Annotated in this window: 52 protein-coding genes (2 of these 52 cut by a window edge); 39 read left to right on the plus strand and 13 right to left on the minus strand. The window is 44.6% G+C overall.

All coding sequences use genetic code 11. The features are described 5' to 3' along the window. From ACWYU8_RS12610 to ACWYU8_RS12675, 14 genes are all read left to right on the plus strand, one after another. Positions 1 to 375 carry the final stretch of an amidase gene (locus ACWYU8_RS12610; RefSeq protein ID WP_457519902.1) on the plus strand. It extends 807 nt beyond the left edge of the window, so 375 of the gene's 1,182 nt are visible here — the last part of the coding sequence; its start codon lies beyond the left edge, outside the window; the stop codon is at positions 373 to 375. 2 nt (positions 376 to 377) lie between these two features. Continuing rightward, positions 378 to 1,943, plus strand: a complete 1,566-nt coding sequence (locus tag ACWYU8_RS12615) for a gamma-glutamyltransferase family protein (protein WP_457520190.1) — start codon at positions 378 to 380, stop codon at positions 1,941 to 1,943. Further along, on the plus strand, positions 1,943 to 3,172 hold the full coding sequence (locus ACWYU8_RS12620) for a pyridoxal-phosphate-dependent aminotransferase family protein (RefSeq protein WP_457519903.1): 1,230 nt from the start codon (positions 1,943 to 1,945) through the stop codon (positions 3,170 to 3,172). Before ACWYU8_RS12615 ends, ACWYU8_RS12620 begins: the two co-directional genes overlap by 1 nt. A 29-nt stretch (positions 3,173 to 3,201) precedes the next feature. Further along, complete coding sequence (locus ACWYU8_RS12625) at positions 3,202 to 4,455, plus strand: allantoate amidohydrolase (RefSeq protein ID WP_457519904.1); 1,254 nt, start codon at positions 3,202 to 3,204, stop codon at positions 4,453 to 4,455. Beyond that, on the plus strand, positions 4,445 to 5,314 hold the full coding sequence (locus ACWYU8_RS12630; protein WP_457519905.1) for a DUF5718 family protein: 870 nt from the start codon (positions 4,445 to 4,447) through the stop codon (positions 5,312 to 5,314). The genes ACWYU8_RS12625 and ACWYU8_RS12630 overlap by 11 nt, the downstream gene beginning before the upstream one ends. 51 nt (positions 5,315 to 5,365) lie before the next feature. Further along, positions 5,366 to 5,950 (plus strand): chromate transporter, encoded by a 585-nt coding sequence (locus ACWYU8_RS12635; RefSeq protein ID WP_457519906.1) that lies wholly within the window; start codon positions 5,366 to 5,368, stop codon positions 5,948 to 5,950. Between the two features lie 2 nt (positions 5,951 to 5,952). Continuing rightward, positions 5,953 to 6,480 carry a chromate transporter gene (locus ACWYU8_RS12640; RefSeq protein WP_444492514.1) on the plus strand — a complete coding sequence of 176 codons (528 nt, stop codon included), beginning with the start codon at positions 5,953 to 5,955 and terminating at the stop codon, positions 6,478 to 6,480. A gap of 607 nt (positions 6,481 to 7,087) precedes the next feature. Beyond that, positions 7,088 to 8,773, plus strand: a complete 1,686-nt coding sequence (locus ACWYU8_RS12645; RefSeq protein ID WP_457519909.1) for a bifunctional 3-(3-hydroxy-phenyl)propionate/3-hydroxycinnamic acid hydroxylase — start codon at positions 7,088 to 7,090, stop codon at positions 8,771 to 8,773. Position 8,774: 1 nt separating this feature from the next. Beyond that, complete coding sequence (locus ACWYU8_RS12650) at positions 8,775 to 9,734, plus strand: 3-carboxyethylcatechol 2,3-dioxygenase (RefSeq protein WP_457519911.1); 960 nt, start codon at positions 8,775 to 8,777, stop codon at positions 9,732 to 9,734. A gap of 23 nt (positions 9,735 to 9,757) precedes the next feature. Next, entirely contained in the window at positions 9,758 to 10,621 is an 864-nt protein-coding gene (locus ACWYU8_RS12655; RefSeq protein ID WP_457519913.1) for an alpha/beta fold hydrolase, read from the plus strand. 10 nt (positions 10,622 to 10,631) lie between these two features. After that, a complete protein-coding gene (mhpD, locus tag ACWYU8_RS12660; RefSeq protein WP_457519914.1) occupies positions 10,632 to 11,432 on the plus strand; it encodes a 2-keto-4-pentenoate hydratase in 801 nt (266 codons plus the stop codon). Then, a complete protein-coding gene (locus ACWYU8_RS12665) occupies positions 11,429 to 12,364 on the plus strand; it encodes an acetaldehyde dehydrogenase (acetylating) (RefSeq protein WP_457519916.1) in 936 nt (311 codons plus the stop codon). Before mhpD ends, ACWYU8_RS12665 begins: the two co-directional genes overlap by 4 nt. Positions 12,365 to 12,375: 11 nt before the next feature. Next, the gene (gene dmpG / locus ACWYU8_RS12670) at positions 12,376 to 13,389 is read left to right on the plus strand and encodes a 4-hydroxy-2-oxovalerate aldolase (protein ID WP_457519918.1); all 1,014 of its coding nucleotides are present in this window, start codon (positions 12,376 to 12,378) and stop codon (positions 13,387 to 13,389) included. 93 nt (positions 13,390 to 13,482) lie between these two features. Further along, positions 13,483 to 14,841 (plus strand): MFS transporter, encoded by a 1,359-nt coding sequence (locus ACWYU8_RS12675; RefSeq protein ID WP_457519920.1) that lies wholly within the window; start codon positions 13,483 to 13,485, stop codon positions 14,839 to 14,841. 175 nt (positions 14,842 to 15,016) lie between these two features. On the opposite strand, the gene ACWYU8_RS12680 is transcribed toward ACWYU8_RS12675, so the two are convergent. The 7 genes from ACWYU8_RS12680 to ACWYU8_RS12710 form a co-directional block, all read right to left on the minus strand. Then, positions 15,017 to 15,964: a patatin-like phospholipase family protein gene (locus tag ACWYU8_RS12680; protein ID WP_457519922.1), complete on the minus strand. Its 948-nt coding sequence runs from the start codon at positions 15,962 to 15,964 to the stop codon at positions 15,017 to 15,019. Then, the gene (locus tag ACWYU8_RS12685) at positions 15,957 to 17,216 is read right to left on the minus strand and encodes a DUF4056 domain-containing protein (RefSeq protein ID WP_457519924.1); all 1,260 of its coding nucleotides are present in this window, start codon (positions 17,214 to 17,216) and stop codon (positions 15,957 to 15,959) included. The genes ACWYU8_RS12680 and ACWYU8_RS12685 overlap by 8 nt, the downstream gene beginning before the upstream one ends. A gap of 5 nt (positions 17,217 to 17,221) precedes the next feature. Next, complete coding sequence (locus tag ACWYU8_RS12690) at positions 17,222 to 18,403, minus strand: BamA/TamA family outer membrane protein (protein WP_457519926.1); 1,182 nt, start codon at positions 18,401 to 18,403, stop codon at positions 17,222 to 17,224. Between the two features lie 12 nt (positions 18,404 to 18,415). Then, the gene (locus ACWYU8_RS12695) at positions 18,416 to 19,315 is read right to left on the minus strand and encodes a hypothetical protein (RefSeq protein ID WP_457519928.1); all 900 of its coding nucleotides are present in this window, start codon (positions 19,313 to 19,315) and stop codon (positions 18,416 to 18,418) included. Between the two features lie 228 nt (positions 19,316 to 19,543). After that, positions 19,544 to 20,938 carry an FUSC family protein gene (locus ACWYU8_RS12700; RefSeq protein WP_457520191.1) on the minus strand — a complete coding sequence of 465 codons (1,395 nt, stop codon included), beginning with the start codon at positions 20,936 to 20,938 and terminating at the stop codon, positions 19,544 to 19,546. A gap of 13 nt (positions 20,939 to 20,951) precedes the next feature. Next, positions 20,952 to 21,815: an HlyD family secretion protein gene (locus ACWYU8_RS12705; protein WP_457519929.1), complete on the minus strand. Its 864-nt coding sequence runs from the start codon at positions 21,813 to 21,815 to the stop codon at positions 20,952 to 20,954. Between the two features lie 12 nt (positions 21,816 to 21,827). Continuing rightward, a complete protein-coding gene (locus tag ACWYU8_RS12710) occupies positions 21,828 to 22,040 on the minus strand; it encodes a DUF1656 domain-containing protein (RefSeq protein ID WP_444492528.1) in 213 nt (70 codons plus the stop codon). Between the two features lie 435 nt (positions 22,041 to 22,475). Here ACWYU8_RS12710 and ACWYU8_RS12715 point away from each other — a divergent pair, with 435 nt between their 5' ends. From ACWYU8_RS12715 to ACWYU8_RS12730, 4 genes are all read left to right on the plus strand, one after another. Further along, positions 22,476 to 25,049 (plus strand): mechanosensitive ion channel domain-containing protein, encoded by a 2,574-nt coding sequence (locus ACWYU8_RS12715; RefSeq protein ID WP_457519931.1) that lies wholly within the window; start codon positions 22,476 to 22,478, stop codon positions 25,047 to 25,049. Between the two features lie 550 nt (positions 25,050 to 25,599). Continuing rightward, positions 25,600 to 26,442, plus strand: a complete 843-nt coding sequence (gene pdxY / locus ACWYU8_RS12720) for a pyridoxal kinase (RefSeq protein WP_457519933.1) — start codon at positions 25,600 to 25,602, stop codon at positions 26,440 to 26,442. A 131-nt stretch (positions 26,443 to 26,573) separates the two neighbouring features. After that, complete coding sequence (locus tag ACWYU8_RS12725) at positions 26,574 to 27,473, plus strand: LysR family transcriptional regulator (protein ID WP_457519934.1); 900 nt, start codon at positions 26,574 to 26,576, stop codon at positions 27,471 to 27,473. 786 nt (positions 27,474 to 28,259) lie between these two features. After that, complete coding sequence (locus ACWYU8_RS12730) at positions 28,260 to 28,709, plus strand: copper resistance protein NlpE N-terminal domain-containing protein (RefSeq protein ID WP_457519936.1); 450 nt, start codon at positions 28,260 to 28,262, stop codon at positions 28,707 to 28,709. A 132-nt stretch (positions 28,710 to 28,841) separates the two neighbouring features. Here the strand turns inward: ACWYU8_RS12730 and ACWYU8_RS12735 are convergent, their stop codons facing one another. Together ACWYU8_RS12735 and ACWYU8_RS12740 are read right to left on the minus strand one after the other, a co-directional pair. Beyond that, positions 28,842 to 29,663, minus strand: a complete 822-nt coding sequence (locus tag ACWYU8_RS12735) for a DNA-binding transcriptional regulator (protein ID WP_457519938.1) — start codon at positions 29,661 to 29,663, stop codon at positions 28,842 to 28,844. A gap of 119 nt (positions 29,664 to 29,782) precedes the next feature. Next, on the minus strand, positions 29,783 to 30,499 hold the full coding sequence (locus tag ACWYU8_RS12740) for a DUF554 domain-containing protein (RefSeq protein WP_457519940.1): 717 nt from the start codon (positions 30,497 to 30,499) through the stop codon (positions 29,783 to 29,785). A gap of 135 nt (positions 30,500 to 30,634) precedes the next feature. On the opposite strand from ACWYU8_RS12740, the gene ACWYU8_RS12745 reads away from it, so the two are divergent. From ACWYU8_RS12745 to nlpI, 3 genes are all read left to right on the plus strand, one after another. Next, positions 30,635 to 31,534, plus strand: a complete 900-nt coding sequence (locus ACWYU8_RS12745) for a LysR family transcriptional regulator (RefSeq protein ID WP_457519942.1) — start codon at positions 30,635 to 30,637, stop codon at positions 31,532 to 31,534. A gap of 328 nt (positions 31,535 to 31,862) precedes the next feature. Next, a complete protein-coding gene (locus ACWYU8_RS12750; protein WP_457519944.1) occupies positions 31,863 to 32,471 on the plus strand; it encodes an alpha/beta hydrolase in 609 nt (202 codons plus the stop codon). 291 nt (positions 32,472 to 32,762) lie between these two features. Continuing rightward, positions 32,763 to 33,704 carry a lipoprotein NlpI gene (gene nlpI, locus ACWYU8_RS12755; protein WP_457519946.1) on the plus strand — a complete coding sequence of 314 codons (942 nt, stop codon included), beginning with the start codon at positions 32,763 to 32,765 and terminating at the stop codon, positions 33,702 to 33,704. A gap of 72 nt (positions 33,705 to 33,776) precedes the next feature. Here nlpI and ACWYU8_RS12760 read toward each other — a convergent pair whose 3' ends face one another. The 3 genes from ACWYU8_RS12760 to ACWYU8_RS12770 form a co-directional block, all read right to left on the minus strand. Beyond that, positions 33,777 to 34,118 carry a DUF3316 domain-containing protein gene (locus ACWYU8_RS12760; RefSeq protein WP_457519948.1) on the minus strand — a complete coding sequence of 114 codons (342 nt, stop codon included), beginning with the start codon at positions 34,116 to 34,118 and terminating at the stop codon, positions 33,777 to 33,779. Positions 34,119 to 34,449: 331 nt separating this feature from the next. Continuing rightward, positions 34,450 to 35,352: a response regulator gene (locus tag ACWYU8_RS12765; RefSeq protein WP_457519950.1), complete on the minus strand. Its 903-nt coding sequence runs from the start codon at positions 35,350 to 35,352 to the stop codon at positions 34,450 to 34,452. Further along, positions 35,330 to 38,656, minus strand: a complete 3,327-nt coding sequence (locus ACWYU8_RS12770) for a hybrid sensor histidine kinase/response regulator (protein ID WP_457519952.1) — start codon at positions 38,654 to 38,656, stop codon at positions 35,330 to 35,332. Before ACWYU8_RS12770 ends, ACWYU8_RS12765 begins: the two co-directional genes overlap by 23 nt. Positions 38,657 to 39,037: 381 nt before the next feature. Here ACWYU8_RS12770 and urtA point away from each other — a divergent pair, with 381 nt between their 5' ends. From urtA to ACWYU8_RS12850, 16 genes are all read left to right on the plus strand, one after another. Continuing rightward, positions 39,038 to 40,312, plus strand: coding sequence for an urea ABC transporter substrate-binding protein (gene urtA, locus ACWYU8_RS12775; protein WP_457519954.1), 1,275 nt, complete (start codon positions 39,038 to 39,040; stop codon positions 40,310 to 40,312). Positions 40,313 to 40,476: 164 nt separating this feature from the next. Next, positions 40,477 to 42,141, plus strand: a complete 1,665-nt coding sequence (gene urtB / locus ACWYU8_RS12780) for an urea ABC transporter permease subunit UrtB (RefSeq protein ID WP_457519956.1) — start codon at positions 40,477 to 40,479, stop codon at positions 42,139 to 42,141. 2 nt (positions 42,142 to 42,143) lie between these two features. Beyond that, positions 42,144 to 43,229: an urea ABC transporter permease subunit UrtC gene (gene urtC, locus ACWYU8_RS12785; protein WP_457519958.1), complete on the plus strand. Its 1,086-nt coding sequence runs from the start codon at positions 42,144 to 42,146 to the stop codon at positions 43,227 to 43,229. A 53-nt stretch (positions 43,230 to 43,282) separates the two neighbouring features. Further along, positions 43,283 to 44,062 carry an urea ABC transporter ATP-binding protein UrtD gene (urtD, locus tag ACWYU8_RS12790; protein ID WP_457520192.1) on the plus strand — a complete coding sequence of 260 codons (780 nt, stop codon included), beginning with the start codon at positions 43,283 to 43,285 and terminating at the stop codon, positions 44,060 to 44,062. After that, positions 44,059 to 44,754 carry an urea ABC transporter ATP-binding subunit UrtE gene (gene urtE / locus ACWYU8_RS12795; protein ID WP_457519959.1) on the plus strand — a complete coding sequence of 232 codons (696 nt, stop codon included), beginning with the start codon at positions 44,059 to 44,061 and terminating at the stop codon, positions 44,752 to 44,754. Before urtD ends, urtE begins: the two co-directional genes overlap by 4 nt. A gap of 4 nt (positions 44,755 to 44,758) precedes the next feature. Further along, entirely contained in the window at positions 44,759 to 45,616 is an 858-nt protein-coding gene (locus ACWYU8_RS12800) for an urease accessory protein UreD (RefSeq protein WP_457519961.1), read from the plus strand. A gap of 61 nt (positions 45,617 to 45,677) precedes the next feature. After that, positions 45,678 to 45,980, plus strand: coding sequence for an urease subunit gamma (ureA, locus tag ACWYU8_RS12805; RefSeq protein WP_457519963.1), 303 nt, complete (start codon positions 45,678 to 45,680; stop codon positions 45,978 to 45,980). 8 nt (positions 45,981 to 45,988) lie between these two features. Beyond that, the gene (locus tag ACWYU8_RS12810) at positions 45,989 to 46,294 is read left to right on the plus strand and encodes an urease subunit beta (protein WP_457519965.1); all 306 of its coding nucleotides are present in this window, start codon (positions 45,989 to 45,991) and stop codon (positions 46,292 to 46,294) included. A gap of 13 nt (positions 46,295 to 46,307) precedes the next feature. Next, positions 46,308 to 48,014 carry an urease subunit alpha gene (gene ureC / locus ACWYU8_RS12815; protein WP_457519967.1) on the plus strand — a complete coding sequence of 569 codons (1,707 nt, stop codon included), beginning with the start codon at positions 46,308 to 46,310 and terminating at the stop codon, positions 48,012 to 48,014. Between the two features lie 28 nt (positions 48,015 to 48,042). Continuing rightward, positions 48,043 to 48,531, plus strand: a complete 489-nt coding sequence (ureE, locus tag ACWYU8_RS12820) for an urease accessory protein UreE (protein WP_457519969.1) — start codon at positions 48,043 to 48,045, stop codon at positions 48,529 to 48,531. Next, on the plus strand, positions 48,531 to 49,193 hold the full coding sequence (locus ACWYU8_RS12825; RefSeq protein WP_457519971.1) for an urease accessory protein UreF: 663 nt from the start codon (positions 48,531 to 48,533) through the stop codon (positions 49,191 to 49,193). The genes ureE and ACWYU8_RS12825 overlap by 1 nt, the downstream gene beginning before the upstream one ends. Positions 49,194 to 49,195: 2 nt before the next feature. Next, the gene (gene ureG, locus ACWYU8_RS12830; RefSeq protein ID WP_444492552.1) at positions 49,196 to 49,837 is read left to right on the plus strand and encodes an urease accessory protein UreG; all 642 of its coding nucleotides are present in this window, start codon (positions 49,196 to 49,198) and stop codon (positions 49,835 to 49,837) included. An 11-nt stretch (positions 49,838 to 49,848) separates the two neighbouring features. After that, positions 49,849 to 50,379: a HupE/UreJ family protein gene (locus ACWYU8_RS12835; RefSeq protein WP_457519973.1), complete on the plus strand. Its 531-nt coding sequence runs from the start codon at positions 49,849 to 49,851 to the stop codon at positions 50,377 to 50,379. Between the two features lie 385 nt (positions 50,380 to 50,764). Beyond that, the gene (locus ACWYU8_RS12840; protein WP_457520193.1) at positions 50,765 to 52,183 is read left to right on the plus strand and encodes an SLC13 family permease; all 1,419 of its coding nucleotides are present in this window, start codon (positions 50,765 to 50,767) and stop codon (positions 52,181 to 52,183) included. 3 nt (positions 52,184 to 52,186) lie between these two features. Then, positions 52,187 to 53,524 (plus strand): ATP-binding protein, encoded by a 1,338-nt coding sequence (locus ACWYU8_RS12845; RefSeq protein WP_457519975.1) that lies wholly within the window; start codon positions 52,187 to 52,189, stop codon positions 53,522 to 53,524. Then, positions 53,511 to 53,984 carry a response regulator gene (locus ACWYU8_RS12850; RefSeq protein WP_457519977.1) on the plus strand — a complete coding sequence of 158 codons (474 nt, stop codon included), beginning with the start codon at positions 53,511 to 53,513 and terminating at the stop codon, positions 53,982 to 53,984. Before ACWYU8_RS12845 ends, ACWYU8_RS12850 begins: the two co-directional genes overlap by 14 nt. 717 nt (positions 53,985 to 54,701) lie before the next feature. On the opposite strand, the gene ACWYU8_RS12855 is transcribed toward ACWYU8_RS12850, so the two are convergent. Further along, positions 54,702 to 55,664, minus strand: a complete 963-nt coding sequence (locus ACWYU8_RS12855) for a LysR family transcriptional regulator (RefSeq protein ID WP_457519979.1) — start codon at positions 55,662 to 55,664, stop codon at positions 54,702 to 54,704. A gap of 276 nt (positions 55,665 to 55,940) precedes the next feature. Here ACWYU8_RS12855 and ACWYU8_RS12860 point away from each other — a divergent pair, with 276 nt between their 5' ends. Both ACWYU8_RS12860 and ACWYU8_RS12865 read left to right on the plus strand, forming a co-directional pair. Further along, positions 55,941 to 56,543 carry a 2OG-Fe(II) oxygenase gene (locus tag ACWYU8_RS12860; protein WP_457519981.1) on the plus strand — a complete coding sequence of 201 codons (603 nt, stop codon included), beginning with the start codon at positions 55,941 to 55,943 and terminating at the stop codon, positions 56,541 to 56,543. A 341-nt stretch (positions 56,544 to 56,884) separates the two neighbouring features. Then, on the plus strand, positions 56,885 to 57,671 hold the 5' portion of the coding sequence (locus ACWYU8_RS12865) for an aromatic amino acid transport family protein (RefSeq protein ID WP_457519983.1). It continues 419 nt past the right edge of the window; the window shows 787 of its 1,206 coding nt (coding positions 1–787); it begins with the start codon at positions 56,885 to 56,887; the stop codon falls past the right edge of the window.

The raw sequence follows: 57,671 nt of genomic DNA on the forward strand, positions 1-57,671 counted from the left end.
TTAGCACCGGCAATCCAGGAGCGAGTAGATTGGGCACGTACAATTTCGGCAGCTGCTTATCGTGAAGGTAAAGAACAACAAGCGAAGTTTACCTCCTGGTTGGCAGAGCAACTTGCGGACAAGGATACGTTGTGGGTATTACCAACCACCCCAGGAAAATCACCTAAGCTCACGACTCCAGACGCAGATTTAGCGCAATATCGCTCAGATCTTATGGGGCTAACCAGTCTCGCGGGTTTAAGTGGATTCCCTCAACTGCATATACCGATGAAAAACATTGCAAATGGACCTAGTGGTGTGTCGTTACTTGGATCTTCTAACAGCGAATATGATCTGATTGCGACTGCGTCATCTTTAATCAAAGGAGAGTCTTAATGGTGTTTCAAACCGCATTTACCGCCCCGCATCACAAAGCAACGGAAGTGGGAAAACAAATCTTAGAAAAAGGCGGAACGGCTGCTGAAGCGATGGTCGCGGCTGCGTCAATGATTGCGGTGCAATACCCTCATATGAACAGCATTGGCGGTGACGGATTTTGGCTAATCAGTAAGCCGGGAGAAGCACCAGTTGCCATAGATGCATGCGGAGCAGCGGCATTATCCATCGATCCTGAACACTACCGTGCATTGGGCACCGAACTGCCTGAAAAAGGTGGCGAAGCGTCTATTACTATGGCTGGCACAGTAGCCGGTTGGCAAAAAGCGCTGGAAATCGACGGTGGCAAACTGCCTTTAAGTACTCTGTTACAACCTTCTATTGACGCTGCACGAAACGGCATTGAAGTTACACAAAGCCTTGTCGATGCGAGTGTAAAAACCTTTGAGCGCTTAAAAGACCAAGCTGAATTCAGTCGTTTGTTCCTCGATAACGGTGAAACGTTAAAACTTGGTGCAACAGTGGTAAACCCAGCGCTGGCAAAAACACTGGAAAGATTAGCCGAGGTAGGGTTGGATGACTTTTACCGAGGTGAGATTGCAGAATTGGCAGCAAAAGAGCTTCAAGAGGCGGGAAGCCCGTTAACTATCGAAGACTTTCACCAACATGATGCGCTGGTTACCACTCCTTTGACTGTCGAGACATCAAAAGGTCAGCTTTATAATTTGGGTGCGCCAACTCAGGGTCTCGCATCGTTATTAATTTTAGCGATATACGATCGCTTAGCATCACAAGCAAACTCAGAGCTAGACCATATTCATTTGCTCGTCGAAGCGACGAAACAAGCATTTATCATCCGCGATAAAGTCGTCACCGACGAGCGCTATTTAACTAAGCCACTGCAGGAATACTTAGATGAAAGTGTGGTGGCAGAGTGCGCAGAGCGTATCTCATTAAACAAAGCTCAGCCATGGCCATATCAGGCAAAACCGGGCGACACCATCTGGATGGGCGCAACGGATCAATATGGCACTATGGTGAGTTTCATTCAGAGTGTTTACTGGGAGTTTGGCTCAGGTGTTGTACTTCCATCGACCGGAATTATGTGGAACGTCAGAGGAAAAAGCTTCTCGCTGGATAGCGAGCATCACAATGCTTTAGTACCTGGCAAAAAGCCATTCCACACCTTGAACCCAGCTTATGCTGAGCTTAAAGATGGCCGACGCATCGTGTACGGAACGATGGGCGGAGAAGGGCAACCACAAACTCAGGCGTGTTTATTCAGCCGCCACATTTATCAAAACATGTCGCTGCAACAAGCCGTGTCTATGCCACGATGGTTGTTAGGCAGAACATGGGGTGATGCAACGAACAATTTAAGACTTGAAGAAGACTTGTACAGCGAATATGGGCAAACATTAACGCAGATGGGCCACCAAGTGACTCAGGTTGAAAACTTGAGCGAGCTGATGGGACACGCGGGAGCAATAACCCTAGATCAGCAAGGACAGGCAGACGCAACGAGTGACCCTCGCAGCGATGGCGATATATTTTTAGGAGAGAGATAATGACAACTCAAACGCTATTTGAAACTTTGAACCCACCACAACGTTTGCTGATGGGTCCTGGCCCGATCAATGCCTATCCACGTGTGCATCAAGCCATTTCACAGGCTTTAATTGGCCAGTACGATCCAGTGATGACGGGTTACATGACGCAAGTTCAGTCGCTGTATCGCGGTGTATTCGAAACGCAAAACCAACAAACTATGTTGGTCGATGGTACGGCTCGTTCTGGCATTGAGGCAGTCTTGGTGTCAGTACTTAAACCGGGAGACAAAGTACTAATCCCAATTATTGGTCGCTTTGGTCACCTTCTTTGTGAAATCGCTAACCGCGTTGGAGCAAAAGTACAGACGATTGATATCGAGTGGGGCGAAGTGTGCCCACCAGAGTTGGTTGAAAAAGCGATCAAAGAATTTCAGCCAAAGTTACTGGCAACGGTACAAGGTGACACCTCTACAACCATGAATCAGCCTTTGGCCGAGTTTGGTGAAATCTGTAAACGTCATGGTGTGTTGTTCTACTGTGATGCAACAGCATCGATTGCTGGTAATGAACTTAAAGTTGATGAGTGGAATCTTGATGCGGTTTCTGCTGGTCTACAAAAATGTCTTGGCGGGCCTTCTGGTAGCTCACCGATCACGTTGAGTGACCAATGCGCTGATCTCATCAATCGCCGTAAGCACGTAGAAGCAGGCATCCGAGCTGACCATCACAAAGCGGGTGAAGAAGAAATCATTCGTTCTAACTACTTCGATTTGTCGATGATCATGGATTACTGGGGGCCTGAGCGCCTTAACCACCACACAGAAGCAACAAGCATGCTTTACGCCGCTCGTGAATGTGCACGTATCTACCTTGAAGAAGGCGCAGATAACGTGATTGCACGTCACAAACAAGCGGGTGATGCATTGGCATGTGGTCTGCAAGCGATGGGATTAGAGTTGTTTGGCAACCAAAAGTACAAAATGAACAACGTTGTGGGCGTCTACATTCCTAAAGAAGTGGACGGTAACAAAGTGCGTCAAGAGCTACTTAACAGCTTCGGCATTGAGATAGGTACGTCATTTGGTCCGCTGGACGGTAAAATCTGGCGCATCGGCACGATGGGTTACAACGCGCGTCAAGAAGCGGTGTTAACGACGCTTGCAGCACTGGAAGCGATCCTTATTCGTAACAAAGCGAAAGTTATTCCGGGACAAGCAGTGATTGCAGCCATGGAACACTATGTGTAACACCGTTGAGATAAGAAGGTGAATCAAGGATGAGTAAATTGGATGCCCAACACATTATGGAACGTGCTGATCAACTGGCTACGTTTACTTCAATGCAAGGTGGATTGAAACGCACCTACTTATCGCCGGAGCATAAGCAGGCGCACCATCAACTTAGCGTTTGGATGGAGCAAGCTGGGCTTGAAACATGGCAGGACAGTGTTGGGAACCAGTGGGGAAGGAAGGTCTCTTCCAACCCTACCATGCCAACGCTTATTATTGGCTCTCACAGTGATACCGTTGCGGATGCTGGGAAATACGATGGCAATTTAGGTATTTTGGTCGGTATTTCCGCTCTAGAGCAGCTTAAGCATATTGAATTGCCATTCCATGTCGATGTGGTCGCTTTTGCCGATGAAGAAGGCACGCGCTTTAACAGCACATTGATAGGCTCAAGTGCTGTGGCTGGAGTATTTGACTCAAATTGGCTGTCTCTTAAAGATAAAGATGGCGTGACAATGTCACAGGCAATGGTTGAGTTTGGTTTATCTCCGGAAGAAGTAGGGAAAGATAGCCGATCGCCAGATGACGTAATGTCTTACCTTGAAGTACATATTGAGCAAGGCCCGGTACTCGAAGCTCAGAATCAGCCAGTAGGCGTTGTTACTGGTATTGCTGGCGCGAAACGTTTCCAGTTTCAGGTAAAAGGCTTAGCAGGTCACGCTGGTACTGTGCCGATGGGCATGCGCATGGATGCTTTGTGTGCTGTAGCTGAGATGATTTCGACGATAGAAAACTATGCGACCAAACAGAGTGAAACTGAAAACAAAGTTGTAGCGACAGTCGGTAAGTGTGAAGTTTCGCCAGGTTCAGTCAACGTTATTCCCGGTGAGGTTAACTTTACTGTGGATATCCGTAGCTTGAATCAGGATCAACTGGAACGCTCGTGTGACGATTTGCTTACTGCACTTAACGCGATTGCGGAGCGTCGAGAGGTAAGCTTTACCAATCGACTACTGTACCAAGCCAGTGCGGTGCCGTGTAATGAAGCCCTGCAAAGTCAGTGGGGTGATATTGTATCTCGAGTCACTGAATCTGAACCGGTATTTCTGCCAAGTGGTGCAGGGCATGATGCACTCGCTATGGTGCATTTAACAGACGTTGCAATGTTGTTTGTTCGATGCGAAAAGGGTATCAGCCACAATCCACTGGAAAGTGTTCAAGAGGATGACGTTGCGGTTGCTTTAGAGTGTTTAACGCAAATGATTCTTGCCCAGAAGGAGAGCAAAACGGATGGAAACTAAACAAGAGTTGACTCACTCTGTAGTGCTCGGTATTGCTGGAAACTCACCGGGCTACCTGGCACAGACAGGAGAGATATCCGCGTTCAGCGAGCAACAAAAAGCACAACAGCAGGAAGCACAGCGCCCACGAGCGCTGTTTCCTATGTTTGTTCGCCAACCAGGTGAATCTTATCTTGGGCAAATGCCATTTAGCTCATCTAAGCTGGAGTTACCTGAAGAGCCGGATGCCAAGGTTCAGATGGAGCCAGAAATCGCTATTAAGTGTGGCGTTACCTATACAGAGCAAGGTCAGGTTGCCGAACTTACCCCTTTTGCGCTGACGTTGATCAATGATGCAACTTATCGAAACAAAGCGGTATCCAAGCTAGCAGAGAAGAAAAATTGGGGTGCCTTTAGTAAAGGAATCGCTGAACAGGAGCTGGCTATTGATTCATTTTCAGCACAGACAGCACTTGATCATCTGAGATTGTGCGGTTTTCATGGTCGAAATGGGCAATGGAGCTTGTGCAGTCAGGATGTCTCTGTGACAGAGTATAACGTTTTCTACCAATCGTTGACCGAATGGCTGGTTGAGACGATTAACAAGCAAACTGATGATGGCGCGTTGCATAATACTCAAACTTTGTTCACTCAGGCTAATCACCCGAGTGAAATCACCATTGCAATTGGTGCGCCGTGTTATACATCATATGGAGAAGACCATCAGTTGTTGGATGGCGACCAAGTGTTCGTTTGTGTTTATGATGACAGACATTTCCAATTAAATGACATTGAAGCCATGCTAACTCGTCCAAGAAACCAGTGGTTAATAGACCCTAGTATGATTTGGTTAGAGCAAACGGTTTATAAAAAACAATAAATTGACCGACTGATACGTAGTCAGTCTGTACATTAAAAGGTGAAAAGAACGATGAAGACACAACGAGATCTAGCCAGTGCATTTTTTCGCATTGGCTTGTTTGGGTTCGGCGGCGGCCCCACGATGATCCCTTTGGTTCATAAAGAAGTGGTCGATAATTATAAGTGGATGACCGACGACGAATTTGCCAACGTACTTGCAATCGGCAACACGTTACCTGGTCCTATCGCGACCAAAATGGCGGGATACATTGGCTATAAAGTTGGAGGCAAGATTGGATGCCTCAATGCGGTTATCATGACGATTATCCCACTCATCGTCGTCATGATCGCAGGATTGGGTCTGTTAAACGAGTATCGTGATAAGCCTTGGGTAGCGGGTATGGCTCAGGGTGTGTTGCCAGTGGTTTCCTGGATGATGGCCAAGCTCACTTATGACTTTTTAATTAAAGGTTATAAAGCACTTGGTGCGCTCGCTACGGGCATTGGTATTGCTCTGTCTATTTTGTTCATTGTGGTCTTGGATATTCATCCAGGATTGGTTGTCGGAGCGGTACTATTGGCTGTACTGGTAAAGCCTGACCCAAAGCCAAGCGCGGTCGAACAAAGTCTAAAACCAGAAAGTAAAAAGGGATAAACATGCAACTTTATATCGATATCTTCTTAGCATTTTTTATTCCGAACATCGTTGGTTACGGTGGTGGACCTGCGATCATTCCATTGGTCGAAGCACAAGTTGTTGGTCAATATGGATGGATGAATGCCAGTCAGTTTGCCGAAGTTCTGGCATTAGGTAACGCTTTACCAAGTCCTATCGCGACAAAAATGGCCGGTTACATAGGATACGAAGTAGGCGGAACGTTAGGGGCATTTATCGCTATCTTTGCTACGGTTGCCCCGACAATCATTATTATGATTGCTGCAATGAGTGTGCTGTACAAATACCGTAATTCGCCAAAAGTGAAAGCATTGGGAGCATGGGTACTGCCAATCATTTTCACTTTGATGCTTCTACTGAGTTACAAGTTGGTTGTTTCTGGCAGTGAAGCGGGCTGGGGGCATTTTGTGTTCTTGTTTGCTGTCGCGGGTTTGTGTCTGGAAAAACTAAAAGTCCATCCAACCTATGTCATTTGTGCAAGTCTCGCATACGGCGCATTCTTGCTGTAGTTTCACTTCACTAAACCGATCATTTGGAACTCTTTCACTGAGCAGATGCACGGTTGCATCTGCTCAGTCTTCAAATTTAAGCCTTAGAGTTTTACTCACTTTTCTTATTTAACGCCTTCTTAATCTCAAGTTTCTATCTCACTTACAGACACATTCCAACGTCAATCAAACCATCTCATATTCGATACTACTTACTCTTACCAAGCTTGTTTATTTAGTACTTCAAATGAACTGACTTCGTAGCTTTGAGTTACAACTACTCATCATTATTTGTCTCCTGACTGTTACATAGATGTAACTTTGTCGCTAAAAATTCGAGATTTCCATCACTAAATATTAGTGAGATTTTGCCTGTTCTGGTGAGCGAAAAGCCCGTTTCTCCGTGGTGTAAATATAAAAAATAAATATAAAACAAAGAAGTGCACTTTGTGCACCTAAAGTTGAGTTGCTGTTGTGGATATAGTGGCTCTGGATGTACGTTTTAGTAACAAAATAAAAACATTTGCACTGCCTAACTCCTTCAGAACGCGAATGAGTAGGCCTTTCCCTAGCGATCTACTTGGTCAAATAGGGTTCCCATAACTTGAACGTACCTGGAGAATTCAAAGTGACAGTATCCACTTCCCAAAAAACGGTCTCGACTGCCTATTATGATTCAGAAGTCATGATTATTGGGGCTGGTCCAGTCGGTTTAATGATTGCAAACTATCTTGGCGGCCAAGGCATTAACGTAACTGTGATTGAACAACTGCCTACGCTGATCGATTACCCTCGCGCGATTGGTATAGATGATGAAAGTTTAAGAACGTTTCAGGCAGTAGGGTTAGCTTCAGAAGTTGTACCTTACACAACTCCATATCATGCCATGCGCTTCCTTACCCCTAAAGGCCGTTGTTTCGCCGACATTCAACCAAATACTAACGAGTTTGGTTGGTCGAGAAGAAATGCGTTTATTCAGCCAAAGGCCGATCGCGCTCTTTATGATGGATTAGACAGATACTCGAATGTAAATGTGCTGTTCTCACGTGAACTTGTCAACTTTGGCCAAGATAATGACCAAACCTGGGCTAACTTCAAAAACGAAAACGGTGAAGAAGAGCGAATTTCAGCAAAATATATGATTGCGTGCGACGGTGGTAATAGCTTTGTTCGTCGCAGCTTAAACATCTCGTTTGATGGTGAAACTGCACCTAATCAATGGATCGTAATGGATCTGGAAAACGATCCAATTGGTACGCCTAACATTTACTTATGTTGTGACGCTGAACGTCCATATGTATCAGCGGCTCTACCACAAGGTATTCGTCGATTTGAGTTTATGGTCATGCCGGGTGAAACCGAAGAGGAACTCAGCAAGCCAGAAAACATGGATCGTCTGTTGAGCAAAGTGCTGCCATCAACGGAAAATATCAAATTTATCCGCCAGCGTGTTTATACCCACAATGCCCGCCTTGCAGGCAAGTTCCGTGAAGGTCGAATCCTGCTAGCAGGCGATGCGGCACATATTATGCCTGTTTGGCAAGGTCAGGGTTACAACTCAGGTATGCGCGATGCAAATAACCTGGCGTGGAAACTCTCTTTAGTGGTTAAAGGACTGGCGGATTCAAGTCTGCTAGACACCTATCAGCAAGAACGTCGTGACCATGCGAAAGCGATGATCGATCTGTCAGTTTTAGCCGGTAAGGTACTGGCTCCACCTAAGAAATGGCAGGCAACGTTACGTGATGGCGTATCTTGGCTGCTGAACTATGTGCCGCCTGTTAAGCGTTACTTTGTCGAAATGCGTTTTAAACCAATGCCTAAATATCATCAGGGTGTTGTTGTTGAACCTAAGCCAGCACTTAAAGACTCTCCAGTGGGCAAACTGTTTATCCAGCCTGTGGTTCGAGTGGGTAATGAGATCACCAAGATCGATGATGTTATTGGCCAAAACTTCGCAATCATCGCATGGGGCACTGATCCAAAGCTGGGGCTGAGTGAACAAGAGATCCAACATTGGCAACAGTTGGGAACCAAGTTCATTCAAGTGGTTCCTTCTGTTCAACTCAAGTCACAGATAGAGACGCATCCTGACGTGGTATGTATCGGAGATGAAACCAATGCGCTTAAAGACTGGTTTGGTCGCTATCCAGCTTCTGTCGCCATCATCAGACCTGACCGATTCGTTGCGAGTATTGCAATTCCGCAGTCGATTAACTCAGTGTGCCAGCAAGTACGTAAAGCTCTCAGCACCACAACTGTCCAGCGCGAAACTGCATCGAAAGTAGGTGCACACGACAAGAAGGTAGCGTGATATGAGTGAAGTCTATTTGCACTGTTTGTCGCACACACCGCTAGTCGGTCATTTTGACCCCGCTCAGGAGGTTATCAATGAAGTTAATAGCGTTATCGCTGACGCCAAACAACGCATCGATGAATTTGACCCGGAGTTAGTCATCCTGTTCTCGCCTGATCATTACAACGGCTTTTTTTATGATGTTATGCCGTCGTTTTGTATCGGAATGGCCGCTCATGCGATTGGTGATTTTGGGACTTTAGCGGGACCGTTAAACGTACCTCAATCACTCGCTGAAGGGTGCGCACAATACGTGCTGGCTAAAGGAGTGGATGCGGCGGTCTCTTACAACATGCAAGTAGACCACGGTTTCGCTCAACCTCTTGAGTTTTTATTAGGCAGTCTGGATCGAGTTCCGGTTATCCCGGTGTTTATCAATGGTGTTGCACCACCAATGCCAGGTTTCCAGCGAGCCCGCTTACTGGGCGAAGCCATCGGTGAATACGCCAAGAGCTTAAACAAGCGCGTGTTATTTCTGGCTTCCGGCGGTTTATCACACCAGCCGCCAGTACCTGAGCTAGCCATTGCCGACGAGCATATCGCAGACCGGCTTAAAGGCAGCGGTCGATGTCTTCCTGAGGATGAGCGTATTGCCCGTACCCAAAGAGTGATCAACGCAGCGGTTGAATTTACTGATGACCAAAACACGTTACATCCATTAAATCCGGAATGGGATCGCGCTTTTATGCAAGATTTAGCCACCGGGCAAATGAGCAAACTGGATGCGATGAACAATCAGGATCTGTCAGATATTGCCGGTAAGTCTACTCATGAAGTGAAGACCTGGGTGGCGGCATTCGCAGCACTATCTGCTTATGGACCTTACAAAACCGAAGGTTGCTATTACCGCGAGATACCTGAGTGGATCGCCGGATTTGGCTCTATGAGTGCAACCACATCAAAAAACTTAAAAAGCTAAAGCTGTAAACGAGGAGTATAGGAATGTCTAATCTAGTTTTTACTGAGCAAGAGACAAGCAAATTTGTTCATATTGAGGAAGGAGACCTCAACCTCAAACTGCATTACAACGATTGTGGGGTAGGAAGCGAAGTAGTAGTGATGCTACACGGTTCAGGGCCAGGCGCTACGGGCTGGGCTAACTTTAACCGTAATATTGAGCCTCTGGTCGATGCTGGTTATCGTGTCATCCTTCTTGACTGTCCGGGTTGGGGAAAGAGTGACTCAATAGTTTCTACTCAATCTCGTTCCGACCTAAACGCAACCGCATTAAAAGGCGTGATGGACGCTTTGGATATTGAGCGCGCGCATTTAATCGGTAACTCCATGGGTGGACACTCAGCTGTCGCTTTTACGCTCTCATACCCAGAACGTGTAGGCAAATTGATTTTGATGGGCGGCGGCACTGGCGGTGCAAGCTTGTTCACACCAATGCCGGCAGAAGGTATTAAGCGCTTAAATCAACTTTACCGCGATCCTACTATCGAAAACCTAAAAGCGATGATGGATATCTTCGTCTTTGATACCAGCGATCTCACCGAAGAGTTGTTCCAAACACGTTTGAATAACATTCTTGCTCGTCAGGATCACCTCGAAAATTTTGTTAAAAGTCTGGAAGCCAATCCAAAACAATTCCCGGATTTCTCTGCGCGATTAGGCGAGATCAAAGCCGATACATTAGTCATTTGGGGCCGCCAGGACCGCTTTGTTCCGTTTGATACCAGCTTACGTTTGATGGCAGGCATTCCACAGGCTCAACTGCACGTTTTCAACCAGTGTGGTCACTGGGTGCAGTGGGAACATGCTGACACATTCAACCGTTTGGTTGTCGACTTCATTCAGCATTAAGGAGAGAGTCATGTCTGACAAGATAGAACAACTGGCGCAGAGACTGCGTGAAGCCGAGCAACAGAACCTGCCAATCTCACCACTGTGTGACGAGATCGAAGGCGCTGATGTAGAGCAAGCTTACGCTATCCAACGTTTGAATGTATCCGTGGCGGTCGAGCAAGGTCGTCGCATCGTAGGGCGTAAAATCGGTCTGACTAACCCTAAAGTTCAGGCACAGCTGGGCGTCGATCAACCTGACTTTGGCACTCTGTTTGCCGACATGTGTGTCGGTGACAATGAAGTGGTGCCATATGAAGCGGTCATGCAGCCAAAAATTGAAGCGGAAATCGCGCTTATTTTGGCGAAAGACTTACCGCAAAGTGACCCTACTATTGGCGAAGTAATGGATGCGATTGGTTGGGTTGTACCTGCTTTAGAAATCGTTGGTAGCCGCATTCGTGACTGGGATATTAAGTTTGTTGATACCGTGGCGGACAACGCTTCGAGTGGTTTGTATGTACTGGGCGGGCCAGCTCGAACAGTAGACGGCCTAGATTTTCGTGGTGCAACGATGACGATGTCACGCAACAACGAGGTTGTATCCCAAGGCGACGGTTCCGAGTGTCTTGGTAACCCATTAAATGCGGCAGTTTGGTTAGCTCGTACCATGAGCGCTTTTGGCGAGCCATTGCGTGCTGGTGACGTTGTGTTGACGGGTGCATTGGGCCCGATGGCAGCGGTGCAGCCGGGTGACAAATTTGATGCCGAAATAACAGGAGTTGGTCGTGTGTCAGTCTCCTTTACCGAACAAAAGGAGAGTGAAAAATGAAAACCATGAAGGTAGCGATTATTGGTTCAGGCAATATCGGCACTGACTTAATGATAAAAGTGCTGCGCAATAGCCAACATTTGACCATGAGTGTGATGGTTGGGATTGACCCTGAATCGGATGGCCTGGCCAGAGCACGTCGAATGGGTGTGACAACCACGCATGAGGGTGTGGAAGGACTGATTAATTTACCAGAGTTTAATGATATCGATATCGTTTTTGATGCAACGTCGGCCAACGCGCACATTAGTAACGATGCCATTCTGCGCAAGGCAAAACCTGGCATCAGGCTCATTGATTTGACCCCGGCAGCGATTGGCCCTTATTGTGTTCCAGTCGTGAATCTGGAGCAAAACCTGTCGAAGAATAACGTTAATATGGTCACTTGTGGCGGTCAGGCAACGATTCCTGTTGTCGCGGCTGTAGCGCAAGTAGCAACCGTGCACTACGCAGAAATTATTGCTTCGATCAGCAGTAAATCGGCAGGACCGGGGACTCGCGCTAATATTGACGAGTTTACCGAAACCACTTCTAAAGCCATTGAAACGGTAGGTGGCGCGAAGAAAGGTAAAGCGATCATCATTCTTAACCCAGCAGAACCACCTCTGATGATGCGTGACACTATCCATGTACTATGTGACAGCAAAGATGAAAACAAAGTCCGTGCTTCAATAGAAGAAATGGTCAGTGCGGTTCAGAGTTACGTGCAGGGTTATCGTCTAAAACAAGCGGTTCAGTTTGAAGTGATTCCGGAAGATCAGCCCGTTACGCTTCCGGGTTACGGTAAGTTCAGTGGACTTAAGGTATCGGTTTTTATTGAGGTTGAAGGGGCAGCTCATTATCTCCCTGCTTATGCTGGCAACCTCGACATTATGACTTGTGCGGCTATGGCGACCGCAGAACGTATCGCTCAATCTTGTCTAAACCAATAAGGAAGACCCTCATGAATGAACAAAAACTGTATATCTCAGATGTGACATTGCGTGATGGTTGCCATGCGGTTCGTCACCAGTACTCCATTGTTCAAGTGAAGTCGATAGCACGTGCGCTTGATAAAGCCAAAGTTGACTCAATCGAAGTTGCTCACGGTGACGGTTTACAAGGTTCTAGTTTCAACTATGGCTTTGGTGCTCACACCGATCTCGAGTGGATTGAAGCGGTTGCAGAAGAGCTTAGTTACGCAAAAGTCGCGACATTATTACTGCCGGGAATTGGTAGTGTTCACGATCTTGATAACGCTTATAACGCAGGTGCGCGAATCGTACGTGTTGCAACTCACTGTACCGAAGCCGATGTTTCCCGTCAGCACATTGAGCATGCACGTAAGCTAGGTATGGATACCGTTGGCTTTTTAATGATGAGCCACATGACAACGCCACAGAACTTAGCTCTGGAAGCGAAAAAAATGGAAAGCTACGGCGCTACCTGTATTTACGTGGTGGACTCGGGCGGTGCGATGACCATGCAGGACATTCGTGATCGCTTCCGAGCCCTGAAAGAGGTGCTGGACCCGAAAACAGAAACCGGTATTCATGCTCATCACAATTTGAGCTTGGGCGTAGCCAACAGTTTGGTGGCGGTTGAAGAGGGTTGTAATCGTATCGATGCGAGTTTGTCCGGCATGGGCGCGGGGGCAGGTAATGCACCACTGGAGGCCTTTATCGCAGCAGCAGACAAACTTGGCTGGAACCATGGCACTGATTTGTACGCATTGATGGACGCTGCGGATGACATCGTACGACCACTGCAAGAGCGTCCGGTTCGTGTTGACCGTGAAACGCTTGCGCTTGGCTATGCCGGTGTTTACTCAAGTTTCTTACGTCATGCTGAGAGAGCAGCAGAGCGTTACGGTTTAAATACCGTGGATATTCTGGTTGAGCTTGGTAAGCGACGCATGGTCGGTGGACAAGAGGACATGATCGTCGACGTTGCGCTTGATTTGCTGAAAAGCCGGTAGTCGTTCTCGCTGCAAAAAACACTCATTAAATAATAAATATTAAGAGCCGGTGCTCCATACCGATACCGGCCATCCCTACATGGAGTGAGGAATATGTCTAATCCAATACGTGAAGCAGAGTTGAAACAGAAAAAACGTGAAAGCCGCCGTGCGGTGATTTCAAGTTATCTTGGTTCAACGGTCGAATACTATGACTTTCTGTTATACGGAAGCGCAGCAAGTCTGGTGTTTCCAGCATTATTCTTTAGCGACTTAGACCCAAGTCTGGGTATCATTCTGTCGTTTCTTACCTTAGCGACAGGTTATATCGCAAGGCCAATAGGTGGTCTTCTTTTTGGTCACTTCGGCGACAAATACGGCCGTAAACAGATCTTATTTATCACTCTTATGGTGATGGGGATCGTATCTATATTGATTGGCTTGCTGCCGACTTACCAAACTATCGGTATCGCAGCACCCGTTGCACTACTTCTATTGAGAATTTTGCAGGGTCTGGCCGTTGGTGGGGAATGGGCTGGTGCAACCCTGATGGCGATGGAACACTCAGGTAAAAAGTCCAAAGGCTTGGGAGCAAGTATCGCGGTTTCAGGCGGGCCTTCTGGCGCTGTACTCGCGACTCTGGTTTTGGGTGGATTCTCGTTAATGCCAGAAGAGCAGTTTATGAGCTGGGGCTGGCGTATACCGTTTCTGTTGTCTGCGTTACTGGTTGTGATTGGCTTGTATTTACGTCACAGGGTCACAGAATCGCCTGACTTTGAACAGGCAAAAGCCAAAGAAGCACAAAAATCTGAGTCGACCAGCGTGCCAATTGTTGAGCTATTTCGTAGTTCATCAAAAGAGATTGGCTTAGGCACCTTATCTGGTATCGCGCCACTTTTTATTCAATCTCTGTTAGCGACTTTTGCGCTCACTTACGCAGTGTCAATTGGTCACACTCGCAGTGATGCCTTATTAATGCTGACTATTGCTAATACGCTGCATATATTCACCATTCCTCTTATGGCAGCAATTTCCGACCGCTATGGTCGTCGTCCAGTTATGCTTACTGGTGTTGTACTTGGTATGATTTTGATTTGGCCAATGTTCGAATTAATCAGTCATGAAAACCCGTGGATGATGTTGCTGGGCTTTATTATCGGAAATCATATCATCCAGGCGGTCATGTATGGACCTATGGGGGCATTCATCAGCGAGAAATTTACTACTCGTACGCGTTACACTGGGTTGTCATTAACATATCAATTAACTTCACTCATTGGTGCCGGCTTTACGCCAATTATCGCTCAGGCCTTACTTGATCAGGCCGGTGGCGGGACGAACACTCACTACATTGCGATACTGTTCTGTGTGTTATGTGCAGTAACGGGTATTGGCGTGTACTTGTCCAAAGAAACGGCTGCAGTTAAACAAGACACGGTATCGCTACATGCAAAGGCGAAAGAAGCGATATAAATCGTTTGAGCAATGTAGAGCGCTTTTGCTTAGTTAAGCACTAAATAGGTGTCAGCTACGAACTAAGGCAGAGAAATTTGCCTTAGTTCGTAATACCAAAAATGATTTTGATTTCTTAGGCAGGAAATAATAAACGAGATGGACGAAAACAGTTTTATTCAATTCGGCGCTTCTTCTAAATTGATAAATGTTGCTTGAGCAATGGCAACGCCTTTTTCATCGCTTCGTATCCGGCCATTGTGGCTGCCGTACGCTCTGACATTCCTCCAAAATTAACCAAACTTGGATCGGGTGCAACTGGCCATATAACGATATCTGCACTGTCGATTTCATCTTTAGTTGCTACGCAACTCTGGAGCCAGAAAGTATTCGCCATGGCATCAATCGCATTGTATTTCAGCGGTGGCGGCAAACTACAGAATACATCCACGGCGATAACGATATCCGCGCCTAACTGACGAGCGGCGTACACTGGAACCAGTGATAGAATGCCGCCATCAACCAAAATCTCATTATTGTAATGTACGGGTACAAATACTCCGGGAACACTGGATGAGGTTTGTACTGCCCTTCCAATATTGCCCTTTGTAAACATGACCGCTTTCTTCTGGGTTAAATTTGTGGCCACAATGCCTGTGGTAATCGGGAGATCCCGGAGATCGTCGTATCCGGTTTGCTCATTCACCCATTTTGCTAGTGCCTTGCCTTTGATTAGTCCTGCGCGAGAAAGGCTAATATCGACGATTTCGTGTTCGGTAAATTCGAACATTTTACGTTCTATTTCTGGGTATGTGTTACAGCTGTATAGTGTTGCTGCAATTGACCCTACCGACGTACCAGTAACGATATCGGCTTTGATACCAGCTTCGTTAAGTGCCTTTATTACCCCAAGGTGCATCATGCCGCGAGCAGCTCCACCACCAAAGGCGATGGCCAGTTTAGGTTTGCTGCCTTGTTCGCCTTGTTTATCAGCGGGAGAGGTTAAAACAGTCGGCGTTTTCTCTATTTCCTCAAACATCAGTTCATTATATTGATTGCCGCTGGTACAACCGTACAACACAGTAAACAGAAGTGGGACAATCAATAGACGAATCACTTTTTTGAAAGAATGGACGCTAGTCATTAGCAATACCTAATTGTTTTAAATCCTGGTTATCCTGTAGCTCTGCGTACTGCGCAATGACAGGAAATTTAGTGTGGTCGATACGCTCAGCCCAAATGTGTTTTGGTATGTGATTAAACGTCTGTGCGTATTTAGGTGATATTTCGAGTACCAGTTTGGCAATGCTGTCGAGATCTAATGATTCAGCAGACGATGGTAAAGACAGTACTGTAGCGGCAGATTGAGCAAGATTCTGCAGGCTAGGACTCTGTTCCCCTAATAGATCTGGTGTTAGCAGGTAAGGGGTTTGTTGGTCACCAAGGTCATAGTGACGCTGGAGAACCATATACTTGTTTGGAATAGACTCTTGTGAATTCCACCATTTACCGTCCACGGCGGCCAGTACCAGTTTTGCTTCTGACTTACCAACGATGCCAAGCTTCAGCAAACTTGCGTTTAATAGCAGGCTGACGTTTTGGTTGTAGTCTTTTTGACTTAGCACCTTATGTTGTTGAATAAGGTTAAGGATGATTTTTGCGCCCAGCATGTTGGAATACAGATCTTCAAGAGAATAGGCCGAAATGGTTTCAGGCCATCCGGAAAAGCTCGCATAGCCGTGCCACTGGGCAATTTCGTGTGATTCAGCTTTGAAGTAGGCTAAGCGTGCTGCAATATGCGCGGCTAAAGACCACCTTTGCTCATCCGTTAGCGTGGATGTGTTAAATGGTGACATCTCGATGTATCTCGGCCCCAACTCGTCAGGCAGTTCAATTCGATGGGCTTGCCCTAGGTTATCGAGTATCTCAAAAAATAATCCCATGGTGTCATCGGCGGTATCTCGCACATGGGCGAGGTCGATGAAACCACCTTTTTGCGTGTACAGGATGCCGTTATTTTCTCCGCCGCCATGCCCTAATGCAGAAGAAGACGACGGTGTGTAATGATATATTCCGCTGGCAAACTTGTGCGGCCCAATGTCCTCTAACTCAACGACATTGTTCAATCGGAAAAAAGGTACCGGAACAGGTCCGAATTTCACTTTTTGCATATCGCCAAAGGCACAGCATGGACGAACGTTCTGCGGTACCTTCAAGTCCGGTAGGCTAGATTCATTCAGAAACCAGGTTTCATTTGAAGTTTCCACGCCGGCTAACATGTCTGCGGCCTGATTTAAGCTTGGGGCAGGGTGGATTTCCCAATTGCTTGATGAGCATCCAGCCAGAAAGTAACACAGGGCGATAGTATAAAAGGGTTTAAAAAGTAAACGGTTCATTTCAGTTAAAACGCTTCATTAATTGCAAAGTAAAAACCGCTTTGATCGTTACCAAAGCCCATATCTAAACGCAGGTTAACTCGCTGCTTGATTTCAAATCGGTAGCCAACGCCGATAGAGTAAAGCCACTTATCTTGACCCAGTTGATCAAATTCCTCGGCTAAGGTGCCAGCTCCTAACCAGTACACCATGCCGTGGCGGCCGGATAGAGGCTGCCGGTACTCCATTTGCGAGATAAGCATGTTCCTGTCACGGTACTGGCCTTGCTCGTAGCCTCGAAGCACTTCCGCACCACCGAGCATTACCATTTGATCCCAGCTGACATCGCCCGAATTCGATTCAGCGCGAACCTGCCACGCCAGCACACCGGGAATGGTCGATAGATTGTGGTAGTCGCTGTAGTTGAGCTTTATTCGTTCAAAATCATTGTCTGAGCCTAATTCAGTACTGAAGTGATGGTACTCAAGTTCAATTAGCCTTCCTTTGGATGCATTAAGTGCAAAATCCCGAGAGTCGTAAGTCAGACTGAGCAAGGCTCCAACGTTGCGTTGCGTTTCTGGAAACAGGGCCAAATCATCACCAATCCAAGGAGTGTTAGTTTCCTCTTGTTTGGCGTTGGACGCTTCATTGTGGGAAAAGGAGAGACCCAGTCCTAAATAGGTATAGGGCAGTACACGTGCCATGCCAGTGATCGACGCTGAATAGCTTTGTCGGTCATAGTTAACTCTTTCGTTATGCATTCCGGCATCAACACCAAAGCCATGAAAGACATCGGGAGAATTGGTCAGTTCTGCACCTACAAATAAACGGTACCTATCGTTTATCAGGTAGTTGGCATTATTAATCGCAACGCCATATGCGCCGTTTATCGACCCAAAACCATTAATGGTTATTGAGCTTGGTTGTGAGTCAGTATCATTTATATCTGGCTTATAGAGCCCTACTGCCGACACACCAATACCAAACTTTTTCTCGGGTGTATAAAAGGGCCCGGGCATCACGCTCCAGTCGACCCCTTTAGTAGGATCAAACTGGCCATCTGCACCCAGCTCCAGCAGCAAATCTTCAAGCCAAACCTGATATTGCTCATGCATGGTTAGCTCTTGCTTGGCGGCTTCAGGTTCTGCTATCGCGGCGAAAGTTGTACCCGCCATGCATAAGTAAACCACAGGAAGTATTTTTTTCATTATTTTCAATGCCTAGAATCGACGTCCTAGTGAAAAGAACAGAGTCTCACGTTCCCCAAATCCCGCTTCCATCAAGATTTCCCAGTCTTTGTTAAAGGCGTATTGGAATCCAACCACACCGTTCCAGTTCTCATCTGCACTTTGACTAACGTGGAAGCCTGCATCTGGACTCAGGTGATCGACGAGTTCATGGATTTCTCGTGGTAGATTTAAGCTTTTTAGATCACCAGACAGTTCTTGCTGAACATTCTGGTACATGGCACCTGCAAATACTCGAAGCTCACGACTGCCATCATATTGCCAGCGATACCCGACGCGAGGAGCGGCTACGAAGGTTTTGATGTTGCCATCAATGGCTGCAATGCTGGTGTAGGTGTAGTTCATGTCGAGTAGTGCGAACCAATTTCCCAAGCCTCCTGCCAATGTGGTACCAGCGCCATAGGTTCCGCCGTCCATATCCAGCTCGAAAACCGCATTGTCCGGTAGGCTGTCACCGGCAGCGTCGAGTAAGGAGCATAGGGCTTTATTACCAATCCCTAGTACGGAAGACTTATCGCAACCTAGTGAGTTGATTTTTGCCGTGCTAGTGCCTTGGGTGTACCCAATGATGCCGTAAATATTCATGAATGGAAAAATCCACACATCACCACGTAGCGTAATATTCGAGCCTTTGAAATCAGCATGGTGAGCATCTATATCAAGGGCTTCAAGGACTGGGTGCCCAGTCAGATCAATACTGTTGACTGTAATAGGGTTGCTCATGTCCATGTATGAAAGTGACAGGCCATAAGGCTTGGGTAGTGTATAACCTCGCTTCGCTGCTTCATCTCCCCATATGGGAAAAAAGGATTCTTGCGAAAAACTCAATGGTGTAAATAAAACGGTGAAAGACAGTAAGATTTTTACTTTCAAAATAATATCTCTTCAAGTTGGTTAAATACCTTTCTATGAGAAGTTCGCATGTATTAATAAATTCATATTATTTGTTAATAAGATGTTTTAATGAGGTATTTAAAATAAATATAAAATCGGAATGGCATTAAACCTATGCGATTGTAATTACATATGGGTTAATTTCCATATAGTCATGTGGTGATAAAGTACTGTATGGAAAATTTTATTTAATATTTTTATTTAAAATTAACTTTTATTAATTATCTTTGTTTTTACGAGTGCTAATTTTTTATTCTGACGTTTGGAAAATAGATCGGAAAATATTTTCCCAATCAGAAGGAGAATTAAAATATTTGTCAGCATCAGAATTGGTGTTTCAATTCTATATGTTGGGGTCAGGTTTAGAGCTCCAGATGTAAGTACGACCAATAGGTTAATCCCTAGAATTCGATGAATCATCATTGTCGGTGCTGAAAAAACCGTCCATATAACTATTGTGTTAATGAAGTAGAATAGTGCCAACTGCCATAGTTCGGTCATGAGTGGCATCAAAAAAACATACTCAAACAAAATTACTGTACCTGTACCGATGACACCAAAGAAAGCATCTTTGATTACACTTGGTGGCATTGTCGGTAATATGCAAGAAAAAATACCTACAATCATTGGGAAAATGATGCCGCCTGGTACTGGCAGATAAATCCAAACGAGTAATGATGTTATGAACATCGAAACGCCCTGAATCACTTTACGTCTATCTTCTTTGATGTGCTGCATAAACGTGCGTTGCTTTTGATTCAATGACGATTTAACGCTTTCTTTTACATTGCCATTGTTATAACTAATGAGAGACGTTTGAGGTTTGTCTACATAAAAGTTTTCTAATTTTTCGGCCAACGTTTTCCAATCCGTGTTGTTTACACTTGAGTTATATACTCTATCCAGCAACCTTTCTTGGATTTGCGTCATTTCATCGACTCTATCAAGCCATGCACCTCGGTACTGCCTAAGTTGATAACTGCCTTTTAATGGCAGGTTTAATAGTTGGTACAACTTGCTGATATTTCCTGCATTAGCTTCTAGAGCTGCAATATTGAAATCGTGTTGGTTTTTAAGTGCGTCCAGTAACATAGTTCGACTGTTTTCGAAACGTTGTATAAAGTTCTGCTCAGTGTTAACAGGCCAAACAAGTCGATAAATCACGGAAAAGGTTATTACCCCTAATACGGTTTCTTGAAGTCTCAATACAGCGAAGTGGAATGTAGTCTGGTTATCAAATCCACCCATACAAGCGATGAGGGAGCACACTGTAAAAGCCATCGAAAATGTGTAGCCATATTTTTCGTTGCTCGACATCAAGATACATACCCCAAGAAACAGGGTGAGAAAACTAAGGAACCAGAATTGATCCTGAGGGAACAAAGCAACTAGAAAAAATGCGTAAGCGATCCCGACTAGCGTCCCCAGCACACGGTTGTACCCTTTATGGATAGAATGGGCGAAGCTTTCATTGAGTGCCATTACTGCAACCGCAATAGCTGCCCAATAAGGCTTTTCCCATTGAAACCATAAGGCAAGACAAATAGCCGTAACGATAGATAGAGCAACTTTTATTGCTTCTTTGCTCGACGAACTCAAAATGGTCTTTACCCAATCAGTGATTGATGATTTTGATGGATGCAGTCATACCTACGCGTAGCTGCAGATCTTCAGGGATTCTGTTCAGCTTGACCTTAATCGGAATACGCTGAGCTAAACGGATCCACTGAAAATTAGGGTTAACATTAGGTAGTAGGTCGTTCCCTGTGCTGCCGTCTTGTTTTGCAATGCCGAAGCTGATGCTCTTAATTTTGCCTTCTAAAACCACATTGTCGTGCATCAATAGAGTCACGTAGGCTTTATCGTCTGGGTTGATATCGGCTAGATCTGTTTCTTTAAAATAACCTTCAATCCAAAAGCTATTTTCATCAATGAGGGCAACGACTGGCGAGTTAGCCACGACTTGTGAGCCGACACGAACGTTTAGGTTAGTAATGTAGCCATCAGTAGGTGCGTAAACTTTGGTAAAGTCTAAGTTCAGTAGAGCCTCTTCGACATTGGCTTTCGCCAACTCGACATTAGCCACTGCACTTTCTACTGCGTTACTTAAGTTATTAAGTGTCAGCGTAGGTACGGCGCCAGGAGTGCGCTTTTCCAGTTTTTGAGCTCGTTGCTCTTCATTTTTTGCCTTAGCCAACTGTGCGGTAGCCTGTTTCTGACTAGCGAGCGCTTTGTGGTAGATCGCTTGATAAATACTTGCGTCAATCTCAAACAGCAAATCACCTTTTTTAACTTTTGAGTTATCCGTGACGTAAACATTCGTTACTTGTCCAGTCACGCGAGGCGTTACCGAGATAACATAGGCACTGACTTGGCCGTCTCGCGTCCAGGGGTTACTTGAATACGTCTGGTAGTGAGAATAGGCCACAGTACCCGCTGTACACAGCAAAATAAGAGTGATGAGATAACGTTTAATCACGGAAAGTTGCCCTCAGAAAATGGTGATGTAATGACCAATAATGCCAGTAAAAATAACGATTAGGCTCAGCTCTGCTAGAGCTGGGAATGCAACGTATTTATACAGACCCAATCGGGTAGCACATGAGGCAACCAATGTAGTCAGAACGTAAGCTAGCCCAATAACCAACAACAACGGTGGGAAATAAATCTCACCCCATACCAGCTCATGCGGCATTGTGTTCATGATTCTTGTCTCTGTTGTGTTTGATGAAGCTAAGATAAAGGAAGTGATGAAAGGCAGATAATCGCTTTTGTAGGATGCCATCCTACAAATCAGGATTGGCGAAATATAGAGCAAGTTCAATGCTATGACTCTGATTCAGAACTTTTGGTATGGGTCTTTCACTGGTGAAAGTATTAGCGTGTTAGGTGGGCCAATGACACGGTTCGAAATCTCATGAAATATTCCCAACAATTAACCAATTAGGCTCCTATCAGGCAATGAGGAGTTGATTCTTTGACTAAGATTAAACGAGGTAAGCATTCTTAATTGGGCATTGAGCTGACCGAAATCTTTGTAGTGTTGGCTGAGGAGATCAGTCCGAGAAAACACACGTAAATGTTAAACCGTTTGTAATGAATGGAGCCCGCTGAGTCTCCGTAACTGTTAGAGGTGTTTGTGATTAGGAAAAAGGAAATCTATTCATACATCATTGCATTCATGGCAATGATCGTCATGTCGATTACCATCTATCTTCTCACCAGTGAAGATGACACGGCATACTCTAGAGTTTTCAATAGCGATAGTTTCATAGAGACGGAAATACAATTTGACCAAAATTACGTTGTAAATTCTCATGACATTGGATTAGAGATTGAGAAGGTTACATCAGAGATCAAAAAGATGTCCTCTGATTTAGAGGGGATAAGCTTAGAGTACGCAGCACTTACCGAAGAAATTGAGGTGATAAAAAGCAATCTGGATTGGCTAAGTAAGACGACGTCTTTCGGATCTTACACTAGGAAAATGCTGCAAGAATTGCCTCAAAGAATAAATATTGAACGTCTTCAAGACTATCGTTCTCAGGTAAACATCAGAATTTACGAGATTACCAAGGCCGAAAGAGCTGCGAGTTTACCGAGTGGCGTCACTTCTAGCTCAGCGCAATATGTTGATTTAGACAAACTTAAGGAATTGATTTCTTTATACAAGGCTCTCTCAAATCAGGTAGAAACTTTGATTGCTGTGTCTGGTGATTACTCTGTTGCTCTGGAAAAAGCCAGAACCTTTCTTGAAGAGCGTCAAGTCTGGACCTACAGTAACTCGCCGATGTGGGAAAATCTTCTTAATCTTGACACCAAAAAAGTATTTGGTGTGGCATCTCCAATCAGTTCAATCTCTCGAAATGTCTATTTACCGAAGATTCAAGTTTCATTAGTTTATTTCGTCGTGCTTTCACTGATATTGCTTTTTTTAAATTGGTGGTCGAGGTTAAAACTTGATCTAGTCTCGCTGCGACAAGAAAAGGTGTTTGGCAACCCGTTAAAAGACAGTTTTTCAAACAGTATCATAGTCTTAACGATTACATTCGTTGCGTCATCTATTCTGCCGGCATTTTTCTTCACTTGCGTCTGGTTTATCGAGTTCATATGGGGTCATCAGTCATCAATTTTGTTTGATGAAGCCATGATTGCGAGTTTCACCCTGTTGTGGAGTGTGGCCTTTCTTTATCATTTGAGTAGAAAGAAAGGGATGCTTGAACTGCATTTTCGCTGGTCTAAGGAGGTGTGTAGTACGATTCATCATCGAGTAAGAGTCATAATGTTTCCTTTACTCGTGATTCTGGTTTGCTTCCACTTCTTCCGTTTGCTCGCTCAAGAAAATGATGCTGAAATTCTCCGCATCCTGTTTTTATTGATCGTCGTTTTCCTTTTTGTTCTATACCGTAGCGCATTAAATTTAAATGATATTAATGCTCATCTGCCTGCCTTTTTCCAATCGGGTATAGGTTTCTTTTTCATTTATTACTCAGTGTTGGGTTCGTATTTTGTTGTAATGATGACCGCTATATTGGGTTTATATGTCGCTTCGTGGAAGATACTCGTACTTCAACAATTGAATATATTCGCGTTAATCGGCGTTTTCTTGGTTTATCAGCTTGGCGAACGTTGGCTGATACTTGAGCAAAGGCAGTTAAGTTATCAGCGCTTTCTAGCAAGACGAGAAGAAAAGATCGCACGAGAAAATGAAGGGCTGCCTGAAGAAGCTTCTACATTCGATGCTGAAGAGAAGGGATTAGATAAGGAGGCCATCAGCGAGCAGTCTATGACGCTGTTGAAAGGACTATGTTTAGTCTTGTTAGTGACCGTGATCTCCACTATTTGGTCAAATCAGCTCGAGTTAACCAACTGGATGGATAACGTTGTCTTATGGCAGGCAACTCCATCTACGGGCAGCGGCACTGAACTGGTCGATATCACTTTGAAATCAGTAATGTATGCGCTGCTTACCTTGGTTGTTTCCTTCGTGAGTATCCGCAATATTCCTGGCCTATTAGAGTTGCTAGTTTTACGCAGGATGAGCCTGGCACCAGGAACGGGCTACACAATTACCACTTTACTTCGGTACTTAATACTGATGCTTGGTATTGCCATCGCCTTCACTACTATCGGGGTTGAATGGGAGCGCTTGCAATGGTTAGTTGCTGCAATAGGTGTAGGCTTGGGGTTTGGCTTACAGGAAATTTTTGCCAATTTTATTTCTGGACTGATACTGCTTTTTGAGAGACCAATAAGGATAGGTGACACAGTCACTATTAATGAGCTTTCAGGAACGGTTAGCAAAATTCAAACTCGTTCAACAACCATTATCGACTGGGACAATAAAGAGATTGTCGTCCCTAACAAAGTGTTCATTACAGATAAGCTTATCAACTGGTCACTAACCGATTCGGTTACCAGGGTTGTGATTCCTATTGGGGTAGCTTATGACTCGGATGTAAACTTAGTAGAAGATTTATTGTATCGTGCGGTGGAAGACACACCGCTTGTATTAAGCGTTCCAGCGCCGCGTGTGTACTTTTTGACTTTTGGCGAAAGCAGCTTGGACTTTGAACTTCGACTCCATATCAACTCAATCGATGATCGCTTACCAACACTCCATTTAGTAAACAAAAAAATTAATCAGTTATTCAAAGAGAATAATGTTGAAATCTCTTATCCTCAACTGGACCTGCATATGAAGGATAAGTAGAAGAAAATTCCCACGTTTTCGTCGAATTGGATACTTAAATCTAAATGAGGGAGTGGCCTTTTAGGTAAACTTTGCCGTTTGACTAAACTCTTGTTTGGTCTATCTCTGTTCTCAATTTGTTCCAATCCATATCGTCGTATGTACTTTCAAAGCTCACTCATCCCTAGCATGTTCTTTTCTGCAAGTTGATCGCTTTCTTCCGATTTGCACGATAGTGCTCATCTGCTTATGTAGGATTCGATCCTACATAAGCGATTGGTTGAGAGAGTACTTTTCGACGATACTGGCCACACAAACGAGCAACATTGTAGTGATGTCATGAAATGCAAAGTTCATATATGCCAGTTTGGGGGAGTGGTGAGCTTAGAACTGACTCCGTTAACGCCTCGGTTGAGTTGGTTAATGGCAATCAAGTCGTAAAGGCTGGTTACGTCATTAACATTTCAAGGGTCGACATATATGAAGTGGACTGATCAGAGTGATTTAACGTTGTTGTTGAGCGAAGTATTCAACGACGAGACATACAGCTATAAGTTAATCAGGTTTATTTATGAAAGGTATAATTTTAATTAAAACACAAGGTATGTCTGGGCATTTAGTGAACAGTTCTACAGTTTTTCCGGTTCAACGAATGGGGGTGGACATGTGGCAAATTCACACCGTTCAGGATCCTAACCGTGCTAACAATGATGAAGTATGTATCGGGAGCATCATTCCTACTGACGATATTCAAATGTTGATTGATGGTTTGGACAATAGCGGTCAGCTATCAAAATGTAGCGCGGTGATATCCGGGTATCAGACTGGAACCAGGCATTGCGATGCGATTTGTGAGGTTGTTTCCCGAATGAAGGCGAAAAGTCATCAATCACTTTATGTCTGTGACCCGGAGTTAAACGATACCGTAGCAGATAAGGATACGTTGCTTGAACATTTAATGCTGATGGCTGACGTTATTGTATCAACTCAATATGTATTAGAGCAATTTACCGGAATTCCGATTAGCAGTATTGAATCCGCCGTTGAAGCATGCAAAAAAGCATTGGATTTGGGGCCGAAGATCATCCTTGTGAAAAACCTAAAGGTCGAGTGTGATGAAGTATTCACAATGATGCTAGCTACACGTAAAGCTATCTATTTGGGACAGAGACCAATGCTGGACTTCAAGACACAACTGATTGGCGTGGGTGATTTAATAACTGCAGTCTTTACCGCGTGTTTGGTTAAGCGGATGTCCCCGGTTGCTGTGTTTCGTCATACAGCCAACGCTGTTTATGGCGTACTTGAGCTAACTTGTGACAGTGGGAGTTCAGAGATTGAAACGATCGCTGGCCAAGATGAATTTGTAGAGCCTACGTTTGATTTTCCCGTGAAAAAGCTTATGGCTTTATAAACAGATTAGATATGAGGATTGGCAGATGGTGAGTCAAGAAACTGGTTGATTGTCACATCTCACCATTACCAATGACACGACTATTAGCGGTAGTGATATCTTGGATAAATCACTGAGCGAGAGGGAATCATATGACGTTTAACTTTGAGCAACTTTTGGCTTTTGTCACTGTGTATGAAGAATTATCGTTTAGTAAAGCTGCAGTGAAGCTGAATAAGCACCGAACAACAATGGGGCAAGTCATCAGTAATCTTGAAGATCAGTTGGCCATCACCTTGTTTGACCGACTAGGTCGTTCGGTTGAGCCAACCGAAGATGGTCATTTGCTTTATCACTACGCCAAGAAAACCGTTGAGCAGGCACGGATATTTGAAAATATTGCATTGAGCCTTTCATATGGTGATTTGGAGCGTGTTGTTATCGCATATTCTAGTTTTATGCCTCCAGCTGCCTTGTACTTGATCCGTAGACAATTAGCTAAAGATTTTCCGACAATGCGAGTAGAATTACTGGTGCGTGATCGCTCGGAAATCAAGCAAGGCATTGTTGATGGCTCCATTCATTTTGGACTGGTCAACGTACACGAAAGCAGTGCGATGCACAGTATGGACGCGGTTTTCTTAGGCCATGTTGAATTTGTGCCTTACGTTCAGGCTGGGGGAAAATTAGCGAAGATGGATGAGCGCTCTGCCGTGGATGCATTGGTGACTGAGCGGCAATTCATATTAAAGTCGCTTGTGGATGAGGGATTGAAAGAAAAATTCATATTTTCAGCCAATAATGAGCAAGTAGACCAGCTCTCGGTAGTGATTAACTTGGTTCGTGAGGGGTTAGGGTGGTCATGGTTACCAAAAGCTCTAACAAAGCCACAGTTTAAAGTTGAAGGTATTGAACCCGTGAAACTCGACTTAATGCTTGAGGGGATGAAGCTGCCACTTTCAATGTGGTGCCCACATGCTAAATACCTAAAGGATATTAAAACGTCGATAATGAATGCGGTCCATGAACACGTTGAGTCATACAACCCTTAGAGAGTTAACGAGATAGATGTTTCTCGGTGGTGCAAAGAAGATAATCGTTTTCTATATATTATGAGAATTAAAAGGTACTTAATGTATCCTTTGACGATATTTATATGGACAAATAAATAACATGAGGTGTTTATTGTTTCATATTAAACTTGTTAATATATATAAGTAATTATATTGGTTGATATATGCTTTATTGTCGATTTTTAAATTAAATACATATTATAAATCTTGTTTATGCATCCTATCATTTTTATAAGTTATTGAAGTTACATTTTAAAATTAAATATTGTTTCTCTGTGTTATTGTAAGTTGCTACAATCAAGCTATTTATAAAAAGAATTATAATTATGACGTTAGAATTTTTTATAGTCTTATTTTTGCAATTAATATCTTCAGTGTTAGTTGTGTTGAGTGTTTTGAGGTTACTTCCAAAGCGGATGAGCAACTTGCAAAAGAAGAATGCTCAACTTACCTCTATGATTGTTGAAAAGGATGAAATAACCAGAGAGTTGTTCGATAAGATTGCTATCTACTCCTCAAAGAATGACAGTTTGACGAAGCAGGTACAAGAACTCAAGGATGAAATAAAAACGTTTAAGGTCAAGAGTAATCACCGTTAAACAGTAGTATTTATCTTAACTCAGAGTTCGTTCCAATTGATTGTTTTCAATGGTTAATGTTGGTAAAAATCAAACGATAGTGTTATTTATTTCTATTATCTTAAAGTGTAATAGAGTGATTTACCCTTCTTATATAAATATTATTTAAAAACTTTAGGAAATGTTGATGATTAAATATAGTTCAATCATTGTTCTAGCTTTGGCTTTCGGGACTGGTTGTGTGGACAAAAATTTACCAAATTCAGAGCCAAAAAAAACTCTAGAAGTTAGTAAAAAAACAATTGTTACCAATACAAATTATAATGCTCGTGACTCAATTGATTGGAATGGAATATATAAGGGTATCGTTCCATGTGAAGATTGCTCTGCTACTCACTTATTGGTCGAATTAAAAAGTGATGGCCACTATTCTCTTGGCCGCAGTTATTTCGACAAAATGAGTGCGACGGTTATGGAAGAGGGAGGCATAAACTGGAATGAAGCGGGTAGTATTCTTCAAATCGGTGAGTATCGATTCTTGGTCGAAGAGAATAAACTGTTTTTGGTTGATCAATATGAAAAGAGCAAAATGGACGGGGAAGGGAAGCCATATGTGCTAAATAAAGAAATTTGGTGATAGCAGAGTAACGCGTTACCAAGTCTTCATATATCAACAAACGTACACACGATGATACACAGTGTGTACGTTAATGGTTGTTTCCGAGCAGTATTACTGATAACACTCTACATGCTAACTGCAGTTTGGTTTCTATTGGTGTACAGGATAACCGAAGCGGATGGTATTTTCCGAAACGCCGGATTCAATTTGTCTGGAGACGTCTTGTAAGTCTGCCAAATAGTTTTCTGCTGCTTTGTCTAACGACATCGCTTTAGCAATGTAGACTAAATTCAGACAACCAAGTATTCGATCCTCGTCATGGATAGGAACCGCAATGGCAGCGATTTTATTTTCCTGCTGCCAACTCTGGTTATTTTCGCCATAACCTTTTTCTCTGATATGTTGCAGTATCTTGTCTAGCTCTTGTGGTTCTCTGGCCAGCTGATACTCGGGTTCATCCCGTTCCGCTAGAATGGTCAGGATATTGCTCCGTTCGTTTTGCGGACAAAAGGCGAGATAGGTGAGTCCACATGCAGTTTGTAAGATAGGTAAGCGGCGTCCTACCATCGCGCGGTGAAATGATAAACGGCTGTAACGGTGTGTCGTTTCGCGGATTACCATCGCATCGACATCCAACGTCGTAATGTCGGTAGGCCAGACAACTTTTTCTAACAAACCTCCAAGTAACGGTGCCGCTACTGCAGAGATCCACTGTTCATCTCTAAATCCTTCACTCAGTTCTCGCACCTTCATGGTTAAGCGAAAGCTATTATCAGAATCACTGTAACGCACATAACCCTCACTTTTGAGGGTTTCGAGTATACGTTTGACCGTTGTCCGGTGAATACCACTTAACTCTGATAACTGACGCACACTCGCACCACCATCAAGGCGATTAAGTATGTTGAGTAAATACAGCCCGCGGGTTAAACCCTGTACAGTTTTGTAATTCGATGATTGGTCTTGGCCCATGAAAGTTCGTAGCTTGTTTGAGGTTGCGTTCTAGAATATACGATTTTACTCGATAGGACGTTGCGCTACGTGGCGTTAATTCACCTTAAGCCAAGGGTCTTTGACTTAATCTAATCCATCTACATAAAGTGTCGCCACAAAAAAGTGAACGGAACGACAAGGAACAGTGCAGGTAAGAAATTCACTACTGCGAAGTTCATGATTTTTGCAATACGCAGACCGACAGCCAGCATGATGATGCCGCCAATTGCTGAGAAGTTAGCGTAAACCTCCGCATCCATATATGGCATGATGGATTTCGCAACCATAAACAGAGCGAGTTGCACCGTAAATTGGACAATAGCGATTAATACGACGCTAGGTCCAAGCGTGATTGCAAAAATGATGGCGGTAACAAAATCCATTAACGATTTAACGACGAGTAACTGATAGTCACCGTTTAGCCCCTCAGTCAGTGCACCAATGACACCTAGTCCACTCGCCCCAAACAGTACAATCAAAGCGGTAAACTGAAGTGAAAAATCTTGTTTACTCAGCCCTCTGGGTAAGGGCAGAAATCGTTGAAATTTACTCTGTATATAAGTGGCTGCTTTGCCAATACCTGTTTCAAGATAAATTAATTCACCCACAGCAGTGCCGAGAATAAATGCCATAACAACGACCGTGATATCTTGCACCTTCATAACCATGGTAATACCGATGGCAACGGAAGATAACGCAAAAGTTGCTGGTAAACCCCTTTCAAGCCTTTTGGGAATAAACCGGCTCATTGAAGCGCCAATAATCCCACCAAATATAATCGCACAGCTGTTCAACACAGGACCGACTATCATCATTCATACTCCTTCGGTACATGTTGATATTTATTGTCTTTATATTGTTTCAGGTTGAGAGTATGAATGATTGATGAATTTGAATAAACATGGTATCAGTCAATAGATTGTTGCATAAATCGAACATTAGGAGAGAACGTGGATAGGCTGATAGCAATGGAAGTTTTTGTTACGGTTGTGGATGAGAAGAGTCTGACTGCGGCTGCGCGTAAATTGGATATATCCCGTTCCATGGCGACCAGACATATTGCTTCGCTAGAAAAATCTCTCGGCGTGCGGCTTCTTCATCGATCTACTCGCAGTTTAGGTATCACTTCTAATGGGGAAGAATTACTGCCTTTTTGCCGTAGTATCCTTCAGCAGACTGAGCAGTTGTATCATCTGGCTCAGCATCAGCACAGTGCATTGGACGGCAAAATTACGATTGCCTGCAGTATCTCTTTTGGTCAGTTATATCTGGCACAAAGTGTTGAGCGGTTTTTAGAGCTCTACCCGAATGTTTCTGTTGACCTGCATATATTTGATAAGCCTGTTGATGCCATAAAAGAAGGGGTCGATATTGCGATAGAAACAGGTAATAAGTTGCCTGAACAATTGATTGGACGTCGTCTGGCCAATTTCACATCTGTCGTTTGTGCGACGCCGGAATACTTGAAGTTACATGGTGTGTTAACCAACCCTGAAGACTTGCTACATCACAATTGTTTAGTGCATAAGCGATTGGGGGTGGAATGGAATTTTGTTGATAAGAGTAATCCAGAGAGTCAATGTAAAGTGAAGGTGAAAAGTAACTATTCAGTGAACGATACTACTATTTTACTGAAAGCAACGTTGGCCGGACGCGGGTTGTGCTGTCTTCCGTTACCAGACGTGCGTGACTATTTACAGGAAGGTGCGCTGCAGGTGGTTCTGGATAATTACCATGTAAACCAACTGGGTATCTGGGCATTGTACGCTTCACGGCAATTTCAGCCTAAATTGCATCGTTTATTTTTAGACTTTTTAGTGGACGATTTAAAACTCGCCACTCAGTATTAACGGCTCAACAGCAATACCAATCGTTTAAGCATATCCGCTATGTTTACCTGGGCAGAATGTAATACCGATGCGGCCATAAGTAGAATGGGCTTTGACTTCAGCTATCTGCAAAGGATGGGGGTGACTTGTCCGTACTATTGTCATGCTGGCTTCCCTGAAAGAGTTACTTAACGGCACCTGATAACAGCGTTAAGTAATCAATCAAGATGTCATTGACGGATATCAAATTTAAGAAATCAGGTAATTCGGTTGATGACGAAAAGGGATAGCGAATATTTCAATGGCTTGGGTTAGTATGGATATAAAACTGTATAAAGGATTAAAAGTTATGTCGAAACAAGTTGTGATTTTGCTCCACGGTGTCGGAAGCAATGGTAAAGATTTAAGTGCGCTTGGTGATTTCTGGAAGCCTGCACTGCCGGATACCGTGTTTTTGTCTCCAAACGCGCCGTTTCATTTTGATCAGGGTGGCGGAGGATTTCAATGGTTTAGTCTGACTGGAGTGACGACTGAAAATCGCCCTCAACGAATTTATGAAGCCAGAAAGCGTTTTGATGAGACGATTAGCCGGGTTTGCGTGGAGCAAGATATTAACCCGGACAGAGATAAGATCGTGTTTGTTGGATTTTCTCAGGGATCGATTATGTCTTTAGATGCGCTAGTGAGTGGACGGTATCCGTTAGCAGGGATTGTAGCGTTCTCAGGGCGTCTCTCTTCTCCTCTACCTTATGAAAATAGGTACGACACACCAGTTCTTCTAATCCACGGAAAAAGTGATCCTGTGATCCCATGGTCAGAAAGTGAAAAAGCGAAAGAGCAATTGACCGACTTAGGTTTTACAGTGGAAGCTCGTTATGAAGATCACACACAACATACTATTTCCCCTGAGGGGGCGATGGCTGCATCGGAATTTATTCAGCAGTGTTTTAGCGAATAATCACAGGCTCGTTAAACATTATTTTCGCTTTGGTTGATAGAGTTTTTATCTAAAATTATACACCGACAACCGTGGTGTAGATTCTCTAGGTTTTGGTGAGTTAATGTGCATATGAAAAAAGCACATGTAGATAAAAATGGGATTGAAAAGTTAGAAAAACCAATCTAGATGTGACTTACCACTCAATTACTGAGTCTTTAATTAATAACTGGTGATTTGGTTATTTTTTGTGCTATAAAGGTGCTCAAATCACTCCCTGGCTGATTCTGGGAGTAAAATTGGAGTAAAGATATGGTCAAATGGTATAAGTTTTATAGTTTAGGTGCGCTGATAGTTCTGACAGGATGTAACCCTGTTGAAGAAGACATTTCCCAAAAAAGCTCAACCCGAAATGAAGAACAATCAGTTTATCCAGCTATGGCTGTACCATTGCAACCGAATGCTCTGGCAGAGGCTAACATTGCAAAACTAAATCATCTCCTGACAGACAAACAACTTAGCGATGAGTCTCGTGCCGAAATATATTTAAAACGAGGCCTCAATTATGATGAGATAGGACTAAGAGATTTGGCTAGTACAGATTATGCGAATTCTCTGCAGATCGATCCACGACAACCTGATATCTATAATCTGCTTGGAATGTACTACACCCAAATTAGTCAGTTTGATGCTGCCTATGACGCATTTTACTCATCTCTTGAATTGGATCCGAATAACAAACAAGCCATATATAACCGTGCAATTGCATTTTATTATGGAGAAAGACCAAAACTTGCACTGGAAGATATCAAAACCTTCTATCAGGAAAACCCCAACGATCCGTTCCGTGCCATGTGGTTGTATATTATAGAATCCGACGTAGATAAAACTTCAGCAACGGCACATTTACAAGAGAGTTATAAAAACCGAACCGATGAGTGGGGTTGGGTATTAGCCGGTATATTGCTGAACGAAATAACGGAAGAAAATGTAGTCAAACTAGTCACTACCAGCACATCAGACAATAAAGTGATGGCTCAGAGACTTACCGAAGCTTATTTTTATTTAGGTAAGTATTACATGGAACGTGGAGAGATGAACCGTGCTCTATCAGTGTACAAGTTAGCTATCTCTTTGAACGTTTGTAATTATAATGAACATAGCTATGCATTTTTAGAGTTAGAACGTATTTCGAAAGAATTTAAAGCTGCTCAAAAGACGGGTAATACAGAAAAATTTGTTAGTTTAAACTAATGCCCAAATAGAAAAGGCGAATAACCTAAACAGTTATTCGCCTTTTTTAATTTCATCTTCAATATCTGAAGGTTATCGACTACTTTCTCTAATTTTGTAGTTGTAATCAACGTCAACAATAGCACGATAATGCATGGTATCTCGAGATACGGGTACTTCTTCAACCCTCACTTGAGCACTTTCTACATGCATACTTTGTCCGAGGACATTTTGACCATAAGGATTCAGTTTCCAACGTAACTGTTTGTCATTTGCGTTCGACAGTGCATCATACATATTGAAGCCAGCATTGATCGCGTCCTGTTTACTAGCAAATGTATCTGAATATAGCTTCGTGTTATTTTGAACTATCCGTTCACCAGCGGTAGCGGCAAACGCAAACAACATACATACAATTGTAATTAACGCTTTCATAACAATACCTTACAATGAACAGGTTATTAGCTGCATTCCAAGACTAACTTCCAATTCATTTGTTCTTTATATCATCCCGATAGTTATCTTTTTCATAATCTTGCAAGCTATCTTCTAGCTTCTAGCTGCAAATGAAAAAACCAATAACCACTTACATAAAATGGATGTACTCCCAAATCCAGAGAATCCATACTTAAAAAGTAGCACTTAATTGACCTTGATCAAGTTTTACGGTCTTTATTTTGAGTTCTCCATCAATAGGTGTTGGAGGCAGATAACTAAAAGTGAGTAGCGTAGCGCTATGTTAATGTGTGCTGCGTTAAGTGTGTTTTTAAGCTCGCTCTAAGATTCGGATAGAAACACTTGCCGCAGAGGTACGGTTATCTACGTCGAGTTTCTTATAGACCTGCTCAAGATGTTTATTTACAGTTCTAGGGCTCATCTCCAAGATCTGGGCAATCTCCCAGTTGGTCTTGCCAAATGAGAGCCAGTAGAGCACTTGTGATTCTCTTTTGGTTAATCCTAAATGCGCTTGCAGATCTTTTTCTGAACCGTTTTGCTTGGGTGTTGAAATACGAACAAGAGAATGAATGCGGTTGTAATCTCCGGCATAACTGGCTTCTAAAGGAGGCGTAAACTGTTTCAACATCAGTGGGGCATCTGCTGGGCTTTGCATTAACCAAATCGCAATATCTTGCTGTATCTTCAGCCATGTTTCAGAAAAGTCGTCCCCCAGTGTTGAGAGTAGCTCTTGGGCATGGGGTGTTGCCCATTCTAGGTTTCCGTTTCTGGAGACACAAAAAATATACTGACCAGCGTAATCCAGCGCTGCTTGTGCAGATTTTGCCAGACGCGCTGACTGGCTGTGGACTTTGATTCGAGCGAGCACTTCATTGGGAACCACTGGCTTGGTGATGTAATCCGTACCGCCGGACTCAAATCCTCGTATTACGTGTTTCGAATCATTTAAGCCAGTCATGAAAATAATCGGAGTTGATGGTAAAAGCTCTTTCAGCCTGACACAGGTCTCAAATCCATCCATTTCCGGCATGATGGCATCAAGCAATATCACGTCGGGCTGCACTTTTTCAATAATAGAGAGTGCCTGTATCCCGCTAAGGGCAACGAGCACCGTAAGCCCAGCTTGATTCAACGTGGCGTTTAACATGCTAAGAGACTCAGGTGAGTCATCCACGACCAATACTGTGATGTTATTGCTTGTTATAATGCTCATCTATAATTCCGTTTATTTGCAAGATAATATGGTTGAAATTACATTCCTGCAGGTTTTGTTTAAACTTCTCAATCCAATCGGGACTACCATCCAGAGCCTGCTCGATCTTTTCAAGCTCACTACTGACGCCGGACATAAAACCAATCTCAGCGTATTCACGTAGTTTAACCAGTTGCTCATAACTCGGGATAGTGTGGTGTTGTTCCTTAACGCTCTCGACGATAATGTTTGATTTTTGGTTATCGGCTGCATCATACAGCCAATCAATGTCGAGCAAACGACTGAGCTTAGCAAGCAACATGGGTACAGAAACCGGCTTGGTTAAATAGTCATTATGGTAGCGCTGTAGTTGGTTATTCGTTTCCAGCTCTTGAATATTAGCCGATAGCATTAAAATCGGCTGGCGAAACTCTTCTTTACGTAGTTGTATTGCCAGTTGCCAACCATTGACCTGTGGCATGAAGATATCCAGCATAAACAGATCAACATGATGCTGTTTTACCAGCTTAAGCGCTTGCGGTGCATTTTCGGCCATAAGCACATTGAAGCCTAGAGGAGCAAGGATACTAGACATTAGCTGCCTTTGATCTTCGATGTCATCAACGACCATAATTGTTTTGCGCTTACCAGAATATCCAGTGACCGCGTCACTTAGTAACTCTGGCTCTGAGCGGCCATCTTTCACTTCCGGAAGCATTAGCTTTAATACAAACGCGCTACCGTAATCGACTTTACTGGTGCAGGAGATTTCACCCCCCATGATCTCTGCCAAAGCGTTTGAGATGGTTAATCCGAGACCTGAGCCATGAATCGCTTCGGTTTTTTGGTTCTTAATCCGTTCGAATGGTTTAAATATCAGTCCCAAATCTTGCTCAGACAAGCCAATGCCTGTGTCCTGCACAGTAAAATGCACGACCTGATTACGGTAACTGACTTTAAAGGTGATGGTGCCTTTCTCCGTGTATTTAATCGCGTTGCCGAGCAGATTAATTAATATCTGACGCAGGCGTTGCTTATCGGTGGCGACAAATTTTGGCAGATAACTTGAGGCTTCAAATTCGAAATTTAAGCCTTTACGTTTTGCCTGCATAGAAAACATGTCGACCAGTTGTTCGAGTAAGGCGGTCAGGCTAAATTCGTCGCGATGCAGCTCCAAACGTCCTGCCTCGATTTTAGAAATTTCTAACAAGCCTTCAATCATGTCCGACAGGTGCTTGCCATTGCGCTTCAAGACTTCTGCATATTGTCTCGTTTGTTTATCCAGTTTATTGTCCGAACTCAGCAGTTGGGCGTAACCAAGCAGGATGTTTAGAGGCGTACGTAGCTCATGGCTTAAACTCGCTAAATAGCGGCTTTTAGCGTTATTCGCGGTCTCGGCTGAACGCTTAGCTTGCTGCAATGCCTGAGACGTTTTGTGGTGCGCATTAACCTCTTTGGTCAGTAGCGCAGTATGTGATTTTAACTCTTTTACTGCGGTTCTATTACTCGTACGCGCCAAGACAAATAACCAACTAACAATGCCAATCGGAATTAACAGTAGGGCAAACGCATTAATTAAACCATTCGATATGGCGTTCATGTGGATTTGTTCGAGCTGAGGGATTTGAGAATACGCAAGAGCGAGAATAATCCCCATCGCTAAGCTTACGGTCAGCATAACCAACACAAAATGCGCGACAGTTGATGAGAGTCTATTGACCAAAGTGGACGAAAAGTACGGGGAAAGTAACTGCCTTAGCTGAGCGGTAAAGGTTGCTTCGGGGCGGCAGTTATCATGGCAGCGAACGTCTAAAGAGCAGCACAATGAACAGATATGACCACCGTAAGCAGGGCATATCGCCATATCTTCATGCTCAAAGGTGTGTTCACATACCGAGCACTGATGCTCTTCTTCATCACTGGATACGATGATATCGTGGCGAACCATGTAATTTTGAACCAAGTAATAACGGCTTTTGGTCAGTAATGCAATAGCTGGCACAGTCAGAAACGGTAATGCAAAAGCGATATAGGAAGCAAAGGCTCTGGCTGCTTCTCCGTAGAAATCCAGATGTGCTGTGATGCCGACGACAGACGCTATCAACATAGACCCCACACCGACCGGGTTAATGTCGTATAACTTAGAGCGTTTGAACTCGATGGTTTTAGGGCTTAGGCCTAGAGGCTTATTTATCACTAAGTCCGCCACAATTGAGCCTATCCATGCCAGCACCAGAACAGAATAGACCTGCAAGGTTTGCTCAATAAGCTGATACACACCAAGTTCCATCAGAAGCAAGGCGATCAAGACATTAAATACCATCCATACCACCCGGCCTGGGTGATGATGTGTTAGGCGTGAAAAGAAATTTGACCAAGCAAGTGAACCTGCATAGGCGTTAGCCACATTGATTTTTAGCTGAGATATGATGACGAACAATCCGGCTGCCAGTAAGGCCAGTTGAGTATTGTCTGACGTATAACTAAACACGGTAAAGTACATGTGCGCTGGGTCGCCAGCCAAATTAGGTAATACTCCCTGGCTTATGGCTAACCAGGCTAAAAAACTGCCTAAGACAAGTTTCATCGAACCGAAGATCATCCAACCTGGTCCGCCTAACAGCATGGCGCTCCACCATTTAAATTTACCGCAACGTTCTTTAGCAGGCAGGAAACGTAAGAAGTCGACTTGCTCACCGATTTGAGCGACTACCGCAAGCAGAACCGCTGAGGCAGAGCCAAACAATAACCAGTTAAAGTCGCTGCCAACCTCGTTTACACCAGTGTAATTTAACCATTCATCTATTTTGGCGTCTTCATGAGTGAAAACAAAAACTAGGGGGATGATCTGCAGCATCAGCCAAATGGGTTGCGACCACATCTGGAAGCGCCCGATATTGGTAATCCCAAGTACGACAAGGGGAATAACGAGGACGGAGCTGATGACGTAAGCAATGGCGAGTGGAATATCAAACAGGAGCTCAATAGCCATCGACATGATGGCTGCTTCCAGTGCAAAAAAGATAAAAGTAAATGAAGCATAAATCAGTGAGGCGATTGTCGAACCGATATAGCCGAATCCTGCGCCACGGCTCAATAAATCGATGTCTACACCATACTTTGCGGCGTAATAACAGATTGGAATGCCGGAAAATATCACGACCAGAGCGACGGCCAGAATTGCCCATAGAGAATTTGTTACGCCGTAATTAAGCGTAATGGTTCCACCAAGAGCCTCAAGCACCAGGAATGAAACGATACCCAGAGCAGTGTTAGCAATCCAACCTGCTGACCATTTTCGGGCTCGCTTTGCCGTGAAGCGCAATGCAAAGTCTTCAAGTAGTTCATTCCCAACCAGTTTGTTGTAACGACGTCGGGTAACCGGAACTTTTTGTTGTGTAGAGATAATTCTTCATCCTTGAGAATTAAAAAGTCGTTTAAGCATAAGCGTTTATAACTCTATCGCTGTTGCGACTTAAACTATCAAATGCACTTCCTGTGCGCGCGCAATTATAGCCCGCATTAATTTTTTCACCTATGCGTAATTATACGTAGTTTTAGTGCGCTAACCGCGCATATTCAAATTTACCTTTGTGGTCGATACTCAATCTCGTTCATTGAGTCAGCAGGGTTTATCGATGGATAAATACCAACGCGACGTGAAATAGTGTTTGTTATTAACAAATTAATGAAAGGAAGAAGACGAATGAAACGGAATTTCTTGGCGGCTTCGGTATTAGCTGCAACATTACTGAGTGGATACGCAATAGCAGAAGATACCATCAAAGTTGGTGTACTTCATTCTCTATCAGGCACCATGGCGATCAGTGAAACAACACTGAAAGATACGATGTTGATGCTGATTGATGAACAGAATAAAAAAGGCGGCTTGTTAGGTAAAAAGCTGGAAGCAGTCGTCGTTGACCCTGCGTCTGACTGGCCAATGTTTGCTGAAAAAGCGCGTGAATTGATCTCTAAAGATAAAGTCGATGCGGTATTTGGTTGCTGGACATCAGTATCTCGTAAGTCTGTACTTCCTGTCTTTGAAGAGCTAAACAGCTTGTTGTTCTACCCGGTTCAGTATGAAGGTGAAGAATCCTCGAAAAACGTATTCTACACAGGCGCAGCGCCAAACCAGCAAGCTATTCCAGCGGTCGATTATCTTCTAGATCAAGGTGTGAAGCGTTGGGTATTGGCCGGAACGGACTACGTTTACCCACGTACTACCAACAAAATTCTGGAAGCTTATCTGAAAGAAAAAGGTGTGGCTGAAGCTGACATCATGATCAATTACACACCATTTGGTCATTCTGATTGGCAATCCATCGTTTCAGATATTAAGAAATTCGGTTCTACCGGTAAGAAAACAGCAGTGGTTTCTACCATTAACGGTGACGCAAATGTTCCGTTCTATAAAGAACTTGGTAACCAAGGCATCTCTGCAGATGACATTCCAGTCGTGGCATTCTCTGTGGGTGAAGAAGAACTGTCTGGTATGGATACGTCTGCACTGGTTGGTCATTTAGCTGCATGGAACTACTTCATGAGCGTTGAATCCGACGTCAATGATGAGTTCATCGAAAAATGGCACAAGTTCATCAAGAGCGATGAGCGTGTAACCAATGACCCTATGGAAGCGCACTACATTGGTTTCAACATGTGGGTTGAAGCAGTGAAGAAAGCAGGTACGACCGATCCTGCTGTCGTAGGTGATGCACTGATTGGGGTAACAGTTCCTAATCTGACAGGCGGTTACTCAGCAATGATGCCTAACCACCACATCACTAAGCCAGTTCTCATCGGTGAAATTCAGGACGATGGCCAGTTTGAAACCGTGTGGAAAACATCCGGCTTAGTGGCGGGTGATGCATGGTCTGATTTCTTACCAGGTTCTAAAGACCTTATCTCTGATTGGCGTGCACCGTTATCTTGCGGTAACTACAACACCAAAACGGGCAAATGTTCTGGTCAAAACTTCTAGTCTGGCCATTCAACTCTCATAGAAGAGAGCTCAATCGTTAAACGTTTTTCAACGTTAGTGGCAGTGTCCCGGCATTCAGGTGACGCTGTCACTCATTTGAGTGTTTTTGTTTATTTTTCCGTTATCTCGAGAAGAATATTCGTTTAACCAGAGGTTTGCCTACGATGTTTCAAACATCCATATTTCAGCAACTAACTCGCATGTTCCGTGGAATATTTGCCACAGCATCGAGCGGTATCGTTGTTCTATTTAGCTTACTTATATCAACTCATACGCTAGCGACAACGACTAACTTCGAGAGTGAGTTGCAACGTCTTACGACGAGAGATTACGACCAAATTCGCGTCGCGGTGACGAATATTGGTGAGAGTGGTGATGACCGCTCAATTCAAGTTTTAGAGCTTTTGTTAGGTGGCGAGATTTACCTGGAGAGCGAGACCAAGCAACTGGTCAAAATTGTCGAGAAAAAAGGCAGTAACTATTTAGTCAAACCACTTTTTGCCGAAGAATCGACAGAGCCACAGCAGGTCAAACGTCGTGCCGTTAAAAAAATTGGTATCAATAACCAGATCCGTGGTGAAATCAAAGCTCAGCTGGCATCACTCAATATTCGCCATCCGGACCCTAGCACCCGTATCAATGCGGTAACACAACTGATGGGTGACCTGAACGAGCAAAGTTATTCTTTATTAGAAAAAGCCCGCGCCAGTGAACAGGATTCTGATGTACAGCAAGTCATAGATACGGCATTAGCTATCTATCAATTAGAGCACTCGAACGACCAAACAGTGCAACAACAAGCGATCGCCACGTTAGGTGATAGCTATCAGCCAACTGCACGCAACGCGCTTACCCAATTTTTAGCCACAGAACCTAATGAGGAGCTGACCAGTGCGACGAACAAATCGCTCGGATTGATTGAGCAGCGAGTGAGTCTGGCACATTTTGGTGAAACATTATTTTTCGGTTTGAGTCTTGGTTCTGTATTGGTATTAGCTGCGATTGGCCTTGCAATTACGTTTGGTGTAATGGGCGTCATTAACATGGCTCACGGCGAACTCATTATGCTCGGCGCTTACACCACTTACGTTATCCAAACGCTAATGCCAAACCATATCGGTTGGTCAATAGTGGTTTCAATTCCTGTGGCATTTTTGGTTTCCGGTGCGGTGGGTATTTTGATCGAAAGAGGCGTAATTCGCTTCTTGTACGGGCGTCCGTTAGAAACTTTACTGGCAACGTTTGGTATCAGTCTGATTCTGCAACAAACCGTAAGAACGATTTTCTCTCCGCTTAACCGCTCGGTATCGACACCGGACTGGATGCAAGGCGTGATTGAAATTAACCCGTTGTTAAGTCTGACCCTGAACCGTCTCTACATCATCATCTTCTGTTTGATTGTGTTTGCACTGTTGTTTGCGGTACTACGTTACACCCGTTTGGGAATTGAGGTACGTGCTGTTTCGCAAAACCGCAGCATGGCTCGAGCAATGGGCGTGAAATCGGAGTGGGTAGACGCGATGACCTTTGGATTGGGATCTGGCATTGCAGGCATTGCTGGTGTGGCGCTTAGCCAGCTTACCAACGTGGGACCAAACTTAGGTCAGGCGTACATCATCGACTCATTTATGGTGGTGGTATTTGGTGGCGTCGGCAACTTATGGGGAACACTGGTCGCTGGTATGTCGCTTGGTATCGCTAACAAAGTGATGGAGCCGTGGGCGGGGGCCGTTCTGGCGAAAATCCTGGTGCTGGTATTTATCATTCTCTTTATTCAGAAGAAACCCCGAGGCTTGTTCCCTCAGAAGGGTCGCTCGGCGGAGGGTTAATCATGGATGTTCAATCAAAATTGTTCGATCGTTCTACACTGCTGTTTTTGATTGTCTTAGGTGCAGCGCTTTGCTTGATTCCAGCGCTAAACCTGTTCTTTGCAGAAGGATCTGCGCTACACATTTCTACTTACACTGTGACGTTAATGGGTAAGTATCTGACCTATGCGCTGCTCGCAGTTGCGGTGGATTTGGTTTGGGGTTACTTAGGTATTCTGAGCTTAGGCCACGCGGCGTTTTTCGCACTGGGTGGCTACGCGATGGGTATGTATTTAATGCGTCAGATTGGTGACCGTGGCGTGTATGGTAACCCAGAGCTACCAGACTTCATGGTTTTCCTTAACTGGCAGGAGCTACCTTGGTTCTGGCACGGTTTTGACCAGTTCTGGTTTGCGATGTTGATGGTGGTGTTAGCGCCGGGATTACTCGCGTTTGTCTTTGGCTGGTTTGCTTTTCGCTCTCGTGTTACAGGTGTTTATCTATCCATTATCACTCAGGCACTGACGTTCGCCTTGCTGTTGGCTTTCTTCCGCAACGAGATGGGTTTTGGTGGTAACAATGGCTTAACCGACTTTAAAGATATTTTAGGTTTTGACCTGCAAGCGGATTCCACACGATTAACGTTGTTTGCGTTATCAGGCATCGCTCTCGGACTTGGCTATATGGCATGTCGATTCATTGTTGTCAGCCGACTAGGCCGAGTCGCCATGGCGGTACGCGACGCTGAAGCTCGTACACGCTTTACTGGCTACAAAGTGGAGTACGTCAAGCTCGCTATTTTCACTTTCTCTGCCGTACTCGCAGGCATTGCAGGCGCTTTGTATGTGCCGCAAGTAGGGATCATCAACCCATCAGAGTTCTCTCCACTTAACTCCATTGAACTAGTGGTTTGGGTAGCACTTGGCGGGCGCGCAACATTATACGGTGCAGTGGTTGGAGCGTTGGCGGTCAATTACGCAAAAACCTATTTAACCGCAGCGCTTCCGGAAGTGTGGCTGTTTAGCTTGGGGGCCATGTTTGTATTGGTGACGCTATTCCTGCCTCAGGGGGTGACAGGCTTAATCAAACGTAAAGAGGTGCATTCATGAGTATTTTAAGCCTTGCCAAAGAACTGACTGACCGCGAGCACGTTTATGAGTTTATGAAGCCGCAAGTCAACCCAATGCTCAAAGTCGGTCACGGTTGCTTGTTGTATTTAGAAGGTATCAGCGTGTCGTTTGACGGCTTTAAAGCGATCAACGACCTAAACCTCTACATCAAAGAGGGTGAGCTGCGCTGCATCATTGGTCCGAATGGCGCTGGTAAAACCACCATGATGGACATCATCACTGGCAAAACCCGCCCTGATACTGGCACCGCGTGGTTTGGTCAAAACATTAACCTGCTGCAAATGAGTGAGCCCGAGATCGCACAAGCTGGGATAGGACGCAAATTCCAAAAGCCTACGGTGTTTGAATCCCAGTCAGTATTCCACAATTTAGAGCTGGCAATGGCAGGGCCAAAAACGGTGTTTTCCACCCTGTTTGCCTCGCTCACGCCAAGTGAAGTGGATCATATTGATCATGTGCTCAAACAAATTGGTCTTTATGAACAGCGCGCTTTATTGGCTGGTGCGTTATCACATGGCCAAAAACAGTGGTTAGAAATCGGCATGTTATTGATGCAAAACCCGAAACTGTTGCTGGTTGATGAGCCTGTTGCGGGTATGACACACCAAGAGATGGACAGAACAGGCGAACTGCTGACGTCTTTGGCGGGCGAACGGACGATTGTGTTAGTCGAACACGATATGGACTTTGTTCGCTCGATAGCGCGTGACGTAACGGTTTTACACCAAGGCAGTGTATTGGCTGAGGGGACGATGGATCAAGTACAAAGCAACCGCAAAGTGGTGGAAGTCTATCTCGGAGAAGAAGCATGATTGAGATTAAAGGATTAAACCAGTTCTATGGACAGAGCCACACACTGTGGGATCTCGACATGCAAATACCTGAAGGCAAATGTACCGTTCTGATGGGACGTAATGGGGTAGGAAAAACAACTCTGTTGCAATGCATTATGGGGCTGCTTCCAACCAAGAGCGGAGAGATCAACTTTTTGGGACAAAACATTACCAAAATGGCGGCCGAGAAACGTGCGCCAATCGGAATAGGTTATGTCCCTCAGGGGCGTCAGATTTTCCCGTTGATGACCGTAGAAGAGAATCTCCGTATTGGCCTACCGATGCGTAAAGACGGCGCAAGACAAATTCCTGAGTTCATCTATGAGTTGTTTCCAGTACTGAAAGAGATGCTTCATCGTCGTGGCGGTGACCTATCTGGCGGTCAACAGCAGCAACTTGCGATCGGCCGCGCGTTGGTGATTGATCCTAAGCTACTTATTCTCGATGAACCTACCGAAGGCATTCAGCCGAATGTCGTGGCTGAAATTGGTGACATTATCCGCCGGCTGAATAAAGATATTGGTCTGACTGTGCTACTCGTCGAGCAGAAACTGCCTTTTGCACGTAAAGTCGCTGATAACTTTTGCATTATTGACCGTGGCCGCCAGGTGGCGATGGGAGAAATGGAAGAGCTTAATGATGCGTTAGTTAAGAAATATCTGACGGTGTAAGCAGATGAACAGCGTATTTAACATGTCAACCCAAACGCAGCGCCACTGGCCAGCTTATTTGTCGCTTGGCTTTAGCAAGTCAGGTGAAAAAACGCAGATGAAACGCATGGAGTTTCAAGGCCCGCTGCGCGTTCAGCGACCATTTTATCCCGAATTGGATGTCTGCCACGTTTATCTGCTACACCCGCCGGGTGGATTGGTATCGGGTGACGATTTAAGTATTCAGATTCATTGTCAGAGCGAAAGTCATGCGCTAATCACGACACCATCGGCGGGCAAAATTTATAAAGCCGACAGCAAAAACATAGAGCAAAAGCAGCATGTTGATATCGAAGTCGATAATGGAGCGTGCGAGTGGTTACCGATGGAAACCATCGTATTCAATGGTGCACACGGTAAGTTGACCACCAACGTTAATCTTTACGGTGACGCAAAGTTTATCGGTATCGATGTGTTCTGTTTAGGTCGCCCTAAAAGTCACTTTCCGTTTATGCAAGGAAGTGTTGAGCAGCGGTTATCCATCTATCAAGACGGCACGCCATTATTGCTTGAGCGCCAATATCTGGCCGCAGATGACCCGCTGCTGACGGCGATCAGTGGTTTCAACAGTAACTTAGTCTCTGGAACCTTAACGGTCGTCGGCCTGAGTGATGGTCAGGCTATGGTTGATAAGCTGCGTGAACATTTTTCCGCAGGTACACAAGGTACGCTGAGCATTACGTATCGACTCAATGTACTGCTTATTCGTTATTTGGGTGAATGCAGTGAACAAGCCCAAAAGCAACTACGAGCATGCTGGCAACTCATTCGTCCGGAGCTTCTACAACGCCCGGCATGCGCACCAAGAATTTGGAATACGTAAAAACCGAAGTCTGCAAAGAATAGCGGTGTGAAAAATAACGTAAAGGTCAGAGGGTTTAAAGATGGAACTATCTCCAAGAGACAAGGACAAGCTATTGCTGTTTACAGCGGCGTTAGTGGCAGAGCGCAGACTCGCACGCGGCGTAAAACTGAACTACCCAGAAGCGTCCGCCTATATTTCAGCGGCGATTATGGAAGGCGCGCGCGATGGTAAAACCGTTGCCCAACTTATGAGCGAGGGGCGCAGTTTATTGACCAAAGACGATGTGATGGATGGCATTGCGGAACTGTTAGAGGAAGTGCAGGTGGAAGTGACATTCCCTGATGGTACAAAGCTCGTCACTGTTCATAACCCGATTCAATAGGAGCAATCATGAAGCCTGGTGAATACATCTTAAGTGACGCTCCAATTGAACTGAATAAAGGGCGTCGTACCGAGCAACTAGCTGTGATTAATCATGGCGATCGTCCTATTCAGGTTGGCAGTCATTACCACTTTTTTGAAACCAATCCGGCACTGGATTTTGACCGAGAAAAAGCCAGAGGTATGCGATTAAACATCGCCGCTGGCACAGCTGTTCGTTTCGAGCCAGGTCAGACTCGCAACATTGAATTGGTCGAGATTGATGGTTCAAAAACCATATTTGGCTTCCGTGGCGAAGTGATGGGCAAGGTTTAAGGAGAGCGAAACAATGGCAGAAATTTCTCGTCGTGCCTACGCGGATATGTACGGCCCGACTGTAGGCGACAAAGTTCGCCTCGCCGACACTGAGCTATTTATTCAAGTGGAGCAGGATTTCACCGTGTACGGTGATGAAGTGAAATTTGGTGGTGGTAAAGTGATTCGTGATGGCATGGGACAAGGCCAGTTATGTCGAGATGAAGTGATGGATTGTGTCATCACCAATGCGCTAATTCTTGACCATTGGGGCATTGTAAAAGCGGATATCGGTATTAAAGATGGCAACATTGCGGCCATCGGGAAGGCTGGTAACAAAGACATTCAACCTGAAGTCAAGATTAACATTGGCGCGAGCACCGAAGTGATTGCTGGAGAAGGTCACATTGTAACGGCGGGTGCCATCGACGCACACATTCACTTTATCTGCCCGCAACAAATCGAAGAAGCTTTGATGGCGGGTACCACGACCATGATTGGTGGCGGGACAGGCCCTGCGACCGGCACGAATGCAACCACCTGTACACCCGGTGCCTGGAACATGGCACAAATGCTGCGCAGTACTGATCAAATGCCGATGAATTTTGGCTTTTTAGGCAAAGGTAACGCGAGTTTGCCTGAGCCGTTAGCAGAACAAATTGAAGCTGGCGCATGTGGGTTAAAACTCCACGAAGACTGGGGGACGACACCCGCGTCGATCGATAACTGTTTATCTGTGGCAGAAAAGTACGACGTACAGGTTGCGATTCATACTGACACCCTTAACGAGTCAGGTTTTGTCGAAGATACGCTGGCTGCATTCAAAGGTCGCACGATACACACCTACCATACCGAAGGTGCTGGGGGCGGCCATGCTCCGGACATTATTGTTGCATGTGGTCAGCCAAACGTATTGCCATCGTCAACCAACCCAACACGTCCTTACACGGTGAATACCGTTGACGAACATCTGGATATGTTGATGGTGTGTCACCACCTTGACCCGAATATTCCGGAAGATGTGGCGTTTGCCGATTCACGTATTCGTAAAGAAACCATTGCAGCCGAAGACATTCTCCACGACTTGGGTGCATTCTCTATGATTGCGTCGGATTCTCAAGCGATGGGGCGAGTAGGCGAAGTCATTACCCGTACCTGGCAAACTGCGCACAAGATGAAAATTCAACGTGGTTACCTGGATCAAGACAAAGCGATCCAGGCGGATAACTTCCGTGCTAAACGCTACATCGCGAAATACACCATTAATCCAGCGATAGCACATGGCGTTGACCACACAGTGGGTTCACTTGAAGTCGGTAAACTCGCGGATATTGTTCTTTGGAAACCGGCGTTCTTTGGCATTAAGCCCGCGTTAATTATTAAAGGCGGCTTTATCGCTGCAGCACCAATGGGAGACGCGAACGCGTCAATTCCGACGCCTCAGCCTGTTCATTACCGACGCATGTTTGGTGGCTTTGGCAGTGCTGCTTCTGCAACGTCTGTCACCTTTACCAGTAAAGCCGCGAGTGAAAATGGCCTCAAAGAGAAGTTAGGATTGCAGCGCCAACTGGTGGCGTGCAAAAACTGCCGGAGTGTGACCAAGAATGACATGATTCTTAATGACTACATGCCGACAGTAACAGTAGACCCTCAAACTTACGAAGTTCGCGCGGATGGCGAACTATTAACGTGCGACCCAGCCACCGAGTTACCGTTGGCGCAGCGTTACACCTTGTTCTAAGTGCTCAGTTTTTAGAAGGAATTTTGTTATGTACCGAGTAATTAGTCGCTCCGATCATCATCATGGCGAAATTGATGACTCCATTGTCTTGGCTTATGAAGTCCGTCAACGTGGGCGCTTTAGAGCTACAAGCAAGACTGGTATGGATGTAGGGGTTTTTCTGCCGCGCGGTGATGTTTTGCAAGATGGTGACTGTCTTTTTACTGAATGTGGAAAAGTGTTTCTGGTCGAAGCGCAAGAGGAAGATATTGTTACGGCTAGCGCAAAAGATTGGTTAACTTTTTCCAAAGCCTGCTATCACATGGGCAACCGTCATGTCCCGATGGCAATCGGCGAGCTTTGGCTGCGTTTTCAACCCGATCACGTTCTCGAAGAGATGGTTGAGTTATTTGGACTGGAATGTCGACATCATAAAGCGATGTTTAATCCAGAATCTGGAGCGTATCACGGAAGTGGTCACAATCACGGCCACTCAGATAGCGAACATCATCATGGTCACGGGGAGCACAGTCACTAATGCACGTACAGTCATTACTCTCTCTATTGCACCTGAGCAGCCCAAGCCTGCCTATTGGCGCGTTCGCTTATAGCCAGGGGTTGGAAACCGCAGTGGACCTGGAATGGGTAAGCGACGAAGCGACATTACAAACCTGGCTTGAGCCAATACTCAATCATGCTCAAGCCAATTTGGAAGTGCCCCTGTTGGTGCGTTGTTATCAAGCGTGGCAAAAAAACGACTTGGTTGCTCTGGAGCATTGGCAAGCGGTGTTATTGGCTAATAGAGAAACCGCTGAACTGGTAATGGAAGAGCAAAAGCTCGGGCAAACCTTTTATCGCTTATTAGTGAGCTTAGAACTGGAATTACCGCCTCAGGCAAAAAAGATGACTTATCTGCTGTTGTTTGCCAAAGCATGCCAGCACTTTGGCGTATCAATAGAGCAAGCAGCGACGGGGTGGCTTTGGTCGTGGCTGGAGAATCAAATCACGGTGGCATGTAAAACTGTACCGCTGGGGCAGACCTCAGCGCAACGCGTTCTTATCGCTTTGATGCCACAAATTGAACAAGCAATTACTACTGGGTTTGCGGTGGAAGATGAAGCCATAGGGCTGACTCTACCGAACTTTGCGATGGCCTGTGCATGGCATGAAACCCAATATTCAAGATTATTTAGGAGTTAACGATGAGTACACAATGTTTACGAGTTGGTGTGGGCGGCCCGGTTGGCTCAGGAAAAACGGCGTTATTGCGTCAGTTATGTTTAGCCATGCGCCAACACTATGATTTAGCGGTGGTCACTAACGACATTTACACCAAAGAAGATGCGGAGTTTCTGCTACGTAATGAAGCACTTGAGTCTGACCGTATTTTGGGTGTGGAGACGGGCGGCTGTCCGCACACCGCAATTCGAGAAGATGCATCTATGAACTTGGCTGCGATTGATGAACTGCAAGATCGCCATCCTGGTCTGGAGTTCGTACTGGTTGAAAGTGGCGGAGATAACTTAAGCGCGACGTTTAGTCCGGAATTATCTGATCTCACTCTGTATGTGATTGATGTCTGCGCCGGGGATAAAATTCCACGCAAAGGTGGCCCGGGTATTACTAAATCCGATCTGCTAATCATTAATAAAACTGACCTTGCTCCGATGGTGAACGCGTCTCTGGAAGTGATGGATCGTGATGCGAAAAAGATGCGTGGAGAAAAGCCATTTGTGTTCACTAACCTGATCCGTGGTGATGGTTTACAGGAAGTGATCGATTTTATTGTTGAACGCGGCATGCTGGAAAAGCGTGACGTGAAAGTTGAAGTAACGGAAGCATAAGGAATAGCGACATGAAAGGATTAATCAAAGGATTTGCTGCGAGTCTGGCATTAGTAAGTGCGAGCAGTTTTGCTCATACCGGCCACGCTATGCAGGCCAGTTTTTCTCAAGGATTTTTACACCCTTTGACTGGTTGGGATCACCTCTCTGCTCTGGCACTCATTGGGCTATTCCTGGCAACATTTGCGTTGCGCCGCGCGAGTCAAATTTCAGCTGTTATTATGGCCGCGATCATCGGCGGGTATGTCATTGGCTTGGAGTGGGCGGCGGCAACCTCAGTAGAAGCGTTAGTGGCTAGTTCTTTAATTGGTTTGCCAATAGCGTTTATGGCACTGAAAAAAGGTGGCCTTAAGAGTGTCGTCGCAACGGGTGCGATCGTTTTATTCAGTGTGTCACATGGCCTGGTTCAGGGCGCTGAAGCACAAGGTGCATTTGCGCAATTTGGTTTGGGTGTGATGCTAGCGAGTGCATTGGTGATTGGTGCAACGTACATGATCGCTCGACAAGTGCTGGTTGTAAAATCACGTTTTTCTCATCAATAAATGACCTTGTAGTCGTGGGTGTCTCCACGCTTTTATACAAGACTAAAAGATCAGTATGCCGACGAAAGTCGGCATTATTTTTTTAAGCGACGAAACGAATATATTTTTCGTCAGACATCACGGAAATTATTGCTTATGACACGCATTTAGTGAGCTTGTACACATCTAGCGGATGTTTTCGGATGTGAATACAAGTTCATTGATCTAACACCAAATTTTTGTATTTGAACAGTGCGCATAATTCCCTATCGGAGTCATAACTTGCTGCGTTTTTATCTCCTTCGGATAAGCATCTTCAAGAAATCACATATTCGAAAAGTTAATACGCCATCTTATGAATGAAATTCCTAACGTTTTTACACCATCTCAGGAAGAGAAGTTGACTATGCGTCCTTATCTCAAATACATTATTCCGACGGTCATTTCGTTACTCGTTTGGCTGATGCCTCTGTCTGCATTTCCATTTGACGGCATCACCATCATTCAACAGCGCGTTATAGCGATATTTTTGCTCGCAGCACTTTGTTGGGTGTTTGAGCCTATTCCTATTTATGCAACATCGGTAGTGATCATCGTCCTCGAATTATTGCTGGTGTCGGATAAAGGGATTGTGTTGTTTCGAACGCAAGAAGGGCAGCCGCATTTTGGTGATTTGCTGCAATATAACGAGATCATGGCGACCTTTGCCAGCCCGATCATCATGCTCTTCTTGGGCGGTTTCTTCTTAGCTATGGCGGCGACCAAATACCGCTTGGATGTCAATCTCGCCCGTGTATTGCTAAAGCCGTTTGGACAAAATCCTAAGTACGTTATGCTGGGATTGATGCTGATCACAGCCATCTTTTCCATGTTCATGTCTAACACGGCAACGACCGCAATGATGTTATCCATCCTTACTCCTGTGATTGCGGTATTCGGGCCGAAAGATCCAGGCAGGATAGCCTTTGCTTTGTGTATTCCGGTGGCGGCTAACATCGGTGGTATCGGGACACCAATCGGTACACCACCTAACGCGATTGCACTTAAATACTTAGTCGGTGACAACCTGATCACCTTTGGTGAATGGATGATGTTTGGTGTGCCTTTTGTCGTGATCATGATGGCACTAGCCTGGGTTCTTATCGGTGCTTTATACAAAGCGGATCAAACAACAATCAACCTGAATATTAAGAGTAAGTTTTTAAAAACGCCAAAAGCAATGATTGTGTACTTCACGTTTGCAGGCACGATAATTTTGTGGCTAATGGGCTCGGTTCATGGCATGAACTCTTACACGGTCGCATTAATTCCGGTTGCAGTGTTCTCTTTAACCGGCATCATTAATAAAGAAGATTTGAAGAAAATTTCCTGGGACGTGCTTTGGTTAGTGTCTGGTGGTATCGCCCTTGGGCTGGCGCTTGATAAAACCGGTTTGGCAAAGTTAGTTGTTCACAGTATTCCATTCGACCAATATTCGCCATACGTGGTGTTATTTGGCGCGGCTTTCCTTTGTTTAGCTATGGCCAACTTTATGTCACATACCGCAACGGCCAACTTGTTAATGCCAATTATGGCGGCATTAGGCAGTTCTATGGCATCGCTGACACCACTTGGCGGTGAAGTCACCTTAATTTTGGTTGTTACTTTTGCTGCATCACTTGGCATGTCTTTGCCGATCAGTACACCACCTAATGCCTTGGCGCACGCCACTGGCCATGTACAAAGTAATCAAATGGCAAGCGTCGGCGTGGTACTGGGTGTTATTGGGGTACTGCTAAGCTTTGTTATGGTCTGGATTCTGCATTCGGTAGGACACATTGGGTAACCCATGTACGAAACGAAATTAGATGCGTTAGTAGAGCGCTATTTTAATCAGAGTGAACGTCGCATTAGTGTAGCGGCGGGTTCGGTTTTGATTGAACAAGATGGCCATAACGATCGTCTGTATTTTGTACTATCTGGGGAGTTAACCGGCTACTTTGCCGAAGAAGATAAAAAGCCAATTCAGGTTTTCTCTGCCTCTGAGGGCGCATTTCTCGGCGTACATAGCTTCTTTTCTGGAACATGGACGGCATCTTCCACTGTGGTTGCTCTAACCAATGCAGAACTTGCATGGATAGAGCGTAGTACGCCGGCGGTGGAAGAGTCACAGTACGGGCCTCTAACAACGCAGTTTATGCCTGTCATCGTGAACGAGTTATCTCGTCGCCAACATCGAGCGATGGAAGAAGCGCTCGCGAAAGAAAAAGCACTACAAAAACTCCATACTGCAGAACAGATGACAACCTTGGGTCAACTTGCTGCGGGTATCGCTCACGAGCTCAACAATGCAATTGGCGTCGTGAGCAGCAAGTCTGAGCGTTTGGAAACGGTGATTATGGAACTGTTAGATGAAGTGCATCCAGAAGCGAGCCAATTTTTTGACTTCGGTTTGCTGCAAGGGCAGAAAGTATCGTCTAGTGAAGCCCGCAAGCGAGGTAAACATTTCGAAAAATATTACGGTTTACCCAGAGACGTTGCGAGAGATTTAGCACGTGCGGTACCTGAAGAATATCTCTCAGAGCATTGGCTGAAAAATCCGCAAGAGGCGATTCGATACTGGCAAATGGGAAGAGATCTTCATGATCTTCGTCTGGCGACTAAACATACTGTTGGCATTGTTCGCTCCGTTAAACAACTAGGCAGAGCTGATATCGATATTAACGAAGCTTTGAACATTAATGACTCAATCAACCGAGCGCTTGCGTTGCTACAAAGCGACTTGAGACGCGTAAAAGTTCGCTTCAGTCCTGCGGAACTGCCTCGTTTTATTGGCTCACAAACAGAGCTGGTGCAAATCTGGGTAAACATCATAAAAAATGCGTGTGATGCATTAATCAAGGTTGAATCACCAACGATAGAGATACAAACGCGCGCCAGTAAAGGCAGAATTTTAGTGACTATCGCTAATAACGGCCCGGAGATAGACGAAGCAACGCGCAGAAAAATATTCCAGCCAAACTTTACGACCAAGAAAGGTGGGTTGTCCTTTGGGCTCGGGTTGGGGCTGTCGATTGTAAAACGCATCGTAACAGGATGTGGCGGCTCTGTTGTTGTGAAGAGTGACAGTGATAAAACTATTTTTAGAATCAAATTACCGGTAGAGGGTGAACATGGAGAAGCTTAATTTAATTTGCGTTGATGACCAACGAGAGGTGTTAAGCGCGGTTTTGCTTGATTTAGAGTCATTGACTCAGTGGTTGAACATTGAGGATTGTGAGTCGGCGGATGAAGCGTTGGAACTAATGGATGAACTTGATGCAGAAGGTGAGATGATTGCATTGGTTATCTCGGATCATGTTATGCCAGGAAAAACGGGGGTTGAATTTCTCGCAGAGATTTCGAAAGACAGCCGTTTCACTCATACCAGAAAGGTACTACTCACGGGGCAAGCAACACATACAGATACCATCAATGCGATAAACATGGCTGGTATTGATCGCTATTTCGAGAAACCGTGGCAGGCAAATCAGTTGGTTGAATGCGTGAGAAACCTAGTGACGAAATACATCTTCGATATGGGGCTTGATTACACGCAATACCATGAACATCTTGATCAAAGTGTGGTTCTGGAACGACTTAGGTAACACACTCTGCCTTGATTCAAAATTAACTTCTATCACGGCTACGATATCAAGATCGTAGCTGTGTTAATCCCTTATCGTTTGGAAACAAAACCGCTACATCAACGTTGAGTTACTTATTTCTATTTTGGAAATATGTCGTACTATTCCTACGCATTATGCCTGTTTATGGTACTCCAAAATAGCGCTAATTGTTGGATGTCACCGAAGATTACTGACATGGCGGAGCGTGATAGTTCAGTTTTTCTACTAGTGGGTTTCTCATTTAAGACTTAATTAACTATGTGAAATAATGAGTAAAACTTTGTTTGCTTAAGTCTAAAAGGGACGAATTGAGATAGTAGGGGGTTTTAATGAAAGGTATAGCTAAATTAGCCTTTACTTATTTCTAGATTGGAAAGGGTGTGTTTGTTTTTTTTCATTAGTGGCAATACATCAGAAGGAGTAAACTGTGCGAGTAGTTTCAATAAAACTGCTGATAAATAGCAACAACGTTGTTTGGCTTAAAAAGGAGTGCACCCACTGCGTTCATTGTGTAGAAATAGCTCAGAACCAATCTAAATTAAAAAATGATGGGCTACTCTGTTTTACAGTGTTCGATTTGATGACGTCACAACGTACTTACTGCGTTGTAATGGTATCCGGTGGGGAATCTACCTTGCATATCTTTTTTCAACATGCCGACTGCGCAACCAGTACTACTCTTCATAGCTCTGTTTTTCAATGATCACTTGAGCTTATTTTTAAGGCCTCACTTGCGTCCAGTAATTGACAGGCGTCAAGCAGTTGCTGTTTAAGCCAACGTAAAGCCGGATCATTCAAGCTCGCTTTATTCCAAACCAAACTATAAGACACTTGGCCAAAATCAAATGGAAGTGGATGTTCGACTAATTCTTTCGTTTGTAGTGCGGCTCTAGCCCAGCGTTTGGAGCAGGTAAACAAGTAGTCAGAGTGATGACACATCACCGCCGCTGACCCAAAGTCCGCCACACGCATAGCGAGATTACGTTTATGGTGTCTCTGTTGCAGGTTTTGCTCGAAGTATGGCCGGGCAAGATCCTTATCGTGAATACCGATGTGCCTTGCACAAAGATACCTTTCGATCGTAAGTGGGTTTTGTGCAAGAGGATTTGAAGCGCCCATCAAGCAGATCAGTTCATCTTTTAATATTGTTTGCCAAACAAGGTCTTTGTTATGAGTAGGGGGCTGACTTAGATCATGTGGAAGCAGCAAAAAATCAATCTGACCTCGGATTAACGCGTCGAAGCTCATTTCATCTTTCGAATGAACATTGAGTTCGGCGTGGTTTCCAAGTTGTTTCGACAAGTTCTGTAAGACAGGTGCAAATAACTCAAACGAGCTTTCACGCATTGCGATTGAAAAGCTGCCCTGGTAATAGGCTGGATTAAATGACCCCTGATGCAGCAAACCGTTCATACTGGCCAAAATACCATGAACCGAAGGTCCAATATTTATCGCAAATGGCGTCGGTACAAGACGTGTGCCATCTCGGTAAAACAGCTCGTCTTTCAGCGTTTCACGCAGTTGGCTGAGCGTTTTACTCACGCTGGAAGGAGTGACACAAAGTCTCTCAGCTGCTTGAGTAACACTATGAGTCGTCAGCAACATATGTAAAACAGTAAGATGCTTTAAGCTGATTCTGGATAGAGTAATGTAGTCCATGGGTTCAATTTCGTTTTATTTTTATCTAGGTTAACAGTAATTATGTAATCGATTCCATTTATATTTTAAATAATATCGGATCATATGGCTGAAAACTGTTTGTGCCTCTAGCTTCCATCGCTGATTGATGATGGTTATTTTCGAGTTACTACCTATTGATAAACATGGACAACTAACTAGATTTAAAATTTGTCGTATCGATAAAAAACCTCAGTTGTTGTTGTTGGTTGAATTACTTATATAGACGCTTAAAACCAACACGATTGAACAAATACAATGAACGAACTGATCGATGCAATAGCGACTCATGGATACTACATTTGGGATGACTTTTTATCAGAAGAAGAGGTAACCCAATTGAGAGATTGCATACCTGATAATTGGAAAAAAGCACGCATTGGTCGTAATGAAGAGGTTACACGCGAAGATTCCATTCGTAGTGATAAGATTCAGTGGTTAAAGCCAGAAATGGGAACGCCAATAAAAGATTACCTCAGTAAGATGGAAGAAATTCGCCAAGAAGCAAACCGCCACTTATACCTAGGTTTATTTGAGTATGAATCACACTTTGCCAAATATGAGCAAGGTGACTTTTACAAGAAACACTTAGATAGTTTCAAAGGAAACGAAAACCGTCGGTTAACCACCGTATTTTACTTGAATGAATCCTGGAGCGAACAAGACGCAGGTGAGTTAGTGGTTTATGACTTAAACGACAACCTAATTGCGACCATTCCACCACGTGGAGGTCGTTTACTTGTGTTCTTGTCTGAGCAATTTCCACATGAAGTCCTGCCAACCAATGCAGAGCGATTCTCCATCGCAGGTTGGTTCCGAATCAATGGCGTCAGAGACAATCTATTAGATATCGCTAGCTAACTGATGCAGCTCTATTCCGCTTACAGAAATCCATGTGGGGCGTTTTCTTCGACGCCTCGCTGCTGATTGACCACACAGAACGAATCGTAAAAGTTCACTTTCCTGCTTTTCCTCGTAATTCCAATACTGCTGGCTATTTAAGCGGAAATGGGAATTCTATATTCCAACATTCATGTGTAAACAAAATATTACATGGTTGGATTTTTATTCTTACACTTCGCTTGTTCTTATCCTAAAGAACCTACAGTATCATCAACATTACAAAATATGGTGTCGGTTTCGATGGTGGATAAGCGATCTGATGCTGAAAATATCCAATAAGATGTAAAGATATATATACAATGAGTCGTTCTAAAGTGTTTGGTAGTACCCTAATTATTGCAGGGACTACAATTGGTGCCGGAATGCTGGCGCTTCCTCTTGCTTCTGCTGGAATCGGTTTTTCTGCTTCTATCGCTATTATGTTAGGTTTGTGGGCGTTAATGGCATTTACCGCTCTACTTATGCTAGAGCTTCATCAATACGCTGAGAGTAGCGCGACGCTTCACACTCTGGCTAAACAAATTCTCGGTCAGAAGGGGAAGTGGGTCGCCAGTTTCGCGATGCTATTTTTATTCTACTCATTGTGCGCAGCATATATCGCTGGCGGTGGAGCTCAATTTGGCGAGCGATTAACGCAGTGGTTTGGTTTTGATATTTCAGGATCAACATCAACCATTATCTTCACTCTTATCGTTACGTTGGTTGTCACTATTGGAACGGGTACGGTGGATAAAGTTAACCGCGTATTATTTTCAATGAAGCTGCTTTCGATGGTCGCAGTATTGTTTTTCTTAGCACCAAACGTGACCCAATCTTACTTATTGAGTATGCCAATTGAGCAGGGTCTTATTGTTGCAGCGATTCCAGTGATTTTTACCTCTTTTGGTTTTCATGGCAGTATCCCTGCAATTGTGAACTATCTCGATGGAGATACTTCATCGCTACGTAAAGCGGTACTTATCGGATCGACCATTCCACTGGTTATTTACATCTTCTGGCAGATCGTTACTTTAGGCGTGGTCAGCCAGGATACCTTGATCGAAAATGGCGGCTTGAGCGCTCTTATCGGCCAGCTGTCACAGACGG

Source organism: Vibrio limimangrovi, assembly GCF_054064025.1.

Excerpts from the sequence above, each read along its gene's own strand:
- ACWYU8_RS12620 (WP_457519903.1), top strand. The coding sequence starts at position 1,943 with ATGACAACTCAAACGCTATTTGAAACTTTGAACCCACCACAACGTTTG.
- ACWYU8_RS12625 (WP_457519904.1), top strand. The coding sequence starts at position 3,202 with ATGAGTAAATTGGATGCCCAACACATTATGGAACGTGCTGATCAACTG.
- ACWYU8_RS12630 (WP_457519905.1), top strand. The coding sequence starts at position 4,445 with ATGGAAACTAAACAAGAGTTGACTCACTCTGTAGTGCTCGGTATTGCT.
- ACWYU8_RS12635 (WP_457519906.1), top strand. The coding sequence starts at position 5,366 with ATGAAGACACAACGAGATCTAGCCAGTGCATTTTTTCGCATTGGCTTG.
- ACWYU8_RS12640 (WP_444492514.1), top strand. The coding sequence starts at position 5,953 with ATGCAACTTTATATCGATATCTTCTTAGCATTTTTTATTCCGAACATC.
- ACWYU8_RS12650 (WP_457519911.1), top strand. The coding sequence starts at position 8,775 with ATGAGTGAAGTCTATTTGCACTGTTTGTCGCACACACCGCTAGTCGGT.
- ACWYU8_RS12655 (WP_457519913.1), top strand. The coding sequence starts at position 9,758 with ATGTCTAATCTAGTTTTTACTGAGCAAGAGACAAGCAAATTTGTTCAT.
- mhpD (WP_457519914.1), top strand. The coding sequence starts at position 10,632 with ATGTCTGACAAGATAGAACAACTGGCGCAGAGACTGCGTGAAGCCGAG.
- ACWYU8_RS12665 (WP_457519916.1), top strand. The coding sequence starts at position 11,429 with ATGAAAACCATGAAGGTAGCGATTATTGGTTCAGGCAATATCGGCACT.
- dmpG (WP_457519918.1), top strand. The coding sequence starts at position 12,376 with ATGAATGAACAAAAACTGTATATCTCAGATGTGACATTGCGTGATGGT.
- ACWYU8_RS12675 (WP_457519920.1), top strand. The coding sequence starts at position 13,483 with ATGTCTAATCCAATACGTGAAGCAGAGTTGAAACAGAAAAAACGTGAA.
- ACWYU8_RS12680 (WP_457519922.1), bottom strand. The coding sequence starts at position 15,964 with ATGACTAGCGTCCATTCTTTCAAAAAAGTGATTCGTCTATTGATTGTC.
- ACWYU8_RS12685 (WP_457519924.1), bottom strand. The coding sequence starts at position 17,216 with ATGAACCGTTTACTTTTTAAACCCTTTTATACTATCGCCCTGTGTTAC.
- ACWYU8_RS12690 (WP_457519926.1), bottom strand. The coding sequence starts at position 18,403 with ATGAAAAAAATACTTCCTGTGGTTTACTTATGCATGGCGGGTACAACT.
- ACWYU8_RS12710 (WP_444492528.1), bottom strand. The coding sequence starts at position 22,040 with ATGAACACAATGCCGCATGAGCTGGTATGGGGTGAGATTTATTTCCCA.
- pdxY (WP_457519933.1), top strand. The coding sequence starts at position 25,600 with ATGAAAGGTATAATTTTAATTAAAACACAAGGTATGTCTGGGCATTTA.
- ACWYU8_RS12725 (WP_457519934.1), top strand. The coding sequence starts at position 26,574 with ATGACGTTTAACTTTGAGCAACTTTTGGCTTTTGTCACTGTGTATGAA.
- ACWYU8_RS12730 (WP_457519936.1), top strand. The coding sequence starts at position 28,260 with ATGATTAAATATAGTTCAATCATTGTTCTAGCTTTGGCTTTCGGGACT.
- ACWYU8_RS12735 (WP_457519938.1), bottom strand. The coding sequence starts at position 29,663 with ATGGGCCAAGACCAATCATCGAATTACAAAACTGTACAGGGTTTAACC.
- ACWYU8_RS12740 (WP_457519940.1), bottom strand. The coding sequence starts at position 30,499 with ATGATGATAGTCGGTCCTGTGTTGAACAGCTGTGCGATTATATTTGGT.
- ACWYU8_RS12750 (WP_457519944.1), top strand. The coding sequence starts at position 31,863 with ATGTCGAAACAAGTTGTGATTTTGCTCCACGGTGTCGGAAGCAATGGT.
- nlpI (WP_457519946.1), top strand. The coding sequence starts at position 32,763 with ATGGTCAAATGGTATAAGTTTTATAGTTTAGGTGCGCTGATAGTTCTG.
- ACWYU8_RS12760 (WP_457519948.1), bottom strand. The coding sequence starts at position 34,118 with ATGAAAGCGTTAATTACAATTGTATGTATGTTGTTTGCGTTTGCCGCT.
- ACWYU8_RS12765 (WP_457519950.1), bottom strand. The coding sequence starts at position 35,352 with ATGAGCATTATAACAAGCAATAACATCACAGTATTGGTCGTGGATGAC.
- urtA (WP_457519954.1), top strand. The coding sequence starts at position 39,038 with ATGAAACGGAATTTCTTGGCGGCTTCGGTATTAGCTGCAACATTACTG.
- urtB (WP_457519956.1), top strand. The coding sequence starts at position 40,477 with ATGTTTCAAACATCCATATTTCAGCAACTAACTCGCATGTTCCGTGGA.
- urtC (WP_457519958.1), top strand. The coding sequence starts at position 42,144 with ATGGATGTTCAATCAAAATTGTTCGATCGTTCTACACTGCTGTTTTTG.
- urtD (WP_457520192.1), top strand. The coding sequence starts at position 43,283 with ATGAAGCCGCAAGTCAACCCAATGCTCAAAGTCGGTCACGGTTGCTTG.
- urtE (WP_457519959.1), top strand. The coding sequence starts at position 44,059 with ATGATTGAGATTAAAGGATTAAACCAGTTCTATGGACAGAGCCACACA.
- ACWYU8_RS12800 (WP_457519961.1), top strand. The coding sequence starts at position 44,759 with ATGAACAGCGTATTTAACATGTCAACCCAAACGCAGCGCCACTGGCCA.
- ureA (WP_457519963.1), top strand. The coding sequence starts at position 45,678 with ATGGAACTATCTCCAAGAGACAAGGACAAGCTATTGCTGTTTACAGCG.
- ACWYU8_RS12810 (WP_457519965.1), top strand. The coding sequence starts at position 45,989 with ATGAAGCCTGGTGAATACATCTTAAGTGACGCTCCAATTGAACTGAAT.
- ureC (WP_457519967.1), top strand. The coding sequence starts at position 46,308 with ATGGCAGAAATTTCTCGTCGTGCCTACGCGGATATGTACGGCCCGACT.
- ureE (WP_457519969.1), top strand. The coding sequence starts at position 48,043 with ATGTACCGAGTAATTAGTCGCTCCGATCATCATCATGGCGAAATTGAT.
- ACWYU8_RS12825 (WP_457519971.1), top strand. The coding sequence starts at position 48,531 with ATGCACGTACAGTCATTACTCTCTCTATTGCACCTGAGCAGCCCAAGC.
- ureG (WP_444492552.1), top strand. The coding sequence starts at position 49,196 with ATGAGTACACAATGTTTACGAGTTGGTGTGGGCGGCCCGGTTGGCTCA.
- ACWYU8_RS12835 (WP_457519973.1), top strand. The coding sequence starts at position 49,849 with ATGAAAGGATTAATCAAAGGATTTGCTGCGAGTCTGGCATTAGTAAGT.
- ACWYU8_RS12840 (WP_457520193.1), top strand. The coding sequence starts at position 50,765 with ATGCGTCCTTATCTCAAATACATTATTCCGACGGTCATTTCGTTACTC.
- ACWYU8_RS12845 (WP_457519975.1), top strand. The coding sequence starts at position 52,187 with ATGTACGAAACGAAATTAGATGCGTTAGTAGAGCGCTATTTTAATCAG.
- ACWYU8_RS12850 (WP_457519977.1), top strand. The coding sequence starts at position 53,511 with ATGGAGAAGCTTAATTTAATTTGCGTTGATGACCAACGAGAGGTGTTA.
- ACWYU8_RS12855 (WP_457519979.1), bottom strand. The coding sequence starts at position 55,664 with ATGGACTACATTACTCTATCCAGAATCAGCTTAAAGCATCTTACTGTT.
- ACWYU8_RS12860 (WP_457519981.1), top strand. The coding sequence starts at position 55,941 with ATGAACGAACTGATCGATGCAATAGCGACTCATGGATACTACATTTGG.